47 protein-coding genes and 5 tRNA genes (2 of these 52 running past the window's edge) are annotated in these 57,671 nt (G+C 38.7%); 17 read left to right on the top strand and 35 right to left on the bottom strand.

Annotation, left to right across the window (positions count from 1 at the left end; all coding sequences use genetic code 11):
- The 16 genes from QUE35_RS13485 to QUE35_RS13410 all read right to left on the bottom strand — a co-directional run.
- Positions 1-1,107, bottom strand: the 5' portion of a protein-coding gene (locus QUE35_RS13485; protein ID WP_022599834.1) for a fimbrial protein. It extends 105 nt beyond the left edge of the window; 1,107 of the gene's 1,212 nt are visible here — the first part of the coding sequence; its start codon is at positions 1,105-1,107; the stop codon falls past the left edge of the window.
- 28 nt (positions 1,108-1,135) lie between these two features.
- A complete protein-coding gene (locus tag QUE35_RS13480) occupies positions 1,136-2,104 on the bottom strand; it encodes an OmpA family protein (RefSeq protein ID WP_022599832.1) in 969 nt (322 codons plus the stop codon).
- A 184-nt stretch (positions 2,105-2,288) separates the two neighbouring features.
- Positions 2,289-3,146 (bottom strand): DUF3575 domain-containing protein, encoded by an 858-nt coding sequence (locus QUE35_RS13475; RefSeq protein ID WP_022599828.1) that lies wholly within the window; start codon positions 3,144-3,146, stop codon positions 2,289-2,291.
- Between the two features lie 628 nt (positions 3,147-3,774).
- Positions 3,775-4,551, bottom strand: coding sequence for a Cof-type HAD-IIB family hydrolase (locus QUE35_RS13470; protein WP_022599826.1), 777 nt, complete (start codon positions 4,549-4,551; stop codon positions 3,775-3,777).
- A 275-nt stretch (positions 4,552-4,826) separates the two neighbouring features.
- A tRNA-Gln gene (locus QUE35_RS13465) sits at positions 4,827-4,897 on the bottom strand.
- A gap of 84 nt (positions 4,898-4,981) precedes the next feature.
- Positions 4,982-5,719 (bottom strand): lysophospholipid acyltransferase family protein, encoded by a 738-nt coding sequence (locus tag QUE35_RS13460; protein ID WP_022599824.1) that lies wholly within the window; start codon positions 5,717-5,719, stop codon positions 4,982-4,984.
- Positions 5,720-5,919: 200 nt separating this feature from the next.
- A tRNA-Leu gene (locus QUE35_RS13455) sits at positions 5,920-6,003 on the bottom strand.
- 18 nt (positions 6,004-6,021) lie between these two features.
- Positions 6,022-6,106 (bottom strand) — tRNA-Leu (locus QUE35_RS13450).
- A 24-nt stretch (positions 6,107-6,130) separates the two neighbouring features.
- Positions 6,131-6,206 (bottom strand) — tRNA-Gly (locus tag QUE35_RS13445).
- Between the two features lie 45 nt (positions 6,207-6,251).
- Positions 6,252-6,324, bottom strand: a tRNA-Gly gene (locus QUE35_RS13440).
- A gap of 143 nt (positions 6,325-6,467) precedes the next feature.
- On the bottom strand, positions 6,468-7,067 hold the full coding sequence (gene folE / locus QUE35_RS13435) for a GTP cyclohydrolase I FolE (RefSeq protein WP_022599822.1): 600 nt from the start codon (positions 7,065-7,067) through the stop codon (positions 6,468-6,470).
- A 22-nt stretch (positions 7,068-7,089) separates the two neighbouring features.
- Entirely contained in the window at positions 7,090-7,593 is a 504-nt protein-coding gene (locus QUE35_RS13430; RefSeq protein ID WP_022599820.1) for an SPOR domain-containing protein, read from the bottom strand.
- 76 nt (positions 7,594-7,669) lie between these two features.
- Entirely contained in the window at positions 7,670-8,425 is a 756-nt protein-coding gene (gene tpiA / locus QUE35_RS13425; RefSeq protein WP_009317345.1) for a triose-phosphate isomerase, read from the bottom strand.
- Between the two features lie 39 nt (positions 8,426-8,464).
- Entirely contained in the window at positions 8,465-9,823 is a 1,359-nt protein-coding gene (locus tag QUE35_RS13420) for a BT_3928 family protein (RefSeq protein WP_022599818.1), read from the bottom strand.
- The gene (locus QUE35_RS13415) at positions 9,813-10,355 is read right to left on the bottom strand and encodes a DUF1599 domain-containing protein (RefSeq protein ID WP_009317347.1); all 543 of its coding nucleotides are present in this window, start codon (positions 10,353-10,355) and stop codon (positions 9,813-9,815) included. Before QUE35_RS13415 ends, QUE35_RS13420 begins: the two co-directional genes overlap by 11 nt.
- A 116-nt stretch (positions 10,356-10,471) precedes the next feature.
- Entirely contained in the window at positions 10,472-10,930 is a 459-nt protein-coding gene (locus QUE35_RS13410) for a DUF695 domain-containing protein (protein WP_022599816.1), read from the bottom strand.
- A gap of 237 nt (positions 10,931-11,167) precedes the next feature.
- Between QUE35_RS13410 and QUE35_RS13405 the strand changes: the two genes are divergently transcribed.
- From QUE35_RS13405 to QUE35_RS13390, 4 genes are all read left to right on the top strand, one after another.
- Positions 11,168-13,054: an alpha-L-fucosidase gene (locus tag QUE35_RS13405; RefSeq protein ID WP_022599813.1), complete on the top strand. Its 1,887-nt coding sequence runs from the start codon at positions 11,168-11,170 to the stop codon at positions 13,052-13,054.
- A 127-nt stretch (positions 13,055-13,181) separates the two neighbouring features.
- Complete coding sequence (locus QUE35_RS13400) at positions 13,182-15,254, top strand: TonB-dependent receptor domain-containing protein (protein WP_022599812.1); 2,073 nt, start codon at positions 13,182-13,184, stop codon at positions 15,252-15,254.
- On the top strand, positions 15,251-17,410 hold the full coding sequence (locus QUE35_RS13395; RefSeq protein ID WP_044261360.1) for a S46 family peptidase: 2,160 nt from the start codon (positions 15,251-15,253) through the stop codon (positions 17,408-17,410). Before QUE35_RS13400 ends, QUE35_RS13395 begins: the two co-directional genes overlap by 4 nt.
- 141 nt (positions 17,411-17,551) lie before the next feature.
- On the top strand, positions 17,552-18,244 hold the full coding sequence (locus QUE35_RS13390) for a hypothetical protein (protein WP_022599808.1): 693 nt from the start codon (positions 17,552-17,554) through the stop codon (positions 18,242-18,244).
- Positions 18,245-18,297: 53 nt separating this feature from the next.
- On the opposite strand, the gene QUE35_RS13385 is transcribed toward QUE35_RS13390, so the two are convergent.
- The 3 genes from QUE35_RS13385 to QUE35_RS13375 are packed head-to-tail and all read right to left on the bottom strand — an operon-like array spanning position 18,298 to position 24,068.
- Positions 18,298-21,447: an efflux RND transporter permease subunit gene (locus tag QUE35_RS13385; RefSeq protein ID WP_122329740.1), complete on the bottom strand. Its 3,150-nt coding sequence runs from the start codon at positions 21,445-21,447 to the stop codon at positions 18,298-18,300.
- A gap of 30 nt (positions 21,448-21,477) precedes the next feature.
- On the bottom strand, positions 21,478-22,611 hold the full coding sequence (locus QUE35_RS13380) for an efflux RND transporter periplasmic adaptor subunit (RefSeq protein WP_022599802.1): 1,134 nt from the start codon (positions 22,609-22,611) through the stop codon (positions 21,478-21,480).
- Positions 22,612-22,622: 11 nt separating this feature from the next.
- Entirely contained in the window at positions 22,623-24,068 is a 1,446-nt protein-coding gene (locus QUE35_RS13375; protein WP_052330510.1) for an efflux transporter outer membrane subunit, read from the bottom strand.
- A gap of 295 nt (positions 24,069-24,363) precedes the next feature.
- Here QUE35_RS13375 and QUE35_RS13370 point away from each other — a divergent pair, with 295 nt between their 5' ends.
- Both QUE35_RS13370 and QUE35_RS13365 read left to right on the top strand, forming a co-directional pair.
- Positions 24,364-25,731: an aldehyde dehydrogenase gene (locus QUE35_RS13370; RefSeq protein ID WP_022599797.1), complete on the top strand. Its 1,368-nt coding sequence runs from the start codon at positions 24,364-24,366 to the stop codon at positions 25,729-25,731.
- Positions 25,732-25,750: 19 nt separating this feature from the next.
- Positions 25,751-26,905, top strand: a complete 1,155-nt coding sequence (locus tag QUE35_RS13365; protein WP_022599795.1) for an iron-containing alcohol dehydrogenase — start codon at positions 25,751-25,753, stop codon at positions 26,903-26,905.
- A gap of 159 nt (positions 26,906-27,064) precedes the next feature.
- Here QUE35_RS13365 and QUE35_RS13360 read toward each other — a convergent pair whose 3' ends face one another.
- The 4 genes from QUE35_RS13360 to QUE35_RS13345 form a co-directional block, all read right to left on the bottom strand.
- Complete coding sequence (locus QUE35_RS13360; RefSeq protein ID WP_022599794.1) at positions 27,065-27,715, bottom strand: NAD(P)-dependent oxidoreductase; 651 nt, start codon at positions 27,713-27,715, stop codon at positions 27,065-27,067.
- Between the two features lie 83 nt (positions 27,716-27,798).
- Positions 27,799-28,182: a fluoride efflux transporter CrcB gene (gene crcB, locus QUE35_RS13355; protein ID WP_022599792.1), complete on the bottom strand. Its 384-nt coding sequence runs from the start codon at positions 28,180-28,182 to the stop codon at positions 27,799-27,801.
- A 10-nt stretch (positions 28,183-28,192) separates the two neighbouring features.
- Positions 28,193-29,539: a dihydroorotase gene (locus tag QUE35_RS13350; RefSeq protein WP_022599790.1), complete on the bottom strand. Its 1,347-nt coding sequence runs from the start codon at positions 29,537-29,539 to the stop codon at positions 28,193-28,195.
- The gene (locus QUE35_RS13345) at positions 29,536-30,303 is read right to left on the bottom strand and encodes a polyprenol monophosphomannose synthase (RefSeq protein ID WP_009317361.1); all 768 of its coding nucleotides are present in this window, start codon (positions 30,301-30,303) and stop codon (positions 29,536-29,538) included. The genes QUE35_RS13350 and QUE35_RS13345 overlap by 4 nt, the downstream gene beginning before the upstream one ends.
- A gap of 175 nt (positions 30,304-30,478) precedes the next feature.
- On the opposite strand from QUE35_RS13345, the gene mfd reads away from it, so the two are divergent.
- Together mfd and QUE35_RS13335 are read left to right on the top strand one after the other, a co-directional pair.
- On the top strand, positions 30,479-33,829 hold the full coding sequence (mfd, locus tag QUE35_RS13340; RefSeq protein WP_022599787.1) for a transcription-repair coupling factor: 3,351 nt from the start codon (positions 30,479-30,481) through the stop codon (positions 33,827-33,829).
- 12 nt (positions 33,830-33,841) lie between these two features.
- A complete protein-coding gene (locus tag QUE35_RS13335; RefSeq protein WP_022599784.1) occupies positions 33,842-36,235 on the top strand; it encodes a YfhO family protein in 2,394 nt (797 codons plus the stop codon).
- Here the strand turns inward: QUE35_RS13335 and QUE35_RS13330 are convergent.
- From QUE35_RS13330 to QUE35_RS13295, 8 genes are all read right to left on the bottom strand, one after another.
- Positions 36,181-36,780: an IMPACT family protein gene (locus QUE35_RS13330; RefSeq protein WP_022391013.1), complete on the bottom strand. Its 600-nt coding sequence runs from the start codon at positions 36,778-36,780 to the stop codon at positions 36,181-36,183. The genes QUE35_RS13335 and QUE35_RS13330 overlap by 55 nt on opposite strands.
- A gap of 112 nt (positions 36,781-36,892) precedes the next feature.
- Positions 36,893-37,336: a PepSY-like domain-containing protein gene (locus tag QUE35_RS13325; protein ID WP_022599782.1), complete on the bottom strand. Its 444-nt coding sequence runs from the start codon at positions 37,334-37,336 to the stop codon at positions 36,893-36,895.
- Positions 37,337-37,489: 153 nt separating this feature from the next.
- Positions 37,490-38,239, bottom strand: a complete 750-nt coding sequence (locus QUE35_RS13320) for a nitroreductase family protein (protein ID WP_022599780.1) — start codon at positions 38,237-38,239, stop codon at positions 37,490-37,492.
- A 76-nt stretch (positions 38,240-38,315) separates the two neighbouring features.
- Positions 38,316-38,711, bottom strand: a complete 396-nt coding sequence (locus QUE35_RS13315) for a 2-amino-4-hydroxy-6-hydroxymethyldihydropteridine diphosphokinase (RefSeq protein WP_009317367.1) — start codon at positions 38,709-38,711, stop codon at positions 38,316-38,318.
- An 8-nt stretch (positions 38,712-38,719) separates the two neighbouring features.
- Positions 38,720-40,846 carry a Tex family protein gene (locus tag QUE35_RS13310; protein WP_022599778.1) on the bottom strand — a complete coding sequence of 709 codons (2,127 nt, stop codon included), beginning with the start codon at positions 40,844-40,846 and terminating at the stop codon, positions 38,720-38,722.
- A 15-nt stretch (positions 40,847-40,861) separates the two neighbouring features.
- On the bottom strand, positions 40,862-42,241 hold the full coding sequence (locus tag QUE35_RS13305; RefSeq protein WP_009317369.1) for an ATP-binding cassette domain-containing protein: 1,380 nt from the start codon (positions 42,239-42,241) through the stop codon (positions 40,862-40,864).
- A gap of 4 nt (positions 42,242-42,245) precedes the next feature.
- The gene (locus QUE35_RS13300; RefSeq protein WP_169721109.1) at positions 42,246-43,094 is read right to left on the bottom strand and encodes a hypothetical protein; all 849 of its coding nucleotides are present in this window, start codon (positions 43,092-43,094) and stop codon (positions 42,246-42,248) included.
- Positions 43,095-43,171: 77 nt separating this feature from the next.
- The gene (locus tag QUE35_RS13295; RefSeq protein WP_022599771.1) at positions 43,172-44,365 is read right to left on the bottom strand and encodes a metallophosphoesterase; all 1,194 of its coding nucleotides are present in this window, start codon (positions 44,363-44,365) and stop codon (positions 43,172-43,174) included.
- Between the two features lie 350 nt (positions 44,366-44,715).
- Between QUE35_RS13295 and QUE35_RS13290 the strand changes: the two genes are divergently transcribed.
- Positions 44,716-46,398, top strand: coding sequence for a putative transporter (locus QUE35_RS13290; RefSeq protein ID WP_022599769.1), 1,683 nt, complete (start codon positions 44,716-44,718; stop codon positions 46,396-46,398).
- A gap of 77 nt (positions 46,399-46,475) precedes the next feature.
- Here the strand turns inward: QUE35_RS13290 and QUE35_RS13285 are convergent, their stop codons facing one another.
- Genes QUE35_RS13285 through QUE35_RS13275 form a run of 3 tightly spaced genes read right to left on the bottom strand, consistent with a single transcriptional unit; the run spans position 46,476 to position 47,994 of the window.
- A complete protein-coding gene (locus tag QUE35_RS13285; RefSeq protein WP_147404899.1) occupies positions 46,476-46,934 on the bottom strand; it encodes a hypothetical protein in 459 nt (152 codons plus the stop codon).
- Positions 46,935-46,963: 29 nt separating this feature from the next.
- Positions 46,964-47,476, bottom strand: coding sequence for a hypothetical protein (locus QUE35_RS13280; protein WP_009317376.1), 513 nt, complete (start codon positions 47,474-47,476; stop codon positions 46,964-46,966).
- Entirely contained in the window at positions 47,473-47,994 is a 522-nt protein-coding gene (locus QUE35_RS13275; protein ID WP_087879937.1) for an RNA polymerase sigma factor, read from the bottom strand. The genes QUE35_RS13280 and QUE35_RS13275 overlap by 4 nt, the downstream gene beginning before the upstream one ends.
- 226 nt (positions 47,995-48,220) lie before the next feature.
- Between QUE35_RS13275 and QUE35_RS13270 the strand changes: the two genes are divergently transcribed.
- The 8 genes from QUE35_RS13270 to QUE35_RS13235 all read left to right on the top strand — a co-directional run bounded on the left by QUE35_RS13270 (position 48,221) and on the right by QUE35_RS13235 (position 56,046).
- Positions 48,221-49,579 (top strand): TolC family protein, encoded by a 1,359-nt coding sequence (locus QUE35_RS13270; protein WP_022599766.1) that lies wholly within the window; start codon positions 48,221-48,223, stop codon positions 49,577-49,579.
- A gap of 41 nt (positions 49,580-49,620) precedes the next feature.
- Positions 49,621-50,838, top strand: a complete 1,218-nt coding sequence (locus QUE35_RS13265; RefSeq protein WP_044261372.1) for an efflux RND transporter periplasmic adaptor subunit — start codon at positions 49,621-49,623, stop codon at positions 50,836-50,838.
- 37 nt (positions 50,839-50,875) lie between these two features.
- Entirely contained in the window at positions 50,876-51,622 is a 747-nt protein-coding gene (locus QUE35_RS13260) for an ABC transporter ATP-binding protein (protein WP_022391001.1), read from the top strand.
- 11 nt (positions 51,623-51,633) lie between these two features.
- Positions 51,634-52,854: an ABC transporter permease gene (locus tag QUE35_RS13255; RefSeq protein ID WP_022391000.1), complete on the top strand. Its 1,221-nt coding sequence runs from the start codon at positions 51,634-51,636 to the stop codon at positions 52,852-52,854.
- A 38-nt stretch (positions 52,855-52,892) separates the two neighbouring features.
- The gene (locus QUE35_RS13250; RefSeq protein WP_022599761.1) at positions 52,893-53,969 is read left to right on the top strand and encodes a sensor histidine kinase; all 1,077 of its coding nucleotides are present in this window, start codon (positions 52,893-52,895) and stop codon (positions 53,967-53,969) included.
- Positions 53,966-54,691, top strand: a complete 726-nt coding sequence (locus QUE35_RS13245; protein WP_022390998.1) for a LytR/AlgR family response regulator transcription factor — start codon at positions 53,966-53,968, stop codon at positions 54,689-54,691. Before QUE35_RS13250 ends, QUE35_RS13245 begins: the two co-directional genes overlap by 4 nt.
- Before the next feature lie 56 nt (positions 54,692-54,747).
- Positions 54,748-54,909, top strand: coding sequence for a rubredoxin (gene rd, locus QUE35_RS13240; RefSeq protein WP_022599759.1), 162 nt, complete (start codon positions 54,748-54,750; stop codon positions 54,907-54,909).
- Between the two features lie 189 nt (positions 54,910-55,098).
- Complete coding sequence (locus QUE35_RS13235) at positions 55,099-56,046, top strand: DMT family transporter (RefSeq protein WP_009317385.1); 948 nt, start codon at positions 55,099-55,101, stop codon at positions 56,044-56,046.
- Here QUE35_RS13235 and QUE35_RS13230 read toward each other — a convergent pair.
- Positions 56,038-57,671 carry the 3' portion of a cytochrome c biogenesis protein CcsA gene (locus QUE35_RS13230; protein ID WP_022599755.1) on the bottom strand. The gene runs 1,075 nt beyond the window's last position, so only the last 1,634 of its 2,709 coding nucleotides appear in the window; its start codon lies beyond the right edge, outside the window; it ends in the stop codon at positions 56,038-56,040. The genes QUE35_RS13235 and QUE35_RS13230 overlap by 9 nt on opposite strands.

Here is a 57,671-nt window from a genome sequence, read left to right as displayed (position 1 = left end):
TTTCGGAGTAGCCCAACCTACAGTTTTAATATCTTTCATCGTCACACGATAAATACTGTTACGATAAATCTTCCATGCATCATCTTTCAATAAATTAACTCTCCAATAACGGGTGACTCCACTCACTCCTGTACCAGAAAATGTTCCCTGAATAATAAAAGCTACGACCTCATCCTTATCAAATACCGTTGCAGCCGACCCATTACCACCTTGCAAGATCGTCGGTACATTTTCATATACATAAACCGGCTTTTCATAGGTAACCGGCAAAAAACCATTCTTCGTTTCGTCTGCATCATCATTTTTTGTAGAGTATACAGTTTCAACAGTTTCTCCATTTATAGAAAATGTCGTTTTGAAATTAGATGCAGTTTCAAAACGTACCCAATTTTCAAGGTCATTATATTCGAAAGCTCGCGATTGGTTTATCCCATTGATAACCATATAACCGTCAAAAGTCCATTTTAAATCTTCGGGAACCGTTCCACTTGTTCCGAGTCCCAATATTTCGAGCAAATCAGCTTTAGGTGCTGTAATCTGACTTGACGGATCTACTTTAGGTGCTTCAATCTTACTCAATAAACGACGAACGGTAAGGTTTAAAGTGTTTGTTTCTCCTTCCACAACATTAATCGTCCCTTCTGCTGCCATAGCAAATCCCGTTGATGTACTTATATCTGCACGGGAATTAGAACCATCCAGTACCAAATCTTTATAAAGACTACTTTTTTTAAAATCAGCCAACAGTGAAGGAGCAGGAGAAGGCTCACCCAAATTCTGATTAACAGCAGTAAGAATCGTCAAATTTCCTGCATCGACAAGAAATGTATACTGGTTATTCGAAGCCAAAGCCTCTGGTTTAAAATATTTTTGATAAGAACCGTCAGCATTAAAAACAAAAAACTCTAACGATTTAATAGCATTCTCATCAGTCGATCCGGCAACTTCTCCACTCAATGCACGAGTATCAGCGTTTCCTTTAATATTAACAGTAATCGCCGCTTTCTTACCTTGAACAGCAGGTTCGGACAAACCATTGTCTGAGTCATTACATGACAATAATACAAATGCAGCCATAGAAACTGCTAATAAATTTTTAATTTTCATAATCCTAAAATTTAGTTATTAAGTTGTTTTACAAACAATTATAAAAGCTTTTATCATTTTCCCCATCTACATTCTTGTAGAATATCCTAACGCAAGTACTTGAACGCAATTGAGGGAAAAAGTTCTTTAACATATATCGATAAGGAACTCCATCTCTTAAATGTATAAGCTTGTCATTCCGAACCTGCTCCTCTCCAATGACAGAAGGAGCAATGATCTTGAGAATTTCTTCTTTTTCTACCATATCAGATTCATTCACCAATTGATACAAGCCCTGCCAATCTATCCCTCCATTGATTACTTTAAACGATTCTACAGGCATATCCGTTTCCTGTACTAAATAATCCCTTAAAGCGATAGCTCGCTTTTCTGCAAAATCCAAATTCAAACGATATCTTCCTTCAGGAGAAGCATAACCGATAATCAAAATATCCGTAATCCGACTATCTGAAGATCTATTAATTTCATCAATAATACTGACCAACAAGTCTAAATTTTTACCATTATTTTGATAATCAGATGATAATATAGAAGATCCCGGACAAAATAAAACAGAAACAGCATCTTTTCTATTTGTTTTATCAAAATCAATTCTTTGAGAAACCGGAATAAGAAAGGTATAATCCAGAGCCAACTTCTCAGCAGTACTTAAAACAGGTTCAACGGCTTTAACAATTTCAACAATTTTTATATCAGGATCTTGCAAGACTTTTCCTTTTACATAAACAGTCTCTTGCACAAATCGTTTAGCACACAATTTAGTTACAGTATTAAAAGCCAGTGTGCTCCCTTTCATCCAATCTGCATATTTTATAGCGGCTTTATATGCAAATAATCCACTATCGTCTGTTATTTTCATGTTTGTCTGATAATCAACACTTCGAATAAATGCCGTTTTTTCTTTCTTTCCAACTATCGCAAATGAAGAAAAAGTAGTTTGACGAATGCTGTCAAATATGACAGGAGTTACTATAATTCTCTCCTTCTTTTTTAACATAGTCAAATCAGGAATACAATCAAAACAAAGTCTTATACTATCACCAATATTCTGTATCTGAATGTTAGAGATAGATAACCGACCTCTTCTGTTTCTTTCTCCCGCTATTATCTCACCACAAACAAATGTCAACAATGAAAAAAACAAGAACATAATTATATTTTTTGATACTCTCATTATTCTTTTATTTAATATTATAAATCAATGAAATACCAACTTTCGTTAACCCAAAGTATGTCTTAGTAAAATGCTCTGATTTAGTACAACACCAGATACGATTATTCGACTTATCAAAGCCAAGCCGTACTACCCCAATACCGAGAAATCCTTCAATCGCCCATTTTTTAGACAAGAACCAACTATATCCATAAGTAAATCCACCACCGACTCCCCAACCTTCATATCGATATCCTTTATCAAAAATGTGGAAAAATTTATGCCCACCAATATTATATTTAGTCACAATAGCATGAATACCAATAAAATGGCCACCTGTCGGTTCACAAAACCAATACCTCAGCTCCGGTTGTGCCATCCAGTGTACAATCTTATCATTATCCCCCTTTTTACCCTTACGATTCCAAGGATTATAACTTCCCGTTATATTTAAACTCAACTGTGTTCCCCAACTAATTTCCAACCCCAGATTTGGAGTTAATGTTGCAGCATACAAAAGGTTTGTTTTAAGATTCCAATATAAATTCCGGGGGCTTATTTTTTCCCAAGAAGTCTCCGCACAAATATTGATTACCGCACTATCAGACAAAAGAACCGTATTATCGATAACCGTATCGGTAACAGAAATAGTATCAGACAGTACAGATACAAAAGAATTTTTTCTCTTCTGGATCAAGGAATTGTTATATTCAGTGATTTTAACCCAATCAAGTTCAAGGAAGTTTATCGCGTCAGGTTCTACATTGATCGAAATCGGAAAATTCTCTTGTGCTTGTCCTGAAAAGAGAACAGACACTATACCGATAAGAACACATAAAATCCTATTCATCAACTGCTTTAATTCTTCTTTAATTGTACACTGCATTATTACAGTCAAACTTTAGTTGGTTAATTAATCACGATCAAGGTTATATTTAGAAAATAAAGTTCTCCAAATGTGAATCCTGATACTTTCGTCAAGAATAAATATCGTCATTAACTTTGAAGGAAATATTAACAAACCGATTAACAATCCTATTCCATTCTTATTCAACTCTAACGATATTTTTAATTGCATTATAACCCTTTATAGCTTATTATCAAGATGTGATTATCTAACACTTACAAACACCAATTTGTTCTTAAGAAAATAAATCTTATCGTAATAATTCTTGAGAAAAAATAAAAATAGGACTTCAATAGCCTGTCTAAGCATATATGATATAATTTATTAAGCGAAAATAAAATATATAGAGGACTGTCTAAGGTAATACTTAAACAGCCCTCCATATACTTATTATAAAAATTCTTACTTTTCTATAACTCTAACCGTTCATCTATAATAATTTCACCTTTATTTCCTAACCTTTTCTTTAAACATTAGAAAAATTACGGATAATCGATCATGCCCCCATATAATACATCTTATCAACATAAGATTTCTATCGAATCTTAAAAAACTCTTTTTTACCTTTTCAATATTTTTACAATGTCACAAAAAAGTCTCGATTTTTTCAAATAAAGCCAAAATGAATTAACGCATTTCGAATGCCATCATTATCAACCGTGTCTGTTACATAGTCGGACACCGCTCGTATAGACTCGGCAGCCCCACCCATAGCTACCCCTATACCGGCTTCCCGAAGCATTGAAATATCATTTCCCCCATCTCCAAAAGCTATTGTATGCGAAATATCAAAATCATAATAAAAAGCAAATTCTCTAATACCAGATGCTTTATCAACGCCTTTCACATTTATATCCGCAAAAATCGGATGCCACCTGGAAGCGGAAAGATTCGGAAGTTGAGCCATAACTTCTTTTTCCGTCTCTTCATCACAATAAAAACATAGCTGGCAACATTTACCTTCGATAAACTCCTTTTCTATATCAATGACCGGCGGAACAGGATGATCTACCAATCTCGCCAATTCTATAACGATAGAGTTCAACTCATTGACAAAAATTCCGTTATTCGTTTCAACGGCTATCGGAAACCCAAATTGTCGAGAAAGAGCATAAGCTTTCTGAAAATCTTTATCAGAAATTTGTTTTTTAGACACGGAAGTACCGTCTCTCAAGACGCAATCCGAACCATTAAGGGCTATTACGGCATCAAAAGGGACTTCTTCTATTTCATGCAAATCACTTGCAGCTCGTCCTGTTGCGATAATAATTTTACACCCCGAATTATGGACTTGCCGTAACGCATCTATTGCCGACTGAGGCACACGATGAGTATCAAAACTTACCAACGTACCGTCAACATCTAAAAATATCGCCCTTATCATATTTAAGAAATTATATTATAAGAAGTTTACAACTCTATTAGTTTATTATCGACAACTTGTAAAGGCACAATAACTACTCATATCAAATTTACTACAACATCATTATGGTTGACTTGCAAAATTATAATAATTCTTTTCAGATTTTGAAAGCAGGATGGCAATTTTTTTTGATTTTAGCAAACTGAAAAGTAGAGATAAAAAATCGTCAACAATTCCAATAAAAAACAAACCCACCTATTATTCAATTGATAATAAGCGGGTTATAAATATACATGTTGTCCTGGAAGGATTCGAACCCTCACAAGCGGAACCAGAATCCGATGTGCTACCGTTACACCACAGGACAATTTTTTATTGCGCTGCAAAGGTGCGAATTTATTTTTCTATTACAAAACCATACCGATATTTTTTACTTTCGATTAAGTTTTTTTTACAAGGCTGTTTCCTCTTTAGGCAAAGCTAACTCAACTGCTTCGTATGACTTTTTCATAAGCGTTTCAATATCATGTCCTGAAATAGGGTCAGGGAATAGAGGTTTATGAATCGTCAAAATCATTTTTCCAGGTTTTATCAAATATGACGAACGAGGCAACACAGAGAAAGATCCGTCAATCGTTAAAGGTACTACGGGCAAATTTAAATCAATAGCCAACTGATAAGCCCCTTTCTTAAAGCGTTGAAGTTTCCCGTTCCATGTACGCGATCCTTCAGGAAAGACAACTAAGGACATGCCGTGTCTCAACGTCTGTTCTGCCATATCCAATGTTTCCCGAATACTTTTAGGCCCGGAACGATCTACAAATATATGTCCGGCTGCAGCACAAGCTTTTCCGACAAATGGTATGCGTCTGAGGCTTTTTTTCATCATCCATTTAAAATTATGTCCTAAGAAGCCATAAATTAAAAAAATGTCATACGCTCCCTGATGATTTGCGACAAAAACATAAGAAGTTTTCTTATCGATATTTTCCCGACCTTTTACTTTAACTCGCACAAACGAGATCCAACAAAAAAGCTGAGACCAAATGCGTCCCGGATAATATCCCCAAACTTTACTGTCTCCGATAAAACAGCCGACAATTGTCACTAATGCTGTTATTATAGTCAATACTAATAAAATAGGAAATGCAATAAGCCACTGGTAAAAAAAGAACAGTATTCTTAACATAAAATACACTACGGTTAATTACAATCAATATATAAAGACAAAGGTAGCTGTTAAGTTTTAGAAATACAACAGCTTTTCAGGATTCTTGCTGTTCGAGAATCATTAAGAAAGTTTTCAAACCAACATTCCTTATCAGGAATAAAACCTCTCTCTAAAAAGGAAAAAAGGGTTCTGCAAATTAGTTTGCAGAACCCTTTTAGTGTCCGAGATGAGATTCGAACTCACACGATCCAATGATCACTACCCCCTCAAAGTAGCGTGTCTACCAATTTCACCACCCGGACATCGTTGTTTTTGAAGCGTGCCCAAAACAGGACTCGAACCTGCACGTTCGCAATAAACACTAGTCCCTGAAACTAGCGCGTCTACCAATTCCGCCATTTGGGCTTACTCGCTGTCACGGAAAAACCGTGGAGCGAAAGACGGGACTCGAACCCGCGACCCTAACCTTGGCAAGGTTATGCTCTACCAACTGAGCTACTTTCGCATAAAATTATCAATTTAAAATTTTTTACCCCCGTAAAAACATCAGAGCGAAAGACGGGACTCGAACCCGCGACCCTAACCTTGGCAAGGTTATGCTCTACCAACTGAGCTACTTTCGCAATTGCGACTGCAAATATAAGGTGTTATTTTGAGTTGTGCAAATGCAAAATATTATTTTTTCACCTTTTTTACGATCCTGTTTTTGTTACTTTTTGAATACTAACCGCTTAATATCTAAATCATATCAAACGATCCCTTCATATCAACGATTGCGTAACATCGAAAAAAATTCTTCTCTCAATTCTCTGTCCTTAAAATTGCCAGAATATAAACAAGTCGTAGTCGATGCATTCTGTTTTTCAACCCCTCTCATCTGCATACACAGATGACGCGCCTCTACCATAACGATAGTCCCATACGGTTCGATTACAGAATCAAAACAATCGAGTATCTCCCGAGTCATACGTTCTTGAACCTGAAACCTCCGTGCAAAAGCATCAACAAGCCGCGCAGGTTTACTCAAACCCACAATTTTATCTCCCGGCATATATCCGATATGCACTTTACCGAAGAAAGGAAGCAAGTGATGTTCACACAAAGAATAGAACTCTATATCTTTTACAAGAACTATTCGCTGAGAATCTCCATAATTTTCATGAAAGATAGCTGAACGGAGAATCTCTTCAGGCGACTGGTCATAACCGCTCGTTAAAAATTTCATAGCACGAGCAACCCGTATAGGTGTTTTTTCTAATCCCTCCCGGTTTACATCTTCACCCAATAACTCCAATATACTTTTATAATGTCCGGCTATCAAATCTTCCTTTTCTTGATCAGATAACCGGTCCTGTACCTTTTGCATATTACCAAAGTCTTTATAATCTTCATTCTACAATACGTGTTAAGCGGATCATATCCTTCACAACACGCATTTCCCGAAATTGAGGAAATGTATTCTTTAATTCGATCAACTTGAGATTCGCTTCTTCAAATGAACGAAAGTCTCCCACCCTAAGTCTCCAAAAAGGAGATGTAAACGTAACGTAAGTGGACAATTCCGGATCTGCATCTTTTATCATAGAAGCTTTCTGATAAGCTTCATCTTTGGATCTTCTCTGATTATTATCCGAAAACACTTGTATTCGATACCCGCGAACCGTTATATAATTCTGATCTCTCGACGATATTCCGGATAAAACGATATTACCTGTCCGCCTTGCCAGACGATCGGTAAGACGCGCATCCTGAAACAAACGGACACGTGCATTTCCGGTAACACGCTCTAACGACTGGACAATTGAAGTATCTGCTACCTGCACCTGAGCGTATGCACCACACCAATCTATAAGCGATAATAAAACGATCGATAAAACAGTTCTTCTTTTCATAGGCTTTATACAGATAAGAAAACTGCAAAAGTAAGTATTCTATCTTACTTTTGCAGTTTATAGCCTGTTTAATTATTTAAAATGCGTTGATAATACCCATAAAGGAATCGACTTCCAAAGCTGCTCCTCCGATAAGTCCTCCGTCCACATCTTTATTTGCAAACAATTCTTTCGCATTCGAAGGCTTACAACTTCCTCCATAAAGAATAGAACAGTTTTCAGCAACTTCATTGCCATATTTATCAGCAATAGTTTTACGAATAAACGCATGCATTTCTTGAGCCTGTTCTGCAGTAGCAGTTTTTCCTGTTCCGATAGCCCATACCGGTTCATAAGCCAATATGATTTTCCCAAAATCTTCTGCTGACAAATTAAACAAAGATTCTTCTATCTGAGCTTTCACTACATCAAAATGTTTCCCGGCTTCTCTTTCCTCAAGCACTTCGCCAATACAGAAAATAGGAGTCAAACCATTAGCCAAAGCAAGAATCGTCTTCTCTTTTAAAATTTCCGGAGTTTCATGATAATAAGCACGGCGTTCTGAATGACCGAGAATTACATACTTAGCTCCTGTAGAAGCAACCATCTGGGCAGAAACCTCTCCAGTATAAGCGCCAGAAGCTTTATCTGCACAGTTTTCTGCAGCAACGCCTATTTTATTCGTATCGATAGCATCTACAACAGAGGCTAAATGAATAAAAGGAGTACCGATAATCACATCGCAATTAGGAGTTTTTCCCGCCAAAGCAGCCTCAATACCTTTAGCCAATTCAAGACCTTCTTGGAGTGTCTTGTTCATTTTCCAGTTACCTGCAACAATGTTTTTTCTCATAACAAATATTAATTGTGTGGTTATATAATAAAATAACTATTACTCTTGTTTTTCCGGAGATACCAAAGAAGATTTTTTTTCTCTCCTCTTTCGCCGGGCTTCTCGTATTTTGCCGATAATAGCGGCAACTGTTTTTTCAGTCAACAACAAAATGAACATCGGCACGGTATAAATCAATACCAATATTCCTAAATTCTTCGATCCGTCATATATCCACGTACGTCCGATCGGAAGATTTTCTATTTTATCATTCAACTGAGCTTCGTCCGGCAAATGCGAAGGAAGCTGTTTCCATACAATCGTTCCTTTATGTAGTAACATTACACCCGGATTACCCCGTATAATCGTTTTTATCGTAGTCTCATCCATCTTATAAAAAGGATAATCAGCTCCTGTATTATCCTGCCAAACAGCAATTGCCGAATCAGATGATGCAGTCACGCAATAAAAATTATATCCATAAGCCAGTGCATAATCATACAAATCGTTTATTTTATCAATCTCACTTTCGTCCGCATTTTCTAAGGAAGGTGTAAGCAATAAAAAAGTATATTGCGGATCTTCCAATATATCCCGAGCTATGTCAACATCATCTTCTCCAGAACGAATAATAAAATCCTCGATTGAAGACTTCTTTTTATCCGATATATTTTTTTTCTCTATCCGATCTACAAATACCCATGTAGTATCATCCATAGGAATATCATTTAAAGAAAATTCTTTTCGGATACCTTCTTTCTCGTAAACAAAAAGATAATCATCTCCTGCATCAATATTTCCACCCGGCATAGCATCTAATATATTCATTCCTACTTTATAAGGACGAAAATCCAATATAGGCTGAAAATAAACTCCAAACCATGCCAAAGCAAGAGCAAATATAAGAGAATATAATACCGTAAGCCACTGAACAGATTTATTATATACTCCTTTTACCAAACTATTATAACGGATAAGGAATAATACAGGAATCAGTAAAAAAACATTTTTAAAAAAAGTCTCCCAATTGGTCAAGACAAGGGCATCCCCAAAACACCCGCAATCGCTTACAGGATCGGCTATCGCCAGATAAAGTGTCAACGGAGTCATAAAACACATGACCAACAAAACTAGCCATGAGGTCAATTTGCGGTAAGAACCGAGCAAAGTGTTTATTCCCAGCAAAAACTCAAATGCAGCTAATACTACACCGAAAAAAAGAGATAAAGGAGATAAAAATCCGATACCTAAAACAGAAAAATATTCTTCGAATTTAATAGCAGATCCTGTAGGATCAATTGCTTTTACAAAACCGGAAAAGATAAAAGTCGCCCCGACAATCAACCGAGAGGCTATTACCAGCAGCCATAAAATCCGATTTCGTACCGATGAATCTTTTATTTCCGTTTTATTCTCCATACTCCAATTTTATCAATCCGAAAAGAGAATAATTGATCATATCCATATAATTAGCATCCACTCCTTCAGAAACGAGTGTTTTCCCCTCATTATTTTCGATCTGCTTAGTACGGTATATTTTCATCAAAATAAGATCAGTATAAGAACTCGTCCGCATACTACGCCAAGCCTCGTCATAATCATGATTTTTAGCATACATTAAACGTTTGGTCTCATCCATATACTTGTCATACAGCTCAAGAGCCTTCTCTACAGAAATGTCTTCTCCATCTGAATATCCTAACTCCAATTGGATAAGACCGATAATACCATAATTAACTATCGCTATCAACTCAGAGCGAATCCCCTCGTCGACTTTACATTCTCCCTTAATCTCAATGCTCCGAATCCGGTTAGCTTTAATAAATATTTGGTCGGTTATGGATTGAGGACGCATGATACGCCATGAAGGGCCGTAATCTTTCAGCTTTTTGGCATACAGATCACGACAAATGCTTATAACATGTTCAAATTGTGCAACCGTATCTGTCATAAAAAATATTTTTCGGGTACAAAGGTACAAAAAACAATGAAATCAGGTTTTATAAAAACCTTGATTTCTCCAAGACCCAAATCAAATTAAATCCGGACAATATATCAATCCCTGCCTTATTCATCAGCAAGCACATCGTCACTACCTTCTTCCTGCCGCAACTCATACATTTCATGATATTCATTCCAATCGGGATCTTTTTCTGTATAAATCACTATCGGAAGTTTTTCGAAAGAAGACAAAGCCTTATTCAACATCTCCCCGAAAGCCGGAACATTTCGTGTATAAAAAACCCATGTCCGTTCATTATCACCGGTATATACACCTGTTAATATCGCCAGTTTGTCTTTTTCCATAGCCTTTTGCAGAGCATCCTGTACCGGTTCCATCACACGAGCGTCAGACTCACAAGGCATTCCTCTACTATCACCATTATACTTCCAATAAATTTCAACCCGTTCCTTAAATTTTCCTGAACGTACATACAACTCCAAATCATCACGACCGCAAACAATCACCATAGCTCCGTTCTCAGTTTCTGAAACAGTCGTAAACCAATTATTAGACAACTTCATTTCCTATTTGTTTTTAATTACCGGTTCTACAAAGATAGAGATAATTTAGTCCCTGTTTAAAATTACACAGAAATATTTTACAACAATCCACGTCGTTCGCAAACATCAAATGAGTTCTCCCCAAAGCGAAAAATATCTGAAACTTATTCGTTTATATCAAAATGAAATGTATTTTTTCGGATTCTTTTTATAAAAAGACTATCTTTGTCCATAATATTTAACCTATTTAATGACACGATGAAAAAACATATCGATCTTTTTTGCGCAATAACCGCATTATTTTTATCCGGTGCATGTGCCCCGACCGTTAAAGCTCCCGAGGCAATTCTTCCGATACCAGAACCAAAACAGGTAGAATGGCAGAAAATGGAAACCTATGCATTTGTTCATTTCGGGTTAAACACATTCAATGACCGTGAATGGGGATACGGAGACTCAGATCCCAAAACCTTTAATCCCGCAAGGCTCGATTGTGAACAGTGGGTAAAAACATTCGTCGCATCCGGAATGAAAGGAGTTATCCTTACAGCAAAACATCATGACGGCTTTTGTTTATGGCCGACAAAACTAACAGAATACTGTATTCGGAATACACCATATAAAGGAGGGAAAGGCGATATTGTCGGTGAACTGGCAGCAGCTTGCAAAAAATATGGTATCAAATTTGCCGTATATCTTTCACCGTGGGACAGACATCAAGCCAACTACGGAACACCAGAATATGTAGATTATTTTCATAAACAACTGCGAGAATTAATGACCGATTACGGAGAAGTATTCGAAGTATGGTTCGATGGAGCTAACGGAGGAGACGGATGGTATGGAGGAGCGAAAGAAAATCGTACCATCGATCGCAAAAACTATTACAATTATCCTGAAATATACAAGATGCTGAGTGAATTGCAACCGCAGGCCATCATTTTTTCGGATGGAGGACCCGGTTGCCGTTGGGTAGGAAATGAAAAAGGTTTTGCAGGAGCAACAAACTGGTCTTTTTTACGTACAGGAGAAGTCTTTCCCGGCTATGAAAAATACCGTACACTGCAATACGGTCATGCCGACGGCGATCAATGGGTAGCGGCCGAATGCGATGTTTCTATTCGTCCGGGATGGTTTTATCATCCCGAAGAAGACAATCAGGTGAAAAATGTAGATCAATTGACCGATCTTTATTACCGCAGCGTAGGGCACAACGCAACGCTATTGCTTAACTTCCCTGTTGACCGAAACGGGTTGATTCACCCCATAGACTCTGCCAATGCCGTAACCTTCTACAAAAACATCCAAAAGCAATTAGCAAATAATCTATTAGCCGGTATTACACCTTCAGTATCTAACGAAAGAGGCGGAAAATTTACTGCAAAAGCAATAACTGACCGAGAATACGATACCTATTGGGCAACCGAAGATAGTATCAAATCCGCCACAATAGAATTTTCTTTACCGGAAAAGAAAAAAATCAACCGAATGATGTTGCAGGAATATATCCCGTTAGGACAACGTGTAAAAACATTTTCTGTAGAACATCGTAAAAACGGCAAGTGGTTTCCCGTAAAATTGAATGAAGAAACGACTACTATCGGATATAAACGGTTACTCCGGTTCGAAACAATAAATACGGATACAATCCGCATAAACATAACCGATTCCCGGGCATGCCCATGCATCAACAATATCGAGGCTTATTATGCAGGAGAGACCGATGAAATTTCGTTCAAAACCGATACAAAAAAATTAAATAGTTTTCCTTTTAAAATCCAAGGTATTTCTGATAACGAAATTCTGAAAGCGACAGACGGAAACGACTCCACATCTTGTTTTATAAAGAGTAACACGGTAATAATCGATTTCGGAGAAGAGCGTGTTATCTCATCATTCCATTATCTACCCGACCAGAGTGAATACAATAAAGGTCTCATTGCTTTATACGAACTCATGACAAGCAATGACGGTCAAAATATCGATAAGACAATAGCAAAAGGTGAATTTTCCAATATAAAACATAACCCTATACTCCAATCCGTCTACTTTACTCCTGTAAATACCCGTTATCTTTTCTTGAAAGCAGTTAAAATGATCAATGAAGGCGAACCCATAGGATTTTCAGAAATCGGTATTCAATAATAAGCTTTTACACTTAACCATAAAGGATCTGTTTTTTGAAAACATATCCTTTATGGTTAAGTGAATTTTCATCACCGGATAAAAATAACTATCTTTGGCGACTATAAACAGAATTCACCTCATAAGAATGAAAATTTATTATCAGATTATACTTTTAATTTTCTGCAATACATTATTCATACAAGCAAACAGCACAGACTCTATCGTCGCACAAAAACATCTGAAAACAATAACAGTATCTCAAATAAGAAACAAAAATAACACGATCTCCATATCGCCCGACAGCCTTGTTCAATATGGAAATTCACTGAACGACATTCTGTCTTTTTTCCCTTCATTGGAAAACGATATGGAAGGAAATATCCGATTACGGGGATCTGATAAAATCACATTTCTCATTAACGGAAAGCCTACTTCTTTCTTAGGAAATTACCGAAGCGAAATAATGATACAACTCCCAGCATCGGCCATCGGAGAAATCAAAGTCAACCATATTCCGGATGTAAGCCAACAAGCAGAAGGTTCGACGGGAACAATCGATCTTATATTAAAAAAATCTCAACAGAACATACCCTCAGGACAAGTCTATTTAGGAACAGCCAATAGCGACCGATATATGGCCGGTGCTCATTTCGGAACTCCGCTATCTCCACACTGGAAATTCAATGCCGGCATCGATTACAAACGCGAGTATAGGAAACGTACATTTCTGAATACGATCACTTCTCGCGAAAATAATATTGTCACAAACGAGCAAATTCAAGATAATTCGGCAATAGCCCATCCTCAAACAATCGTAGGCTCTTTAGGAAGCGAGTTGAACCGAAATAAACACACTTTCAAAGCTGACTTCTCTTTTATACAGATGTGGTTCGACCGCATCGGAAATATTCACAATACCGAAACAAAAAAAGAGATGAAAGTAATCCGTGACAACGAACAGGCCAATCGCCAATATAGTGCCGCAACGTTCTACCAATATACGCACAACGATCAAATTTCTTTTTTCACAGACTTCAATTACCGACATACGACATACGATGAAAACAACGACTATCAACGCAATGTTTTACGCCCCAAACCAAACTTGATACAAGACAAATTCTTTATCGACCAAAAAAATGACGAATATGAATTGAGTCTAGCAGGAAAAATCGGGACATTCAAGACCGGATATAACACATGGATTACAACTTCTACGAATGCAAACCAAAAAGAAATATATGATAACGGCTTTTATGCCGAAGCTCAGGAAGCATCTTTTAATATGGATCTGAATCGCCAGATACATTCTCTCTTTTTGCAATATGAAAAACAGTGGCAAAAATGGTTTATATATGCAGGAATAAGAGGAGAATATACTCACCAATCGGTTTATTTGGCAAAGGATAACAACCGGATAAAACAAGATTATTGGAATTTATTTCCGGCATTCCAACTTTCTTATAATAATCAACGCTCCGGACACTCGTGGCAACTCTCTTACCGGCAACGTATTAACCGGCCTGTTTTTTCTGAATTAAACCCGTTTCTCGATCAAAGCGACCCTCAAGAAACCATACAGGGAAATCCCTACCTAAAACCGGAAATCAGCCACAATACAGCATTAAGCTACCATTATACGAACCGAACCTTTACATTCACACCTACATTATTTTACAGAAATAAAAAACAGACCATAGCACAAATTACACAAGAAGATATGGTCGTTACTTATAAAAATCTATATCACAGCCAATCGGCAGGAGCAGAGCTCGGTATATATATTTCACCGGTAAAATGGATGGATATACGCATAAACGGAACTGTATATTATGATGAAATACAGGCCGACAAAAAAGGGAATAAACGAAACGACTGGGCATGGAATACCAATGGGATCGTATCATTCAGGCTTACTCCTACCACAACTTTACAATGTAACGGTAACTACATATCCGATTTACAAACAGTACAAGGGAAAATAGAGTCTCGTTACCGAATAGATACAGGAATAAGGCAAAGCATATTGTCCGGAAAAGGAGAAGTAACTCTACAAATAAACGACTGGTTCGGATCGGTAAAAGAAATTACCGTAATCGATACGCCGACATTATATAAGCGTACTGAAAAAAGTCGTGATAACCGTACCGTATGGTTAGGATTTGCATGGAATTTCAATATAAATAAACAAAATAATAAGCTAAACTTAACATTATGAAACTAAGAAGAATGTTGTTACCCTTAGCTTTCGCGGCAATTTTGTCGCCGGTAAAAGCAGACGAGGGGATGTGGTTACTTCCGTTTTTAAAACAACAAAATTCGGAACAACTGAAAAAATTAGGGTTAAAACTCGATGTAGATGACATCTATAATCCCGAACGAACTTCTCTGAAAGATGCTATCGTTATCTTCGGAGGAGGATGTACCGGAGAAATTATCTCACCAGAAGGATTAATCCTTACCAACCACCATTGCGGATACAGCGCTATTCAACAACATAGCTCGGTAGAGCACGATTATTTGAGTAACGGATTCTGGGCAATGGATAAAAAGGACGAGCTCCCTACTCCGGGTCTCGAAGTCCGTTTTATCGATAAAATCGAAGAAGTAACCGATTTTATCCAAGAAGAAGTCAGCAAAACCGGAGATCCGTTGAAAGCTTTCGATCCGGCATTTCTCGATAAAATAGCCAAAGAAAAAGTCGGAGAGAAATTTTTGGCGGAAAACCCTTTTACAGAAATAAGCATAAAACCGTTTTTCGGAGGAAATCGATTCTTTATGTTCACAATGAAAGTATATAAAGATATTCGTTTCGTTGGTGCTCCCCCCTCTTCTATCGGGAAATTCGGAGCTGATACGGACAACTGGATGTGGCCGCGTCACACCGGAGACTTCTCTCTTTTCCGGGTTTATACCGATGCTCAGGGAAATCCGGCAGAATACTCAGAAAATAACATCCCCATGCACCCGAAAAAATATTTCAATATTTCGCTGAAAGGGATCAAAGAAAACGATTTTGCCATGATCATGGGATTTCCCGGGTCGACCAACCGATATTATACGTCATGGGAAGTAAAACAACGTCGTGATGTAGATAATACGGTCCGCATCAATATGCGAGGTATCCGTCAAAAAGAGATGTTAGACGAAATGCTTGCCGACCCGAAAGTAAGAATCCAATATGCCAGCAAATATGCCCGTTCGAGCAACTATTGGAAAAACTCTATCGGGATGAACAGAGGGATCAATAAACTGAAAGTTATAGAAAACAAAGAGTTGGACGAAGCTCGGTTCAAAGTATGGGCAAATGACAACAACCATCCGGAATATATCCAAGCATTAAACGATATGCGAGACGCAACCTTACAAATGAATGATATCAAGTACCAATATTATATGTTATTGGAAGCGTTGTATCAAGGAGTGGAATTTTCCGGAGTTCCTGCTCGTAATAAAAAACTGATCGAAGCTTTAGAGCATAAAAACGACTCTATCATCAAATCTGAATTGGCCGATCTTGAAAAAGCTTACAAAGCATTTGCAAATAAAGATTATAACCGCAAAGTCGACCAAAGAGTATCGAAAGTCATGCTGAAAGCATATATGAAAGAGGTCGGGAAAGAAAACCGTCCCGAAATTTTCACCCTTATCGATAAAAAATTCGACGGTAACATCGACCGCTTTGTTGATGAAGCTTTTAAAACTTCAATTTTCGGAGGCGATGAAAATTTCAATAAATTCATGAAAAAACCGACGGCCAAAGCCCTAAAATCGGATTTAATGATACAATACGCTCAATCTGTCATTCAAAAAATGATAGACCTACGTAAAGAACTAAAACCGATAAATGAGAAGTTCGCTTTAGCCAAACAAACATATATCAAAGGCCTACTCGAAATGAATCCCGGTAAACCGGCATATCCGGATGCAAACTTTACAATTCGAGCAACCTACGGACAGGTACTGCCGTATTCTCCGTCAGACGGTATAGATTATCATTACTATACTACGTTGAAAGGAGTTATGGAAAAAGAAGATCCGAACAACTGGGAATTTGTAGTTCCGGAAAAACTAAAAGAACTCTACAAAAACAAAGATTTCGGTCAGTATGCCATGCCGAATGGAGAAATGCCCGTAAACTTCCTCTCGAATAACGATATTACCGGCGGAAATTCGGGTAGTCCGGTATTTAATGCTAACGGAGAACTTATCGGAACGGCATTTGACGGAAACTGGGAAGCCATGAGCGGCGATATTGTATTCGAAGAAGCTCTTCAACGAACAATAAGCGTCGACATCCGTTACATACTATTCATCATAGACAAGTTTGCGGGAGCAAAAAATATCATCGATGAAATGAGTATTGTCAAATAAAATTGCAACCATATATAATAAAGAAGGCTCGGATTCACATTCTGGGCCTTCTTTATTATATAATATTTCATACAAATACAATAAAATATCTCACTATTTTCACTATATTTGCCCATAAGTCTAATATCATTCAATAATTTTATGACACATTTCAAATTTTGTCGGCTTCATTTATTTGTAACTATCGCGAGTATAACGACATTAATCTCCTCATGCGATCCGAAGAATGACAATAATACCTACATAGAAGAAGAGGCATTATCTGCACCTTCTAACTTCACAACCGATTATACTAATAAATGTATTCGATGGGATGCAGTTCCTAATGCTGAAAAATATTATTGTACCATCAATGATCGTGAAAACTATACCATTTCAAAGAACTACATCAATTTAACAAATACATCCATAACCGAAGATCAATGGCATACAATTACTGTTCAAGCTATAGCACCGACCAATTCAAAATGGTACAATTCTTCAACAGTTAATTATCCTTTTATCTTCACAAAAAAAACATTACTTGCCACACCAACTAACTTCAAACACGAAATTTTTGAAATTATAGACCCAATTTCAAAACAACCTGAAAATAAAATAAAAATAATGTGGGATGCTGTTCCCAATGCCGAAAAATACTATGTTACATTTAAAAAACAACAAGAAACACACCCAAAGTGGGAAAGTAGACCTATTACCGAGTCATCTTTTATACCAATGCGCACCATAGAAATAGGGCATAACTACGTTCTTGAGATCTGTGCCATTCCTAAAGAAAACAGTCCTCTTTACGTAACTTCAGAAACCAAGGAAATAATAATCACTGCCCAATAGACCCATAACACACACTTCATTACAAACGATTTATAAGCCCCCATTATTAAATTTTATTCTTTTACATCATCTTCCGGTACATTATCCTGTACAACGCGTTTCTTCTGAAACTTTTCATGAATAGACTGCATCAGATGATAAAAATTCGGAATAAATAACGTACCCAACAAAGTATTCACCGCCATACCGAAAACAACTGCCGTACCCAATGATATACGGCTCGAAGCTCCTGCTCCGGTCGCAAAAATAAGGGGCATTACTCCCAATATAAAAGCAAATGAAGTCATCAAAATCGGGCGTAATCGCACTCGTCCGGCTTCTATAGACGCTTCGGTAATCGACTCGCCCTTTTTACGATAATCGATAGCGAACTCAACAATTAAAATAGCATTTTTCGCTGAAAGTGCAATTAAAAGAATAATCCCGATCTGACTATAAATACTGATAGACAATCCCAATAACATGCAACCGAGTACCGCCCCCAATATGGCAAACGGCAATCCGAGTATCACAGCAATAGGGCTCGTCCAACTCTCGTATTGGGCTGCAAGAACCAAAATAACGACCAAGATGGCCAGTCCGAAAATTAGACTAACCGAAGAACTTGCTTGAGTTTCCTGATACGCCTCTCCTGTCCAATCATAACCGAACGTAGTCCCTAATACCCGATTACTTAAATTTTCCATCCCCTGAATTCCTTGCTGCGAACTGAATCCGGGTGTAGTTATAGCCGTAATAGCCGCAGAAGAATACATATTATATCTATTCACCAGATTAAGTCCCAATTGCTCTTCCAATGTAGTAAATGCTGAAAAAGGTACCATATCACCGTTCTGATTACGAACGCTCAGTTTCAAGACATCACCTATCACCGTACGGCTATCGGCGGCAGCTCCTAACTTAACCTGATAAATGCGCCCGAATTGAACAAAATCATTGACATAAGCCGAACCCATATAATATGAAAGCGTCGAAAAAACATCACTCAGTACCAAACCTTGCATTTTAACTTTATCTCTGTCTATATTCAAAAAATACTGAGGCGTATTCCCCTGAAACATAGAATTGAGAGTCATTATCGCCGGTTCTGTTCCGGCTTGTTCCAACAGTGCCGAAACAGCATCCTGTAATGCTGTAGTACCCAAACTATTTCTATCTTCCAGCTCAAACTGTAAACCTCCGCTTACTCCCATGCCCGATATTGCAGGAGGATTGACTGCAAAAATAACAGCCTCCTGAATAGATGCAGCTTGAGCATTTAGTCGATTCACAACAGAAAATACACTCTCATCTTTAGCTTTACGTTCGTCCCAATTTTTCAACATGACAAAAAAAGTCGCACCGTTCGACGCATTTGCTCCCTGCATCATCGAGAAACCATTTATACACAAATAGGTGCGAACTTCAGGATAAGAATCGAGCATTTTCATGATTTTTCGGGACACCTCTTCTGTACGTTGCAAGTTTGCAGCATTCGGGAGCTGCACGGATACGACAAAATACCCTTGATCTTCCTGAGGAATAAATGATGTAGGCCAACGTAAAAACAACCAAAGCGCCCCGACAGACAAAATGAGAAAAAGAGACATCGTAATTACCGGCTTGCGAAGAAAATAGGTAATAGCCTTTACATAAGCTCCGAGAGTTTTATCATATACCTTATTGAATCCTTTATACAAGAAAAATTTAGGGTCTTTAGTCGGTTTTAAAAATAATGCGCACAAAGCCGGCGTCAAAGACAAAGAATTAATTCCGCTAAAAACCGTAGCTGTTGCAATCGTTAACGCAAACTGTTTATAAAGTTCACCTGTGATACCACTAATAAAGGCCGTAGGTATAAACACCGCCAGCAACACCAAAACCACACCGATCACAGGGCCTGTAATCTCTTCCATAGCTTGAGTAACCGCCTCTTTATTGGTGTATTTTCCGGTATCGAGAAGACGAGACGAATTTTCAACTACGACTATGGCATCGTCCACAACTATGGCTATTGCCAATACCAAGCCGAAAAGAGTCAACGTATTTATCGAAAAACCGAACAGATGCATCACAGCAAATGTACAAATAAGAGAAACCGGAATAGTCAGAGAAGGGATTATCACGGCTCTGAAACTTTGCAAGAAAAGCAATATGACAAGCATGACCAACAAGGTGGTTTCGACAAAAGTAACCAACACCTCGTCAATAGAAGCCGTCACAAATTCGGTAGTATCCAATACTACCTCATAATGCACCCCTTCCGGTAAATATTTTTCCAAATCCTGCATTTTCGCCTTAACATTTTTCGCAACATTAAGAGAATTAGATCCGGGTAATTGATAAATAGCAATTGCAGCAGCTTGCTTCCCATTTTGAGTCGAAGTCACACTATAAGATGCACTTCCCCTATCGATACGGGCAATATCCTTCAATCGCAAATATTTACCGTCCGGCAAAGTTTTAATTACGATATTTCCGAATTCGTCAGGAGTAGTCAAACGCCCCTTTGCCGTCAAAGTAAACTGGAATGCTTCTTTCCTATCCAAAGGTGGTTCTCCAACAGTTCCGGCAGAGACCTCCATATTTTGAGACTGTATAGCACTATATACATCTGCCGGAGTCAATTTCCGGATACGCATAATTTCCGGATCAAGCCATACACGCATACTATAATTTCCTGTTCCGAATACAGTTACAGCCCCAACTCCCGGCAAGCGGGAAAGTTGGTCGGTCAAATTAAGGCTCGCATAATTTGAAAGATATAACCCGTCATACATCGGGTTATCAGATTGCAGAGACAAGAACATTACGATATTCGTAGATTGTTTTTTTGTAACGATTCCCTGTTGTATCACAGCTTCAGGAAGATTTCCTTGCGCTATATTTACCCGATTCTGAACCAAAACAGTAGCCATATCGACATCCGTGCCGACCTCAAATGTTACCGTCAATGTATATTGTCCCGAACTGGAAGATGAAGAACTCATATAAATCATGCCGTCCACTCCGTTGACTTGTTCCTCTATCGGAGCACCTACCGTACGGGCAACGGTTTCGGCACTTGCCCCGGGATATACTGCCGACACTTGTACTGTCGGAGGTGTTATATCGGGAAACTGAGCAACCGGTAACGACTCAAGCGCCACGACACCGGCCAATACCATAAGTAAGGCGAGTACAGTAGCAAAAATCGGTCTGTTTATAAAGAATTTAGATATCATGTCTTTGTATTTTTATTCAATATAGTCCGGTTAATTTTTCTCTAATACAGGTTTTATCTCCATTCCTTCCCGTACTTTCAACAGAGCTTTCGTCACATAACGGTCTTTCGGCTGCAATCCGGATTTTACAAGTCTGAGAGTATCAGAAAACAATTCTCCCGTTTCAATATGCCGATAAGACACCCGGTTAGAATCATTAACCACATAAAGATATTTACCCAATTGGTCGGTACCGATAGAAGCATCTTTTACTAAAACGGCACTATCTTGTTTGCCGTACGGTAAACGGATATTCACATATAAACCATCCTTCAATTCATTATCAGGATTCTCAATTTCGGCACGAATACTCAATGTTCCCGTCGAGAGATCGATATTCGGAGACAGATAATTCAATTTTCCCATATAGGGACGGGATAAAGGCGATTGAAAAAGAATTTCCACTTCTCCGGGTAAACGTTCTTCAACACCTTTCTTATCAGTAGAAGCAAGCATTTGTAAATACTGATTATCTTCGATATTAAAATAGGCATTCATTTTATCGTCCTGATAAATAGTCGCCAATTTAGCCGCCTGACCTTCTCCGCTGATATAACTGCCGACACTATATATCGACTTCGATATATGACCGGAGAAAGGCGCGCGTACATAACAATATCCTAAATTTGTTTTTGCAGTTTCAAGTTGCGCCTCAGCGTCTTTCACGTTCGATTTTGCACTAATTAATTGAGTTGCAGATTTAATCAAATCTATTTCGCTGATAGCATCGCTCCGAGAAGCTTCTTTCATACGGACATAATTATTCTCTGCATAATCGAGACTTGCCTGTGCATTTTTCAGCCCGGCTTCAGCCCTTTTTACAGCATCCTCATATAACGTAGGTTCAATTACAAATAACAATTGACCTTTTTTGACTAACGAACCGGCCGTAAACGGAGTGCTTTGCAAATAACCGTTCACCCGTGCCATCAGATCCACAGTATTCACCGAAGATAAATAACCGGGATATGTTTTATGTAATATAACCGGCCTCACAACCGGGTATGCAACAGAGATTTCCGGAACAGACATTCTTTGTTCCGTTTTTTTAGATGTACAAGAAAAGAGAACAAATCCTACTCCTGCAAAAAGAAAAAGTCTGTTTTTTAAAATATTTTTCGTCATGGGATTTATTATTATTCGTTTTTATTCTGATCTATTTGCCAACCTCCCCCGACAGCACGATACAGTTCTATAAGAGAAGAGAGAGTCCCCCCTTGTGCCGAAACCAAAGAATTTTGATAACTCAACAAAGAGCGCTGAGCATCCAACACATTTTGAAAAGTCGCTAATCCCCGTTTATACAAATCCAAAGAAAGTTTAAGGGTGACCTCTCCTTGTACCACCAACTCACGCAGTGCGACAACTTGTTTAACAGCATTGGTATATGACGACATGGCATTATCTACTTCTTGAACCGCTCCCAAAACCGTCTGGTTATATTGCCGGATATTTTCATCCAAAACAGCTTTTGCTTCTTTAGTTGCTTGAGTCAGTTGACGACCTTGAAAAAGAGTCCATGATAAAGTCGGAGCAATTTGATAAGTCAAACTGTTATGATCAAAAAATTTGTCCATATCTCTCGCTGCAAAACCGATACTTCCTTTCAAATAAAATTTTGGGAAATAATCAGACTTGGCTGCACCTACCGAAGCTGCCGCTGCCGCAACAGACCGTTCGGCACTACGAATATCAGGTCGTTGCCGCAATAAATTGACAGGAATACCTATACTGACAATTTTCATATAATCCGGAATCGGACGAGGATCTTTTAACGCCGTATACAAATCGGAAGGATATAATCCGGACAAAACAGCTAATGCATTTATTTGTTGCCGAATACCGGCTTCGATCGACGGAATAGATGCCTTTGTACTGTAATAAACCGATTTAGCTTGAGATACATCCAACTGAGAGGCAAGCCCGGTATTATAACGCACTTCGGTAATATGCAAGATTGCCTGCTGCGAAGCCATATTTTTCTGAGCGACCAGCAACTCCTGCTGTAAAGTTCTCAATTCGGCATAAGCTGTTGCAACTTCTGCTGTCAAAGAGACCAAAACGGCATTATATTCTTCTTGTGTAGCCCGAAACTGTTCTTTGCTGGATTTCACTCTGCTCCGAATAGAACCGAACACATCCAATTCCCAACTTGTAGATAATTCACCGGAAGCATATCGCTGATTCATAGTAGGAGAATCGATAAACTCCTTATTCATCTGCCTGCTGTTCTGCAACTTTGTCCAACCGGCCGAAAAATTCAAATTCGGATAATAATATCCTTGCTGTATTCTCAATGTCGCATGGGCCGTCCGTATGCGATCGGCAGCAGCAAGCAGATCTTGGTTATTCTGCAACGCTAACCCGATAATCGAATCCAATTGAGAATCTTGTAACTCCGACCACCATTTTCCCTCTATCGGCTGTTGCTGTAAAAACAATGTATCGGCCTCCCAAGCCTGCGGTAAGGGACGAGTCAAATATTTTTGCCCTGCATCCCGCTTATTTTGGCCATAGGCATACGTCAACATACCCGATAAAACCACACATACCAACGATAAAATAAGATTTCTCTTTGCCATTTTTCTCTTTTCAGGTTTTTATGGATTGTCTGAATTTCCCTATAAAAAATATTATCTGGTCATTTTTGTGTTTTCTTCCAGCCTTTTTTCCCTCCTTCATTCGTCAGAGAACCAGCCATCATCTTCGAAAAAAACGTCCAAATCTGACCCGGACAAAATTTAGACAAGCTTTTAGGGATATAACAAACTATTTTATTATTTGTTTGCTGAAAAGGGCTGTAGAATCGTGAACAATTGTACAAAAAATGATTACCTTTGACACCCGCAACAATATAATTACTGCTTAGAAAACAGAATGAATATTTCAGATCATATAAATGCTCAACGGGCATACTTCAATAGTCAGATAACCAAACCGATATCTTTTAGAAAAGCAGCCCTTATACAGTTAAAAAAAGCTATAGAAAAGTATGAACCGGATATAGAAAAGGCTCTTTGGGATGACCTGAAAAAATCGAAATTCGAAAGTTATATTACTGAGACAGGTTTTGTTTTGACAGAACTTAACCGGACACTAAAAAAACTAAAAAACTGGTCTTCTCCGAAAAGAGTAAAAACACCATTATTTCTTTTCGGATCAAAAAGTCATATCCAATATGAGCCTTACGGCATTTCATTGATACTATCTCCATGGAATTATCCATTCCAACTGTTATTCGCACCATTAATCGGAGCTGTGGCAGCAGGAAATTGCGTCATATTAAAACCATCTCCCGCCTCTCCGCACACTACTGCTGTCAGTAAAAAAATCATTAAAGAAGCTTTCGATCCGTGCCATGTAATATTGATAGAAGCCGACAATAGAGAAACCGATCTTTTACTACAACAACGATATGACTATATATTTTACACCGGAGGTGTAGAATACGGAAAACGGGTTATGGAGGCCGCATCCAAACATCTGACACCTGTCACACTCGAATTAGGGGGGAAAAGTCCGTGTATCATCGATAAAGACGCTAATATCGACATTGCTGCCAGACGGATCGTCTGGGGAAAGTTTCTAAATTGCGGACAGACTTGTGTCGCCCCCGATTATATTTTCGTACATCAGGATATTAAAAATGATTTGATTCTCAAATTAAAAGATGAAATTATCCGCCAATACGGAAAAGATCCCCAAAAAAGTCCGGATTATCCCCGTATTATACACTCGGGACGATTTTACAACCTGATGTTGCTGCTAAAGCAAGGCAAAATAGAAGCCGGAGGGAAATACGATGAAAAAGATTTGTATATCGCTCCGACCGTCATTTCGGGAATTACTCCCGAAAACAGAATCATGAATGAAGAGATTTTCGGACCGATTCTTCCCGTTATGACATTCAATGAACGGGAAACGGTTATTGATTATATCAATAGTCAGGAAAAACCTTTGGCTTTGTATTATTTCGGAAAAAACAAGAAAAACATACGAGAAATATTAGAAAAAACCTCATCAGGAGGAGTCTGTATAAATGACGTAGTAACTCACCTCGCCAATCCCGACTTGCCATTCGGAGGCGTAGGCCATAGCGGAATAGGGCGTTATCACGGTATTGACAGTTTTTATACATTCAGCCATACAAAATCAGTTCTTTCTACTACAACGCACATCAATCCGGGAATAAAATTCGCTCCATACGCAGGGAAATTATCAATATTGAAACGTTTTATGAAATAAACTTTTAATTTATCTTACAATGAATAATTTTGATTTCCAAAATCCGACCCGACTTATTTTCGGGAAAGGAACCATCGCCAAGCTTGGGACGGAAATACCCTCCGACAAACGTATCATGGTATGTTTCGGAGGAGGTAGCGCTAAGAAAAACGGAGTTTATGAACAAGTAAAGAATGCTCTGTCAAATCATTTTAACATCGAATTCTGGGGTATAGAACCGAATCCCGATTATGACACAGTAATGAAAGCGGTTACATTAGCCCGCGACAATAAGATAAATTATCTGGTTGCTGTCGGAGGCGGTTCTGTAATAGATGGTACAAAATTTATCGCACATGCAATCCCCTACACAGGTGAAGATGCTTGGGAATTAGCTATACATCCCGAAAAAATTACAAAAACGACACCTCTGGCGACAGTTCTCACTCTTCCGGCAACCGGATCAGAAATGAACTATCGAGGAGTACTTTCACGCCGACGTACACAAGAAAAAGTTTCATTTATCACTCCTAAATCATCACCTCAATTCTCGATCCTTGATCCGGAAGTAACATATACTCTTCCTAAAAAACAGCTTTCCAATGGAATTGTAGATGCTTTTATGCATATCATGGAACAGTACATGACTACTACGGGAAACGGTATTTTGATGGACCGATGGGCTGAAGGTGTACTGCTTTCTCTCATTGAAATAGGTCCGAAAGTATTGGAAAATCAAAAAGATTATGACACAATGGCAAACTTCATGCTGTGTGCATCTATGGCTCTAAATGACTTTGTGAGTATGGGTGTTCCGCAAGATTGGGCAACACACCGCATAGGTTATGAACTCACAGTGCTTTATGGCCTCGATCATGCCGAAACGCTTGCTGTCGTATATCCGTCTTTACTCCGTGTTTTGAAAAAACAAAAAACGGAAAAATTGGCTCAATACGCTGAAAGAGTATGGAACATAACAACAGGAAGCAAAGAAGAAAAGGCAGACAAAGCAATCGAAAAAACTGAAGAGTTTTTTCGGCAAATGGGATTGCGCACGCGAATGAGTGAATACGGAATTCCGGCAGAGGCTGTAGATATTATCTACAACAGGCTCAAAGCTCATAATATAGCATACGGAGAAAACAAAAACGTAACAGCCGAAGTAGCACGGGAAATTTATACCGGATGCCTATAAAAATAAAAACTCTTAAGAGCCTGTCTAAATAAAATAGAAAAGCACCGTTTTATCTTGTGTACGAATAAAACGGTACTTTTCATTTATTCTTGCCTGTCTCTACTATCCATATTTCGGGTTCATTAAAATTTTCAGATATTTTTATAATTGATTTTCAAATCAATAACCGATTGTAAAGCGTTCGTAGTGATGTGTAGGATATTCAACTTCATCGATCATCGCAGCAGCATAATCTTCGACAGAAACAGAACTTTCTCCCTGATCGTCAACAATCATATTATCTTTGCCTAATCTAAATTTTCCTGTCCGTTTTCCCGGAAATAAATTTGCAGCCGGAGAAAAAAACACCCAATCTACCTCTTTTTCTTTCGATAAAGTATTTAAATAAAACTCTCCCAATGATTTCACTCCCGGTAAAATAGTTTCGGGAATCATCCCTGAATCGATCAAACGGAGTCCCGGTTCGACAAACAAAGTTCCTGCCCCCCCAACCATTAAAAAACGAGGAACTCCCGATTTTTTTACAGCTTCTAAAATTTTCGGATATACAGACAATGTCTCCTCATAAATATCCGGATTATTCCAACCGGGATTATAAGCGCTGACAATAACATCCGCACCTTTACTTAAACGTGCAATCTTGTCAATGTCAGTAACATCGCCTTTTTTCACAGTCAGATTAGCATCCTTTATCGTGATTTTCTCAGGATGTCGTACAATCGCCGTAACTTGCATCCCTCGATTTAAAGCTTCTTTCATAATGGCAGAACCTACATAACCGCTAGCTCCGATCAAAATAATCTTTTTCATATCTTGTCATTTAAAAATTCATTATATAACAAGATATAAACTACTTCATGAAGGTGAATGTTCAACAAAAAGACAAAAGAAATTTATCCGTTCCGTACAGATAACGCAATAAAAGAACCCAAAGCCGTTAATGCTATGCCGCATGTAACACTAATTACGGTATACAAAGAAAAATTCAGCCATTCCCCGGCCTTGAGCAGTAACAGAGATTCACTGGCAAATGTCGAAAAGGTTGTAAAACCTCCGCAAAAACCGACCGTCAAAAACATGCGTACTTCTGCAGACAAATTTTCACAACGGGCAAACCATCCTATCAACAGCCCGATAATAAAACATCCTGATAAATTAACTGCCAAAGTCGCCCATGGAAATGCACTACCCGCCTGACTAAATATATATTTAGATAACAGATAACGGACTATGCTACCCGTAAAACCACCTATCCCGACCCAAAGTGCCAATCTCATATTTACAGAGTTAGTTATCAAAAACAAGTTCTCTGCCCCGATAATTCACATCAACTATACCCTTATCATAAACAAGAGTTCCATTCACATAAGTTCGATCTATCGACATAGGGAAAGTATATCCCATAAACGGAGACCATCCGCATTTTGACAGAATATTTTCTGCCGTGACCGTATAACTCCGATTCGGGTCGACAAGTACCAAGTCTGCAAAATATCCGGGGCGGACATAGCCTCGTTTTTCTATATGAAACAGATCGGCAGGAGCATGACACATGCGCCTCACTACTTGTTCGGGCGTAAAATCACCTTTCTTTACTTTATCCAACATCACCAATAAAGAATGCTGAACTAACGGACCTCCCGAAGCCGCTTTTAAACAAGAACCTTGTTTCTCACTCCAAAGATGAGGTGCATGATCAGTAGCCACCACATCGATTCGTCCGGTCCTTACAGCCTCTGTCAGAGCCAAACGGTCGGCACAAGTCTTAATAGCCGGATTCCATTTTATTCTATTCCCATATTCAGCATAATCGTTATCATCAAAGAAAAGGTGATGTACACATACCTCTCCTGTAATTTTTTTCTCGGACAAGGGAGAATCATCCAACAAAGAGAGTTCTCGTGCCGTAGAAAGATGTAACAAATGCAATCTGGCATTATTCCGTACCGCCAGATCGACGGCTTGTGAAGATGATGCATAACAAGCTTCTGCACTCCGTATTAACGGATGAAAAAGCACCGGCAATTCTTCACCAAAACGAGATACATAATATTCCCGATTAGCCCGGATAATTTCTTCCTTTTCACAATGTACGGCTATCAATGCAGGTATTTCGGAAAAAATCCTTTCCAACGCAACAGGTTGATCCACCAACATATTTCCCGTAGAAGACCCCATAAACAGCTTTACTCCGCACACACGTCGGTGATCGATCTTGTAAAGCTCTTCTATATTATCATTCGTAGCCCCCATATAAAAAGAATAATTGGCAACTGAGGTTTCGGCTGCCCGATTAAATTTCCAGTCGAGAGCCTCTTTCGTTGTCGTTTGAGGGTTCGTATTCGGCATTTCCATATAAGAAGTCACCCCGCCTGCCACCGCAGCCATCGATTCGGAATGCATATCAGCCTTATAAGTCAAGCCGGGTTCTCTAAAATGTACCTGATCATCGATAACACCGGGTAGAAGCCATTTGCCAAAGGCATCTACAACCTCATCCGCATTACGCTCCATTTCGATGGTACACTCTTCGGGGTAAACCGCAGCAATTTTATCTCCTTCGATAAGAACCGAAGCTATTCCTGCATATCCTTCATTTATTAACGTTGCATTTTTTATCAGTATTTTTCTCATGATGCCGCATTGCTTTTTTTATGGGGATATTTCTTGAACCAACTGTCATATTTCAATTTAATTACTCCGAAAACAGCCTCTCCGAAAATGCTGCTATTCATTTTACTAGTGCCCAATACCCGATTTATAAAAATAATAGGAACTTCTACCAACTTGAAGCCACACTTATATGCTGTAAACTTCATTTCTATTTGAAATGCATACCCTTTGAACCGGATATTATCCAAATCGATCGTTTCTAAAACTTCCCGACGATAACATTTAAATCCTGCAGTCGTATCGGCAATATTCATTCCTGTGACAAACCGTACATATTTTGATGCAAAATATGACATCATCACCCGACCCATCGGCCAATTTACGACATTTACCCCCGTTATATAACGAGACCCGATAGCAACATCCGCACCTTTGTTGGCGCAAGCATCCCATAACTTTAAAAGGTCGTCAGGGTTATGAGAAAAATCGGCATCCATTTCGAAAATATATTCATAACCATGAGCAAGCGCCCACTTAAATCCGGTTATATATGCCGTACCCAGTCCCTGTTTCCCTGAACGTTCAATAATAAATAAGCGACCTGTAAATTCTGTCATCAACCGCTTCACTATATCCGCCGTTCCATCCGGCGAACCATCATCAATTACCAAAATATCGAACGCATGTTCCAAAGAAAGAACTTTGCAAATGATATTTTCTATATTCTCTTTTTCATTATAAGTCGGGATAATCACCACCCCGTCAGATTTCACATTCGAGCTCATGAGCCTATCGATAAATCGTTTATTTATCAAAAAATCAATGTGACAAAGATACTACAAATTGAAAAACTACGTAAAATGAATAGTAAATAATGATTAACATGCAATAATTTCTATCTCGCAGTTTGATCAAAAAGATGTATTTTTGTCAAACTTTACGGATGATTATTTCTACAAAATGAAAATCGACTCATTATATACGCTTTTCAATACGCCTGCCCGGCAAAAAGCATTACAAAATCTTGTTGCGGATAACCGGACAAAGACAATCCACATAACCGGACTACAAGGTTCTGCAGCCTCGTTATTGCTCTCGTCACTATCCACTTGCGGAAGGCCTGTCGTTCTGGTTGCGAACGATATGGAAGAAGCAGGATATCTTTATCATGATTTGGTGCAAATACAAGGAGAAGGAAATATCGTATTTTTTCCTTCCGGCTATAAACGTGCCATTAAATACGGACAAGTGGATGCGGCAAACGAAATACTACGGACAGAAACTCTTAACCGTCTGAGGCAGACCGACCGATCTTTGATCGTTGTTACTTGTCCGGAAGCTTTGGCTGAAAAAGTCGTCAGAGAAACCACACTATCTGAGAAAACGATCCACTTGGTAAAGAACGGGAAAGCAGACATCACGAACATTTCGGATATTCTTTTCAAATATGGCTTCGAGCGAGTCGATTACGTATATGAACCGGGACAATATGCTGTAAGAGGCAGTATTCTCGATGTTTATTCTTTTTCTTTCGACCAGCCCTACCGTATCGATTTTTTCGGAGATGACATCGAAAGTATCCGATCTTTCGATATAGAGTCGCAATTGTCCAATGATCAATTCGAAGAGATATTCATTATTCCCAACATGATGAATAACGAAGCTAACGGCATCTCTTTTCTGGAGTTTATCGATCCGAAAACAATTTTCGGATTCAGAGATCTGGCATGGTGCATAGAACGAATCAACGGAATTGCCGGAGAAACTCTGTCCGATCAATTATTGATAACCGAAGAAGGCGATCTTAATGCAGGAAAAAAAATCATAGACCCGGACACATTCCGCAAAAAAATATTCGAATTTAAACGAATCGATTATGGGAATAAAAGTCTTTCCCCAGACGCAGCCATTCTGAGAATAGAATGCTCGCCTCAACCGATCTATCACAAGAATTTCGAACTGGTTATCGATTCGTTCACCTCTTTCTTGAAAGAGGGATATACTCTTTATATTTTAAGCGACAGCGAAAAACAGATACAACGTATTCAAAGCATTTTTGAAGATAAAGGTGAAAATATCTCGTTCACCCCTGTACAGAAAACACTACACGAAGGTTTTATAGACCGGGAATTGAAAGCCTGCTTTTTTACAGACCATCAATTGTTCGACCGATTCCACAAATACAGTCTGAAAAGCGACAAAGCCCGTTCGGGAAAACTCGCTCTCTCACTTAAAGAACTGCAACAAATCGAAATAGGAGATTATATCGTTCACATAGATCACGGTGTCGGAAAATTCGGAGGACTGATACGAACAGAGATCAATGGAAAAATGCAAGAAGTCATTAAACTCATTTATCAAAATGACGACATTCTTTTCGTCAGCATACACGCTCTGCACAAATTAGCCAAATACCGGGCAAAAGAAGGAGAACCTCCCCGAATCAACAAATTAGGGACAGGAGCATGGGAACGGATGAAAGAAAAGACCAAGAGCAAGATGAAAGATATTGCCCGCGATCTTATCAAACTGTATGCCAAAAGAAAAGAAGAAAAAGGATTCGCATTTTCCCACGACACATTCATGCAGCAAGAACTCGAAGCGTCATTTATTTATGAGGACACACCCGATCAATTGAAATCGACAGCCGAAGTAAAAGCCGATATGGAGAAAGAACGCCCTATGGACAGGCTGATATGCGGAGATGTCGGATTCGGAAAAACTGAAATTGCAGTCCGGGCTGCTTTTAAAGCTGCATGCGATAATAAGCAAGTAGCTGTTCTTGTCCCAACTACCGTACTGGCATTTCAACACTATAAAACATTTAGCGAACGACTTAAAGATTTTCCCGTTAAAGTAGACTACCTAAGCCGGGCAAGAACTTCTGCAGAAACACGACAGATACTCAAAAACTTATCAGAAGGTAAAATCGACATACTGATAGGTACACACCGCATCATAGGAAAAGATGTAAAATTTAAAGATTTAGGATTACTTATCATCGATGAAGAACAGAAATTCGGAGTTGCCGTTAAAGAAAAACTGAAACAAATAAAGACAAATGTAGATACTTTGACCATGTCAGCAACACCGATTCCTCGTACTTTACAATTTTCGTTAATGGGTGCTCGGGATCTTTCGGCCATAACGACTCCCCCCCCTAACAGATACCCGATACAGACCGAGGTTCACGGATTTAATGAAGATATTATCAAAGAAGCCATCAATTTCGAAATGAGTCGAAACGGCCAGGTATTTATCGTCAATAACAGAGTAAAACAGCTTTATGAACTGGAAAATCTCGTACATCGCCTTATTCCGGACGCCAGAACAATCGTAGGTCACGGACAAATGGAACCCGAAAAACTCGAACAAGCAATTATCGATTTTACAAATTACGACTATGATGTATTGATAGCGACCACCATCATCGAATCGGGAATCGACATGCCCAACACCAACACGATTATTATCAATAATGCTCAAAATTTCGGGTTAAGCGAACTTCATCAATTACGGGGACGTGTAGGCAGAAGCAATAAAAAGGCTTTTTGTTATCTCCTTACTCCACCATTGCGAGAACTGAGTGTGGATGCCCGCCGCCGATTACAAGCGATAGAGAGTTTTTCAGAACTTGGAAGCGGAATACATATCGCCATGCAAGATCTGGATATTCGAGGAGCAGGGAATTTATTGGGGGCAGAACAAAGCGGATTCATTGCAGACTTAGGATATGAAACCTACCAAAAAATATTGAAAGAAGCTGTAGAAGAATTGAAAAATGAGGAATTTACGGATGTTTATAACGAAAATAGCGTGGTTCTTCCCGGCGAACGAGAAACATTTGTCAGCGACTGCACCATAGAATCAGACATGGAACTATTATTTCCCAACAGCTACATCCCGAATGACTCGGAACGGATTTCCCTCTATCAGGAGTTGGATAATATGGAACGAGCCTCGGACATACAAGCATTCTCAGCAAAACTGGAAGATAGGTTCGGACGCATACCTCATGAAGGGAAAGAGCTTATCCGTATCGTTACCCTCCGACAACTGGCCAAACAGTTAGGTATGGAAAAAGTAGTATTGAAACAGGAAAAGATGAATCTGTTTTTTGTTTCGGATAATAACATCCGCTATTTTCAGTCTCCTGTTTTCGGTAAAGTATTAAGTTATCTGCAAAAGAATCCCCGACAGTGCCAACTGAGGGAAATCAAGGGAAAACGATCTATATCTATCACCCATATAAAAACGGTAGAAGAGGCGGTTCTTACGTTACAAAATATTCTGGAACAAGAAGAATTATAAATTTGCCTTCCCATGGAAAAACACGGGCGTATAAATATATTCGTAAATATACTATTATCAGGTATATTAAGCCTAATAACCGCATTTGCAGGTATGTTGCCCTCCATTATACAACATGGGGGATATTTTGTCTCAAAAGCAGATTATATTACTCAGCAAATACCGTTTATACTTGAGACTAAACGAATGTTCTCAACGGGGATGCCCTACTGGAGTTGGAATTCATTTTTAGGAGACAACTTTTTAGGAGGATATGCCTTTTATACTGTGGGAAGTCCATTTGTCTGGATAGCCACCTTATTTCCTGAAAACCATATCCTACAAGGAATTACCGTTTCAATTTTATTAAAATTTTTCGTCTGCGGGATTACCTCTTTTCTCTATTTCAGAATTTTTATAAAGAAACCTATATATGCAATTATAGGGTCGTTGCTATATACATTCTCCTCGTTTACGATTCTAAATACGCAATTTAATCATTTTACCGATGTTATAGCACTTTTTCCCTTAATTCCGACAGCTTTGGAATTACGACTCTACAAAAAGAAACGGATTCCGGGATTACTGACCTTTGCCGTTTTCATCAACCTGCTTACCAATTATTATTTTTTCGTATCTTCAGGAATATTTATCGTAATTTATGCTCTCTTCAGATTCAAATCGGGAGATTGGGCTGGCAATAAACGAAACGATTATTCGGCAATACTCATCGAAGGAATTTTAGGAATATTATTAACTGCATTTCTGATACTTCCGGCATGGTATAAAATCTCAGAAGCTCCGAGAGTCGATAGGATTTGGAAATTCAAAACAGGCATATTCAACATATTAGAACGTCTCAGGGCCTTATTCATGCCGGCAGGAAGTCTTGAAATCCCTGCCTTTTATCCCCAAATTCTCAACTGGAGTTCAATAGGTGCTTTTCTACCGATCACAGGCGCAATACTGGCAGTTTCATTCATTCGGCAGCATCCCCGTAACTGGTTGTCTCAACTTCTGATATGTCTGGTCATTATTTCTCTGATCGCACCGTTAAATGCCTCTTTCAACCTGTGGAGCAACTATTCATATACCCGTTGGTGGTACGCTTTGTCTCTTATTTTAGCACTTTCTACAATAAACATATTGTCGCACCCCGATAAACTGTATAATCCCATTTCTCATAAATATTTCTTATATATTCTCACATTCCTCATTCTGATTACCGTTCCTTTTATTTCAGGACAATTTATCTGCGAAAAAGGGTGGTTCGGAGAGATGTTCTCATCACGATGGACAAATTGGTTCGGAAGATATACCGACACGAATAAACTGATATCAGGATATTCAACCATTTTGACCATAATAAATTATCTTTTACTGTTCGTCATAATCAATTATCGTATATCCTCCAAAAATCTGCTGTTTATCACATGTCTTGCTTCTGCAATAAATATGGGAAGCTTTATCGAAATAAATAACCGGATAGACGGAGTCAACAACAGCGACCAAAGTTTAACCGTTTTTCTGACCGACTCTATTCATAATATATCTCCTCAATATGAATATCGGATAGACTTCGATCCGGCAAACCACATGAATATGGGGTTATATCAAAATGAACCTGCAATATCGGTATTCCACAGTTTGCAAAGTCGTTCTCATGCAGATTTCATAAGCATTTCGGGATATATAGAAAATATAAAAAGCCCCACCAACGAACCGTCATTAGAAAACCGGGAATATACCGATGCATTATTATCGGTACGTTACTTTTACAGATATGTACCTTTTAACACAAAATATATTCCCGAAGGATTCCGATTAAAAAAGAAGAACAACAAATCTGAAATATACGAAAATCAAAATTTTATTCCTTTCGGATTTACTTACGACAGAGCTATAAACCGGACAGAATTCGACTCGATACATCAGACCGATCCTCAAAAAAATCGATGTAACATTCTCTTGTCCTCTATCGTTCTCGAAAAACAGGATTGGGAAAAATACCGCTCATTATTTCAATATACAAAAATAGACACCAGTATGGATGTTGCGCAGCTTTCCCGAAAAAGAAATGAAATCGTATGTTCTTCATTTCACGGAAACTCAACCGGATTCACTGCCGAAATTAATTTACCTAAAGAAAATCTTATTTTTTTCAGTGTTCCGTACGATTCGGGATTTTCGGCAACCGTTAACGGAGAAAAAAGAGAAATTATAAAAACAAATATTTCGTTCATGGCAGTAAAAGGAGATAAAGGTAAAAATACCATAAATTTCACATACGTTCCTCCCGGAATAAAAGATGGTATTCTAATTTCTACTCTCGCCTTGATTTTTTTCATTATTTATATAGGAAAACAAATACTCTATTCTTCTAAAAAACGAAGACTCTCCACTTTAGCAAGCCGTGAACGGAGATAATCGACAGCCGATCGACGCACACGAAGGGTCATATCACAATCTAAATTAAAATATTGAGAAATTATAGTAACATTATCCTCTTTTACAATACGCATCACATCATTCAGAAAAGGATATTCAAACGCCACACGTATATCATCCTCAACAAGGCATTCAATTATTTCATTCGCCCGGATCGCTTCGGCAGCAGCTTCACGATAAGCGACGATCAGCCCGCTCGTTCCCAATTTTATTCCTCCGAAATAACGAATTACGACAATCAATATATTCGTCAGTCCGAACGAATTGATTTGTCCGAGTATAGGTTTTCCTGCTGTTCCCGAAGGTTCTCCGTTATCATTCGAACGAAAGTCCACACGTTGATGTCCCAGCATATACGCCCAACAAATGTGTCGGGCATCATAATACTTCTTCTGATATATTTCAAGGTTTTCCTTAACTTCATCTAACGTAGAAACCGGAACTGCAAAAGAGATGAACTTACTCATTTTTTCTTTATACAACCCCTCAGAAGTTCGGGCTATCGTTTTATACGTATCTTCCATATCGCAAAGATACGATTTTCAACATCAATAAAAAAACAGCTACCCTCATGGATAGCTGCATTATTCTATAAATGATTAACAAATTCGTATCGAGTAAAATTCAGACAGGCTCTTAATCCCGGTCATTATCCATATCGATCACATTGAAATTCATATCGAATTTGATTTCCCAGAAATTGGACAACTTTACTTCATAATCGTAACGGTCTCTCTCGATACTAAGTACCTTCGCTTCGGGATAGTTCGTTTCTACATATTTTTTTATAGGGGCTGGAATAACCTTAGCCGGTACAACAGTTGACTTACAGTTTACTTCCGTCCATTCGCCTTTCTTATCGAATTCAAGTTGGTCTCCATTATTAAAAACCACATCATAAGATTTATCGAACAACTCGGTCTCCATTTTCACAAAAGCGATTTTAGCTTTCGGGAAATGTTGTTTTACAAATTTTTGTGCCGCTTGAGGCAACTGAGTAAAATTAATCGGCTTATCATTATCTGCCAATGCTACTTGAATAGAAAATACACATACGAATAAAAAGATCAACTTTTTCATAATCTGAAATTTTAAAGGTTACTACTGATTATTTTTATTTCTTGATACAAAGATTAGACACAATTCTGAAAAGATTCTGGAATTTTCATCCTGTCTCGAAAAAAAATAAAAATAATTTTTATGCAACTCGACTTATTATACAGATTCAAAAAACTATTTATATTCTAAGTTAAAACCTTGCGCTTTTAAATAACCTTCCATATCATATTTCAATGCTTCCCGATAGTAGTTAAGCATGTGAGCGCACCAATCATTATCAGTCTTCACTCCCGCTCTGCAACCGTTATATTCACAAATTAAACGATCGTAGGTTAATAATTCCTCCGTCATATCATCGGTTCGATAATGGTTTTTATGTATCAAGACCGATAAAGGCTGTTTCGGTTTCAGATCGGGAATCTCCCGAGGATAACCGATAGAGAGTCCGCAAGCAACAAATACCCCCTTCGGAAGCTGCAAAACTTCTGCGACACGAGCCGGATCGGCTGTTCGGGCATACCCGATACAGCAGCTTCCCAGGCCCAAAGATTGTGCTGCAACCACGGCATTCTGCATTGCCAGAGCCGCATCGATCAATCCGATCATTACTCCGTCCATTTTATCCTGAATACGGGGAAAATCGAGCTCCTTGGCTTTTGCCAATAGAGACACTTTATTAAAATCGACACAAAAAACCAGAAATACGGCAGACGTCTTTATTTGCTTCTGACCGATAATTTCATATAGCAGTTCTTTTTTTTCCTGATCTTCTACCGCAATAACCGAATATTGCTGACCGTTGTAACTGGTCGGTGTACTCGCTATCGCCCGATAAATCAAATCAAGCTTTTCCGGTTCTATTTTTTCCCGTTCATAACGTCGAACCGAAGTCCGTTTCAACAAGACATCTTCTATAACTTTCATTCTACCTCCTCACATTAACAAATTAAAATCTGAACATCAAACACATTGACGAAAGATATTGTTTATAAACAGGCCCTTACTTTACAAGACGGCAAGACGGGTCATTCAATTCCATCAGACCGATCTGCATATAATCCTGCATCATATCTCTCGGTTTTTTAATTTCATCGTTCCACATAGCTATATCTATATCTAAAGGAACAATTCCTACTTTTTTACCGCCCGGAGTACGTCCGGCAGCCTTTTCCATTTCCTTAAAAATACGAAATAAATCTTCAAATTCCAATTCCGTTTCCAAAACGCCTACACAATTGTGGTAATTCGGCTGAGGAATACTGCTCACCGGAACGGTTTCATAACAAGAAGAGAATTTCGCAGACGAGACTAATCCCCGAATCTCCACACAACTTTTTTTCACTAATAATTTTCCTCCGGGAACATTCGATCCCAAACAAACAATTGCCCTGTTCATCGTACTAATTATATATCTTTCATTGATAACTGCACTCTTTTCCGCTCTTTATCCACACTCATCACTTTTACCATAATCTGCTGATGTATAGATACTATCTCTGTTGGATCAGATACATATCTGTCTGCCAATTGCGAAATATGCACCAACCCGTTTTCTTTAATACCGATATCTACAAAACATCCGAAATTAGTAATATTCGTCACAATTCCCGGAAGTAGCATTCCTTCCTTGAGATCATCTATCGTTTTCACCGAAGCATCGAACTCGAACACTTTAATAGTTTGTCGAGGGTCTCTACCCGGTTTATCAAGTTCTTCTAAAATATCTTTCAAAGTCGGCATCCCGACTTCTTCAGAAAGATAATTCTCCAGCACCAACCGTTTACGAAGTTCTTTATCAGCTATCAATTCTTTGACGGTACAGCCTAAATCAAATGCCATTTTTTCTACCAAAGCATAACGTTCGGGATGCACTGCCGAATTGTCCAAAGGATTTTCCGACGAAGCAATTCTCAAAAAGCCGGCAGCTTGTTCAAAAGCCTTTTCTCCCATACGAGGAACTTTCAGCAATTCTTTTCGGGAGTGAAACGGTCCGTTTTCCTTACGGTAATCTATGATATTTTGCGCCAACTGAGGTCCTAATCCTGAAATATATACCAACAGATGCTTACTTGCCGTATTAATATCCACACCGACAGAATTAACACAATTCTCGACAGTCTGATCCAAAGATTTCTTAAGCTTACCCTGATCAACATCATGCTGATATTGTCCTACTCCGATAGATTTCGGATCTATTTTCACCAATTCCGCAAGCGGATCCATCAAACGCCGGCCGATAGATACAGCACCTCTTACAGTTACATCATACTCCGGAAATTCTTCTCTGGCAACTTTCGAAGCAGAATAAACAGATGCACCATTTTCACTGACGACAAATACCTGGACTTTTCTATCATAACGCAAATTGGTAATAAAATTTTCTGTTTCCCGACTTGCCGTACCATTACCGATCGCTATTGCCTGAATGTCATATACCTCTACTAAATGCGTTATTTTTCGAGCCGAACCGGAAACATCCTGACGAGGAGGATGCGGAAATATCGTCTCATTATGTAATAGATTTCCCTGAGCATCCAGACAGACGACCTTACATCCGGTACGAAATCCCGGATCGATTCCCAACACTCGTTTCTGCCCTAAAGGAGGAGCTAGCAACAGTTGTTTCAAGTTTTCAGAAAAAACCCGAATAGCCTCGTCATCGGCTTTTTCTTTAGACGATGCAGCAAACTCAGTCTCTATCGAAGGTTTCAATAAACGTTTATATCCGTCACGCACCGCATCGGATACAAACGCAGCCGCAGCCGTAGCATTCTTTATAAATTGACCTTCAAGACGGTCTATACAAAGTTCATCTTCCGGTGATATAGAAACTTTTAAAAAACCTTCGGCTTCTCCTCTACGCATTGCTAACAAACGATGAGAAGAACAACGATACAACGGCTCAGACCACTCGAAATAATCTCTATATTTCGCAGCTTCTTCAACTTTCGTTTTTACTACACGAGACGATATTACAGCTTCTCTCCGGAATAATCCCCGTACGGTATTTCTTGCTCTTTCATTTTCAGAAATCCATTCGGCAATAATATCACAAGCACCTTTCAACGCATCTTCGCTATCTTTAACTTCCCCTTTTATAAAAGCTGAAGCTTTATATCCCGGATCACCGGGTTGCTGAATCATCAGCCATTTAGCCAAAGGTTCTAACCCCTTCTCTCGGGCTATTTCCGCACGAGTACGACGTCTCGGTTTGTACGGCAAATAGATGTCTTCCAACTCCGTCATATCCCAAGAAGACTCTATACGATTTTTCAATTCCGAAGACAGTTTTCCTTGTTCCTCGATCGTTGAGAGGATTGTCTGTTTCCGTTTCTCTATTTCACATAATTTGTCATATCGGTTTTTTATATCGGCAATCTGCACCTCATCTAACGCTCCGGTCATCTCTTTCCGATAGCGGCTTATAAACGGAATCGTAGCTCCGTCCTCAAGTAAGGCTATCGTATTCGAAATCTGATCGGCCTTGACGTTCAAAGCCTTTGAAATCAACTGTGGAAATATTTTATTCATTCTCAAATAATAAATTTACTGAATTCTTACAATCTTATCAGCTATTCTCGTCTCATCATCTTGATGTGTAACATACAAGATAGTCTTTCCGTACCGGACCTGCCATTTCCGCAAATAGTCCATAACTTTTTGCTTCAGATCAAAATCGAGCCCTTTAAACGGTTCATCAAGCAAATATAAAGATGCAGGGAAAAACATCATTCGCGCCAATACGACACGTTGACATTCTCCCCCACTCAACGTTTCAGGAAAACGATCTATGCAATTTCGCATATCCAGTTGTTCCAAAATCTCGGTTATTTCTTTACGAACCGTCTCCTTCCGCATACAAGAGGCACGGGAAAGTGCAATATTTTCACATACTGTCAGATGGGGCAAAAGTCTATATTCTTGAAAAAGGAAAGCCACTTTGCAATCTTTTTTTAAAGGAACATCTCCCGCTTCGGCATGATCCAGTCCCGACAACAGACGCAACAAAGTCGTTTTCCCATATCCGGAAGAAGCCATCAAACAAGTAATTTTCCCCCTCGAAACAGACAACCGTAATTCCGATAATAAGATTTTATGTCCGTATCTCTTTCGAATCCCCTCTATATTAAGAATATCGGGAAAATTCTCCATTATTTTTTCCGCATAATCCTTTGAGGCGAAAGAAACCGGGAAATTATATTTTTCAGCCCTTTTCAATAACAATTCAAAACCGTATGATATGACTACGGCAATTAACGTCCATGCCAGCAAACGGGGAACTTCTATAAAGCCGTGAGCTTCACGAATCATAACACCGATACCCGTAACGGGTTGGGCCAAAGCTTCTCCCATAATAATAGCTTTCCATCCTAATCCTGCCGTAGAGATCAATCCGCTGAAAAGATAAGGCGATACTGCCGGATAAATAATATGTTTTATCTTTTGCTTTACCGAAAAAGTATACATATAGGACATTTCCAGCAAGGAGTGATCGATATTCCGAAAACCGGCTATTAAATTCTCGGTCAATACCGGAACTATAGTTATCAACGCCATTACCAGAGGAATATATTCCGGAGAAAACCAAATCAAAAATAAAAACAAAAATGAAATAATCGGAACGGAACGAAGTAAGGTCAAAAAAGGATGGATATAGGTGCGAAACGCATCCGATCGGGAAGCGCGCCATGCCAATATCGCAGCCAGACAAAGGGAAAGCAACATCCCGCATATTCCTCGCAACAAAGTTGATGATACGGCAGACAAAAAAGAGGCTTCCGAAAACAAATAAAATACTGCTGTAATAAGCTGAAAAGCCGAGGGAAAAATATCTTTATTCCCGATATATAGCGAAAAAAACTGCCAACATAGCAATACGGTAAACCATGAAGCGGCAATAAGAATATATTTTTTTCGCTTTTTCATAAAATCATATCGAATTATCAGATATATAGAATCTATCATCCGGGAACTTGCCTCCTATGGATTTCGGATAATACTTGAAAATAACCTGCAACAAACTATCTACTGAATTTCTGACCGAAGATCGTGACCTGTATTCGATGCGACAACGGTCATATACTGTTGCCAAATCAATTTTACCGGGTAGTATTTTGTAGTGTATCAGCCGACTTTCCGTTTCCGGATTTTCAGGTGTACTCTTCCTCACTGAAACCGACAATAAAGAATCGACAGAATTCAATAAATGTATGTCTTGCTTTATTTCCGAGCTAACGACTACTGCCGTTTGAGCAAAACCAACCGGACTGAATTTTTTTGCCAAATCACAACAAACAAATAATGATGAATCTTTTTGTAATGCCAAAGATACAAATGGTTCCGGCAATATAGCATCCGATATCTGACGACTCATCAAGGCTCTAAACATATCTTGAGGTGTAGAATAGGTATAATCGGGATAGACATCCTGTAAAGCAGAAACACTTTGTAAATATTTCAGCAATACGTCAGAAGTTGTACCCTGTCCAAATAAAAATATGGGAAACGGCGATTTATCGGTTCTACTTCCGGACGAGATCCAAAACAAATTTCCCCAAACCGGACAAGCCAAAAGAGAATAACCCGTATTTTTATTATACAAATTTACAGCAGAAGAAAGCGGCAAGACCGCCACATCTACTTTTTTTTGTATCATTAACGCCTGTACTTTCATCGGATTATCATACAAAACAATTTCGAACCGCTTTCCCTGAATACAATAAACAGAGTCTAACAAATTTGAAAATGCTATTGCCGAAGGCCCTTTCAACAGTGCCATACGAATTACAGGCGAATCGGACGGTGCTTTTCCACAAGAAAAACCTGTTATTAAAAAGAAAACGCAAATTATAACTTTTACGATATACATTTAAGTCGAATTACTGTTATCTCAGGCGTTGCTCCTACCCGCATCGGCATAAACACACAACCTATACCTTCGTTTACATATAAATACTGATTCCCCTCCCTATAAAGTCCGCTCCAACGAGGATAACGTATCTCCGCCGGAGAGTAACGCCAATCTCCCAACTGTAACTTAATTTGCATAGCATGAGTATGTCCCGAAAAAGACAAATCTATATTTGTACCCGATATAACTTCTTCATCCCAATGCATCGGGTTATGGGTTAATAAAATCTTAAAACAGTCATCATTCAAATCCGGATAAGCAGCCCTCAAATTTCCGTATTTCGGGAAAGGAGGTTCTCCCCAATTTTCAACTCCGATCAGGGCTACAGAATCATTACCGCTATACAAATACACCGACTCATTATTCAGCATTCGCCACCCCATCTCTTTTTCTTTTATTCTGAGGAGTTTCCGATCTTCTAATTTTTCCGATACATTTTTCCATGGTACATAATCCCCGTAATCATGGTTACCAAGAATCGAATATACTCCGTTCTTTGCTTTCAAACCGGAAAGCACATGCAAAAACGGTTCTAATTCGGCACTGCGCAACGTGACCAAATCGCCGGTAAAAACAATCAAATCGGGCTCTAATTTATTAACTTGCCGTACCATCTCGGATATGAATATTGTATCTGATCCAAAACTTTCTAAATGAATATCGGAAATTTGTACGATTTTATAATCATTAAATCCTTCCGGTAATCGGGATGACTCTACAGAAAGCTCTCGAATAACCAAACGCTCCCGATTGATAAACGCCCCATAAGCCATAGATCCGAAAACAAACAAAGCTCCTACAATTCCTGCATAATGGAATATACGGAGCATCTTTTTCCTAAACAGGCAAGACACATAATCCCATACAGAAAGTAAAAAATAAGTAATCTTAGGAGCATAAACCAAAAAGTAGATAAACATAAACCATATGAATACCATACGGTTATCGACATCTTGATGGTTCTTCATAAGAGCATAAGCAAACAAAAACGCAGCCAACAACAAACAATTAATTCCCCAATAAGATATACGCAGCCACACATACCGGCAGGTTTTCCGTATAATCCGGAAATAGATATAAAAGTCTATTGCAAAATTAATGCAAACTAATGCAAAGAAAGCTATCAGTTGTAATCTCATATTTTGAATAACACGTTAGCATATCGCTTTACAAAAATACAAATAATTCCGAATCTAAAAGATGTTATTCCGAAACTCCGACAATACATTAATTTTCTTTAGAATATCCTCTTGACACTGTTCCAAACCGAAAACAAATTTAATGATAATAAATCGTTTATTTTTTGTCGCATTGATTAAATATCCTTACCTTTGCAGCCTCTTAAGTAACGGATTATTTTATTTTTAGAGAAAAAGCTATTTTTCCGTTTCATAAAGATGAAAAACAGACAAACAATTAAGATACGAAGCAATATTAAAAAACAATTTTTGAACTTTTACATATTTAATTTATACACTTTATATTAATCATGACTTGGATTGAAAATCTGCTATTTACTCCTTCATCGGTTGCACATACGGTATTATTATATGCCTTTGTGATCGCTGCAGGAGTATATTTAGGGAAAATGAAAATCTTCGGCATATCCTTAGGAGTGACATTTGTGCTTTTTGTGGGGTTATTGGCCGGACATTTCGGATTTGTAGGAGAAGCCAATATCATGCACTTTATGCAAGAATTCGGGCTTATCCTTTTTGTTTATTCTATCGGGTTACAGGTAGGCCCGGGATTCTTTTCTTCCTTTAAAAAAGGAGGAATGACCCTGAACTTACTTGCAACGGGAATCGTATTGCTCAACGTCGCCGTAGCTTGTACCATCTATTTTTTAGCCAACGGTAGAGTCGAAATGCCTATAATGGTCGGTATTTTATCCGGAGCTGTAACAAATACTCCGGGATTAGGTGCAGCACAGCAAACTTTAGCCCAATTGCATTTCGACGGGAAACTCGACGTAGTGCCCGAAATTGCTTCCGGTTATGCAGCAGCTTATCCTTTAGGAGTTTTAGGTATTATCCTCTCAATGCTTATTATACGAGCTATATTTAAAGTAAAATTGGATAAAGAAAGCCGTCAAATAGAAGAAGAAACTGCAGCCAGTGTACTCAAGCCGCATCTTGTTACCTATAAAGTAGAAAACCAACTGATTTTCGGGAAACCTTTGGATGAACTAATGAAACTCATCGACCGCAACTTTGTCATTTCTCGAATAAAAAAGAGTAATAATGAAGTTATCATTCCCCAGTCTTCTACCATTATAGAGCAAGGCGACTTACTGCTGATTGTTCTGTCGATTCAAGACGAAGATGCGTTAAAAGCTTTTATCGGCAGCACGGTAGAGATGGATTGGGAAGCCATCCATGCTCCTGTGGTATCGCGCCGCATTCTTGTAACAAAATCGGAGTTTAACGGAAGAACGATAGGATCTCTTCGGCTACCGATGGGATACCGATTAAATGCCACCCGCGTCAATCGTGCAGGTGTCGATCTGCTTGCCAACCCGAACCTGACTTTGCAAATGGGAGACCGTCTGACTGTTGTAGGAAAACTGGAGGATATAAACCGTCTGGCAGAAAGACTCGGAAACTCGATGAAACGTCTTAACGAACCAAATATGATTACCCTTTTTGTCGGGATATTCTTAGGTATTATTTTAGGAAGTATTCCATTGGCGATTCCGGGAATGTCGTCATCCATGAAATTGGGATTGGCAGGAGGACCTTTAGTAGTTGCCATATTAATAGGACGTTTCGGATACAAAATGAAATTGGTAACTTATACTTCCACCAGTGCCAGTTTAATGCTTCGGGAAATAGGAATTTGCTTATTCTTGGCAAGTGTCGGAATTACGGCAGGAGGCACATTTGCAGAAACCGTATTCAGCGGAGACGGATTACTTTGGGTATTATGGGGATTCCTGATAACGATTATACCGCTTTTGATTATAGGTTCTATCGCTCGAGGTTATTATAAAATCAACTATTTTACACTTATCGGGTTAATCGCAGGGAGCAATACCGATCCGCCAGCATTGGCTTATGCCAATAAAACCACTTCGACAGATGCTCCCGCAGTCGCTTATTCAACAGTATATCCTCTAACGATGTTCTTGCGGGTACTTACCGCCCAACTATTGATTTTATTGTTTTGCTAAATAAAAAATGAAGCCCGGAAAATTCCGGGCTTCATTTTTAGTCACACCACTTTTCATTTCTAAAACTTAGCAATAATTCATCTTTTCGGTTTGCCTGTCCGACGTAAATATTCCATTCTTATTTTTCTTTTAATATCCGAATCGGATTGATACAATTTTATAACTTGTTGAGGAGACAAAATTTCCAATAAATTGTCCATATACTGCTTGTTTAAGGCATACAATTTACGCTCCCTGTCAAGATATTCCCGAAGTATCGTCTTAGCTTGTTCGTCAGACAACGTATCGGCATTCATTCGATTAAACAATTTATGATTCTGCATATTCAAACGGGCAACCTTTTTTTGATACTGCTTATATACAGGACGAAGTTGCGATATCTGCATTTCTGTAAGACTCAAACGTTCCTGTATTTCCGATAAAGAAACTTCAACCATTCTCTCTTGCAACTCTTTTTGTTTTTCATGAACAGGAAGTCTCTGTGCCCATAACATGACCGGCATACACATAAACAATAACATTAATATTCTATTCATAACTATCATATTTAATCTCAACTAATAAATTAATTATACCATTGATCGACAATCGTCCCACCTGTAATCTCCGTAAGGAACATCAAATCTTCATCGCTTAATTCATCGATCAACTCATCCATCGGCATATCCTTTCCTGTTTGCGAATATTTAAAATCTTCCGCTAAGGTTTCTTCCCACAACGCAATCTCCAAGCTCGAGTCTCTTTGAAAAGCATCATTAAAAATACTCCCGGCATTCTGGTCTGAAACAGAATAAAATTCTCTCAACGAATCACCAGCAGAAACTTCTGCCATCTTTAATCGATCCTGAACTTCTTTCTTATGTCCGACTCCTATGTAAACCAACAATAATAAAATTGCAGCAACACTCCCCAACATGTAGAAGAAATAGTTCCTGCGAACACCTGACTTTCGAGAAATTTTTTCTTGTCTGCAAGTCTCGTCGAGGACATTACGAGTAACTCTCTGTAAAGCCTCTTCATCTACCCGATAAGGTAAACGCTTACCAACCCGATCAAAATCAAAATCTTTATCTTTCATATCTGACTATTTACCATATATTTTTTTACTTTTTCCACAGCGTAATGGTAGCCGGTTTTCAATGTTGCCACCGATTGTCCTGTAATACGACTTATCTCTTCATAGCTCAGTTCATCATAATATCTCAAATTAAAAACAACCCGTTGTTTTTCAGGCAAACGCAAAATCGCCTCTTGAAATCTCAATAATAATTCATCTGCATCTGTATTATTTTCGGCATAAAGCGTTCGTATCAGCATATCACTGACCTCTTCATACGGTGTAAAAGATAACTTCTTACGGCGTAAAAATTGCAAACTTTCATTTGTCGCAATCCGATAGAGCCAAGTAAATAAACGACTTTCACCTCTAAATTCATCTAAAGACCGGTATGCCTTTATCAATGATTCCTGCAAAATATCCTCCGCATCCTCATTCGATACAACCAAACGCCGTATGTGCCAATACAGAGATTCACGATACATCAAGACCAGTTGTTCAAACCCTGCATTACACATTTTCGGGTCACGCAACTTCATTATTATATCCTGCTCTGTATCTCCAACCATAAAACAAAATCTAAATTTTTAATTAATTCTATCTATTGGATGCCTATTTATCAATAAAGTTAAACCTATTTACTTCAATTTTTTGCTTTATCTGTAAAAAAAGAAGATTTGTCGGTGAAAAGCTACCCTTTCTATATTTCGATTGGCTGAGAAAAGAGCCATATTTAACTTTGTATAAACACAAAAAGAAAGACTTATGAATTATTATCGTATCGGAATTTTCGTGTTTTGTTTCTGTACAGGAGGATTACGGTTATTATCTGCTCAAGAAAAACCTCAAGAGTGGACTTTAAAAAACTGCATAGACTATGCACTGACACAAAACATTCAACTCAAAAAAAGTAAAATCGCATTAGAAAGCAGCCAGGTAGACAGCAAATCTGCCCGAGCCAAATTGTTCCCGTCTCTTTCATTCGGGTCAACTCAACAGTATATAAATACACCTTTTCCCGAAGGTAACAGTTTAGATAATTACGTAGTTACCGGGAGTAAAGGCAGTAGCAAAAACTCATACACCGGAAACTATTCTCTTCGATCATCGATGACCTTGTATAATGGAGGAAAATTGCGAAATAACATCAAGTCTTCCAAACTACAAGAACAAGTACAACAATATTCGGTAGAAGAAGAAATCGATAATATCGAAACTTCTATTACCGAAAGTTTTTTACAAATACTATATGCACAAGAGTCTGTAAAAATCAATGAAGAAACCGTAGCTCTTTCAAAACTACAATGCGAACGTGGAAAGGCTCTATTGGAAGCCGGTTCTATTTCTCAAAGCGACTATGCCCAATTAGAATCACAATACAGCTCGGATAAATACCAACTCGTACTTTCACAAACGACTCTGGAAAGCAACATACAGACGTTAAAACAACTTCTGGAAATGGATATGACAGAAACTCTGAGTATTTCTACTCCGATTCTCGAAGCACATGACGTCCTGACACCATTACCCGGAAAAGAGGAAGTTTACCAATCGGCTTTAAATTTTATTCCCAGCATACAAAGCGGAAAACTCGGAATAGATATTGCCAAACTGGAACACAAAAATGCCAAAGCCGGATACTATCCCACTTTAGATTTGTCAGCAAGTGTCGGTACGGGCCATATTTCTGGCAGTGATTCTAATTTCGGACAACAAATGAAAAATAAATTGAACGAAAGTATCGGACTCACTCTAAGCATACCGATCTTCAGTAACAGAGAAAATAAATCGGCGGTAGAAAAAGCTAAATTACAAATTTCTGAAGCTGAATTGGAATACCTTAACGCTCAAAAAGAACTTCAAAAAACAATAGAAGATATTTACCTGGACGCAACTTCATCTCAAGCTCAATATGCAGCCGCCATAGAACAAGTAAAAGCATCAAAAACCAGTTACAATCTGGCACAAGAACAATTCAATTTAGGAATGAAGAATACGGTAGAATTGCTCACTGAAAAAAATAATTTTCTTTCAGCACAGCAAGAAATGTTACAAGCCAAATATATGGCTATTCTAAATGCTCAGTTATTAAGATTCTACCAAGGCAAAGAAATAACTCTTTAAATAAAAACGAATAAAAAATTAAATAGACATATACAATGAAAATAACAAAAAAGAAAACCGTCCTTATTGTCATAATCATAGCGATCATAGGAATAGTTATATGGATGTTAAGTAACCCATCCAAAAAGAACGAAATAACATTCGATACGGCAATTGTAACAAAACGAGACATATCGAACTCGGTAACAGCAACGGGAAGTATAGAGCCCGTTACCAAGGTAGAAGTCGGTACTCAAGTATCCGGAATCATCGATAAGTTATATGCAGATTATAACTCAACAGTAACCAAAGGGCAACTAATCGCCGAAATGGACAAAGTTACTTTGCAAAGCGAACTCGACTCTAAACAAGCGGCTTATGACGGAAGTAAAGCTGAATATGAATATCAACAGAAGAAATATGCCCGTAGCAAAACTTTATATGACAAGAATCTGATCAGTGATACCGAATATGAAGAGGCTGTCTATAACTATGAAAAAGCAAAAAGTACTTATCAAAGTCAAAAAGCAGAGCTGGCAAAAGCAAAACGAAATCTTGCCTATGCAACCATCACATCACCTATCGACGGTGTCGTAATAAGCCGTGATGTTGAAGAAGGTCAAACCGTAGCCGCCGGATTCGAAACTCCTACCCTCTTCACGATCGCTGCAGACCTGACCCAAATGCAAGTAGTTGCAGATGTCGATGAGGCAGATATAGGCGGTGTTGAAGAAGGTCAACGAGTAAGTTTTACCGTAGATGCATATCCCAATGATACATTCGAAGGAAAAGTTATGCAAATACGCTTGGGAGATGAGAGCAGTTCAAACAGTAGCAGCACCTCTTCTACATCGACCGTCGTTACTTATGAAGTAGTTATTTCAGCCCAAAATCCGGAATACAAACTAAAACCTAGATTAACAGCAAACGTAACAATCTATATCCTCGATAAAAAAGATGTACTTAGTGTTCCGGCAAAAGCTCTTCGATTTACTCCGGAAGCTCCGTTGATCAATCCAGACAATAAAATCATCGATTGTAAGGCAGAACATAAAATATGGACACTCGAAGGAAACACCTTTACCGCCCACCCTGTAAAGATCGGTATTACGAATGACATATACACAGAGATTCTCGACGGCGTTACGGAAGGAATGGAAATCGTTACAGAAGCAACGATAGGACAACAAACTAATCCTGAAATTTTTATAGGGGAATCTAAAGAACAAAATCCATTCATGCCTGGCCCTCCGGGAAGAAATAAAAAAGATAAAAAATAATTCACCGACAATAAAAAGGAACGGATAACTATTTATTATGAAAAAAGTAATCGAATTACAAAATATAAGAAGAAATTTCCAAGTCGGAGATGAAATCGTCCACGCTCTTCGGGGTATATCGTTTACGATTTATGAAGGTGAATTCGTAACGATTATGGGAACATCCGGATCTGGTAAATCAACACTGCTCAATACATTAGGGTGTCTCGATACTCCAACAAGCGGTGAATATTTTCTGGATGGCATATCCGTGCGCACGATGAGCAAATCGGCACGTGCAATATTAAGAAACAGAAAAATCGGCTTCGTATTCCAGAATTACAATCTTTTACCCAAAACAACAGCCGTAGAGAATGTAGAGCTCCCGCTGATGTATAATCCTGACATCAATAGTGCAGAAAGAAAAAAAAGAGCGATAAAAGCTTTACAAGATGTTGGATTGGGAAACCGCCTGGAACACAAATCGAACCAAATGTCCGGAGGCCAAATGCAACGTGTGGCTATCGCACGTGCATTGGTAAATAATCCGGCCGTAATTCTTGCCGATGAAGCAACCGGAAACCTTGATTCGAGAACATCTTTCGAGATTCTCGTACTCTTCCAGCAATTGCATGCCGAAGGGCGTACGATTATTTTCGTTACTCACAATCCGGATTTAATACAATACAGTAGCCGGAATATCCGATTACGGGACGGTAAAGTCATAGAAGACTCTATAAATAAAAATATCATGTCGGCAGCAGAAGCGTTAGCGGCTATGCCTAAACCCGAAGATGACGAATAAAACGTAAAACAATGAACGTAACCAATCTATTAAAAATAGCCTTGCGTGCGCTTGCAAACAACAAACTGCGGGCTTTCCTTACCATGTTGGGAATCATTATCGGTGTTGCATCGGTTATCACGATGCTCGCCATAGGACAAGGATCAAAAAAAAGTATTCAAACTCAGATCGCAGAAATGGGGTCTAACATGATCATGATACATCCCGGTGCAGAAATGCGGGGCGGTGTACGTCAAGATCCTTCAGCCATGCAGACTCTGAAACTGGATGATTTCAAATCTTTACAAGATGAAACAAATTTTTTGTCGGCTGTCAGTCCGAACGTATCATCTTCCGGTCAATTGATAAACGGAGCAAACAATTATCCATCATCCGTAACCGGAGTCAGCCCCGAATATCTCGAAATACGGCAACTCTCCATAGAAAACGGAACGATGTTCACAAACGCTGACATACAAAGCTCCGCCAAAGTCTGCGTGATCGGAAAAACAATAGTCGATAACCTCTTCCCCGACGGAAGCGATCCTATCGGGAAAGTAATCCGTTTTAACAAAATCCCGTTCAAAGTAGTCGGTGTTCTAAAATCTAAAGGGTATAACAGTATGGGGATGGACCAAGACGATGTCGTACTTGCCCCTTATACGACTGTCATGAAAAGATTACTCGCAGTTACTTATCTGCAAGGAATCTTCGCTTCGGCCCTCACAGAAGACATGACTGATAATGCAACAGAAGAAATTACTGCGATTTTAAGAAAAAATCATAAACTGAAAGAGTCCGATGACGACGACTTTACTATCCGGTCTCAACAGGAATTGAGTACAATGCTGAATACTACGACCGATTTGATGACGACACTTCTTGCATGTATCGCCGGAATATCTTTAGTTGTAGGCGGTATAGGAATTATGAACATCATGTATGTATCGGTCACCGAACGTACACGTGAAATAGGTTTGCGTATGAGTGTCGGAGCAAGAGGCATCGATATCCTAAGCCAGTTTTTGATCGAAGCTATCTTAATCAGTATTACAGGAGGTATTATCGGAATATTGATCGGTATCGGAGCATCTTTTGCCGTAAAAAATATTGCACACTGGCCTATATACATACAAAGCTGGAGTGTACTGCTCTCTTTTGCCGTATGTACTATAACCGGAGTATTTTTCGGATGGTATCCGGCGCAAAAAGCATCTAACCTCGATCCGATAGATGCTATACGATACGAATAAAATCAAATAATTTCTTATATTTGTAATATAATCATAAAATGATGCCGGACACACCTAAAAAAAAATCTTTGCAATTAATCATACACCTTCTCGGATGGGGTATCGTATTCGGGATTCCTTTATTTTTTTTCGAAAGGAACTCGACCGCCGATTACATAGATCGTTATCTGCGATTTATCTCCGCACCGGTATCATTGATGATCATTTTTTATTTCAACTATTGCTATCTGATCGATAAATTTTTATTCAGAAAACAAACACGGGAATATCTGCTTTCAAATATCGTACTCATTGCATTCGTAACCTTATGCCTGCACTTCTGGCACGAACTGCATATTCCGGGAGCAATGCCTCCAAATCCTCCTAAACACTTTCAGGTAAGAAAATTTGACGGTATATTATTTTTCCTTACTCGGGACATAATTCCGTTAATTTTAGCAACCGGAATGAGTGTCGCCATAAAAATGACCAACCGCTGGATACAATCCGAAAATGAAATCAGAGAACTCGAAAAAAGCCGTACTGAAGCAGAATTAAAAAATTTAAGGAATCAGCTCAATCCTCATTTCTTATTTAATACCCTGAATAATATTTATTCTCTGATCGCTTTATCTCCGGAAAAGGCGCAACAGGCGATTATGGATTTAAGTAAATTACTCCGTTACGTATTATATGACAACAGCCCCGAATTCGTACCGCTCCAAAAAGAAATGGAATTTGTGCGTAATTACGTAGAATTGATGCGTTTGAGACTGACCGACAATACTGAAATAAAAATTTCTTTGCCCCAATCGGCAAGTTCGGGAACGTTGATCGCACCTCTTTTGTTTATCTCCCTGATCGAGAATGCTTTCAAACACGGAGTCAGCAACTCCCAACCATCTTTCATACATATCAACATAAGCGAATACAGCGACCAACGCATCGTCTGTACGATCGAGAACAGTTACTTTCCCAAAAACGAAACCGATAAAAGCGGCTCGGGAATAGGACTCGACAATTTGCGTAAAAGATTGGAACTACTCTATCCGGGACGTTATCTTCTGAATATTGAACAGACAGATGACAAATATATTTCTGCATTGATATTATTCACCCATACTGAAGAAGAATGATACTGAACTGTTACATAATCGATGACGAACCTCTGGCTATACGACTATTAGAATCGTATGTCGATAAGACTCCATTTTTACGCCTGCAAGGTTCTTGTACTAATGCTGTTACCGCATTGGCCGATCTATCGGAAAGACCGGTTGACTTACTTTTTCTGGATATACAAATGCCTGAATTGAACGGTCTCGAATTTTCAAAAATCATCGGGGACAGATGCCGGATTATTTTCACCACAGCTTTCGAACAATATGCCGTAGACAGTTACCGGGTAAATGCTCTGGATTACCTTTTAAAACCTATTGCTTACCCTGATTTTCTGAATGCTTGTGAGAAAGCTTGCCAATGGTATGAACTTACGGATAACACCGCTCGGAAAAAAGAAGAATTAAAATCAATATTCATTAAAACAGACTATAAGCTGGTACAAATAGAATTAGATAAAATTTTATACGTGGAAGGCCTCAAGGACTATGTAAAAATCTATGTCGAGAACGAACCTCACCCTATTCTCTCTTTAATGAGTTTAAAATCGCTGGAAGATGTTCTCCCTTCAGATCGTTTCATCCGTGTACATCGATCTTTTATCGTACAAACAGACAAAATCAAGATTATCGAACGAAATCGGATCGTTTTCGGGAAACAATACATTCCGATTTCCGATTCATACAAAAGTAATTTTCAGGCAATGATCAACCAACGGTCAATAACCGGAAAATCCTAACAACTTTTCAAGGCTTTACTTGTTTATTATACTAACCATAACAAAAATCAAAAAGTATGAAGTACAGATGTGTCGTATGCGATTGGATCTATGATCCGGAATTAGGTGACCCGGATGGCAGAATAGAACCCGGAACTTCCTTCGAAGAATTACCCGATGATTGGGTATGCCCGGTCTGCGGTGTCGGAAAAGAAGATTTTGAACCCGTAGAAGAATAGAATCAACAAATATAATGGCCTCCGGAACAATCCTGAGGTCATTATATTTTTAGAACTTACCTAAATTTTCTGATAAAAAATGCAGGCTCGACTCGGTATTTTAATTCATTCTCAAATGTTAAGAAATAACAAAAACCGACTATTTATCAAAGACAAAATCTACTTTTGCACGATCAAAAAAATATGGATATGTCAGCAAGTAAATATAAAGGGCATATAGCAATACTCACGGCTAATATCATCTGGGGACTCAATTCTCCTATTTCCAAAACAGTTTTGAATAGTGGAGATATCTCACCTTTTGCTCTCACAACATTTCGTATGGTAGGAGCTGCTGCGGCATTCTGGTTGGTCTCCCTCTTCACGAAAAGAGAAAATGTTCCTCCTAAAGATCTGGCCATGTTATTTTTTGCCGCCTTATGCGGAATCGTATTTAATCAGGGAGTATTCATTTTCGGACTTTCTATGACCTCTCCCATCGATGCCTCCATCGTATCGACAACAGCTCCGATTATTACTATGATCATTGCTGCTTTCTATTTGAAAGAACCTATTACCAACAAAAAAGTATCCGGTATATTTTTGGGTGCCGTTGGAGCACTTATGCTAATAATCAGCGGACAAAGTACAAACGTATCTTCAGGAGAAAACAAAATAGCAGGTGATCTGCTCTGTCTGTTTGCACAAGCCTCTGTCGCCACCTATTTCGTTATTTTCAAAGACCTTATCAGTCGTTACTCACCGATAACCTTGATGAAATGGATGTTTATGTACGCCAGTATGTGTTATATACCGTTCTCTTACCATGATATTGCAACAATACAGTATGAGGAACTACCCGTTTCTCTTTATTCTGAAATCGCATTTGTCGTCTTGGCAGCAACATTTTTATCGTACATGTTTATTCCCATTGCTCAAAAGACTCTACGACCTACCGTCATCAGCATGTATAATTACGTTCAACCTATCGTAGCTTCACTAATTGCCATAATAGTAGGCCTGGATACATTTACTCTCGTTAAAGCCATCGCCATCACATTAGTATTTGTCGGCGTATATGTCGTAACCCAGAGTAAATCGAAAGCTCAGATGGATGCAGAGAAAATACAGAAAGAAAAAGAAAGAGAATCAATTTGATAAAGAGTCCGCTATTCTCTTTCTCGCAGCAATAACGGCTAAAACCGTTATTACCAGATAAACCAGTCCGATAATATCCACGGCCGGCGGAACATCGCCGCTTCCGTATGCATGCAATCCGGTAAGATAATAATTGACTCCGAAATAGGTCATCAATACCGCCAATAACCCATAAACAGACATCACGCTGAATGCATAATCGCTACGCAATTTCGGCACAAAACGAGCATGAATAATCATTGCATACACGACAAGTGTTATTAAAGCCCATGTCTCCTTGGGATCCCAGCCCCAATAACGCCCCCACGATTCGTTTGCCCAAACCGCTCCCAAAAACGTACCTGCAACAAGCAAACAAACACCGATATGCAATGACATTTCGTTAATAATACGCAGTTTTCTTATTTCTGCCGACTTATTATTCCGCACAATAAAAAACATCGTCAGCACCCCGATCAGAAAACTCATGCCAAAAAAACCGTAACTTGCCGTAATCACAGCCACATGAATCATGAGCCAATAGGATTTTAAGACAGGAACTAACGGAGTAATTTCCGGGTCCATCCAATTCAGATCGGCAACAAAAAGGATAACCCCCGCAAAAAAAGCGGCAAGCGCCAAAACCAAACTCGAACGACGAGCAAACAGCAAACCGGCCAAAAGTGTAGCCCAACCGATATAAATCATAGACTCATAAGCATTAGACCAAGGAGCTTGTCCCGAGATATACCAACGCAATCCGATTCCGCATGTCTGCAAAAAGAAAAATGAAATAATCGTACCGATGCAAAAACGAACAGTCCATTTACACCAACGAGAAGGCTTAGACTGAAAATATAATATAGCCGTCAACAACAAAATTCCGGATAACACATAACCTACAGCCGAAACGAAAAACAGATTCGCTTTATTATAGAACAATTCGGCTTTCAGTCGTTTTTGTGTCATTATCTGTACTTGACTCCGGGCTTGCTGATAGACATCTATCATTCCGACAATATCGGACGGGGTTTCCCAATTACCGGTTGCATAAGAGCGAATCGATTCGTCACTATACCACAACATAATTTTAGACACAAACAAAGAATCTTTCCCAGAAAAAGCGGAAAGATCATCTCCTGCAGAAACCCATTTACCGTTTTTATCACCCGGGCACGGAAACAAGGCAAACATTTTCCCCTGTTGCAAGCCATACAATATATTTACTTTTTCATCCAACTTCAAAATATCTTTTTCAAGCCGAGAGCGAGACGATACCGGCTTCATATATATATTCTCTACAAATTTTGCAAGCTTATATGTACCATCATTTTCAAACAAATCATTAAAAGCGATCTCCCTTCCTGTCGTCCCAAGCAACTTGTGCAATTCCGAATTCGTCTGACGAATAACAGGTACACTATTCCAATAAACAGCATCGAAAATAAAACCTAACACGACCTGCTCGGAAGTCAATCCGTGAAATGAATTTTTACGATATATTTTTCTCAATAATGAGGCAGTATAAGTATCGACAGGCTCTATACGTCCCGACGGATTCTGTATTTGCAACTGCCCCCACCGATCGGCAAGAGACATGGGAAGTGCACTCTTCTGCAAATCTCTTATCGTAATCTCCTGTGCAG

The organism is Coprobacter fastidiosus (assembly GCF_030296935.1).
In the GTDB taxonomy this organism is placed as follows: domain Bacteria; phylum Bacteroidota; class Bacteroidia; order Bacteroidales; family Coprobacteraceae; genus Coprobacter; species Coprobacter fastidiosus.
The sequence above is the reverse complement of the archived record's forward strand: the minus strand, read 5'-3'. Positions and strand labels throughout refer to the sequence as shown.

What these genes read in the sequence shown, in the direction of transcription:
- QUE35_RS13480 (WP_022599832.1), bottom strand. Translation starts at nt 2,104, where the DNA reads ATGTTAAAAAAGAAGGAGAGAATTATAGTAACTCCTGTCATATTTGAC.
- QUE35_RS13475 (WP_022599828.1), bottom strand. Translation starts at nt 3,146, where the DNA reads ATGCAGTGTACAATTAAAGAAGAATTAAAGCAGTTGATGAATAGGATT.
- QUE35_RS13470 (WP_022599826.1), bottom strand. Translation starts at nt 4,551, where the DNA reads ATGATAAGGGCGATATTTTTAGATGTTGACGGTACGTTGGTAAGTTTT.
- QUE35_RS13460 (WP_022599824.1), bottom strand. Translation starts at nt 5,719, where the DNA reads ATGTTAAGAATACTGTTCTTTTTTTACCAGTGGCTTATTGCATTTCCT.
- folE (WP_022599822.1), bottom strand. Translation starts at nt 7,067, where the DNA reads ATGCAAAAGGTACAGGACCGGTTATCTGATCAAGAAAAGGAAGATTTG.
- QUE35_RS13430 (WP_022599820.1), bottom strand. Translation starts at nt 7,593, where the DNA reads ATGAAAAGAAGAACTGTTTTATCGATCGTTTTATTATCGCTTATAGAT.
- tpiA (WP_009317345.1), bottom strand. Translation starts at nt 8,425, where the DNA reads ATGAGAAAAAACATTGTTGCAGGTAACTGGAAAATGAACAAGACACTC.
- QUE35_RS13420 (WP_022599818.1), bottom strand. Translation starts at nt 9,823, where the DNA reads ATGGAGAATAAAACGGAAATAAAAGATTCATCGGTACGAAATCGGATT.
- QUE35_RS13415 (WP_009317347.1), bottom strand. Translation starts at nt 10,355, where the DNA reads ATGACAGATACGGTTGCACAATTTGAACATGTTATAAGCATTTGTCGT.
- QUE35_RS13410 (WP_022599816.1), bottom strand. Translation starts at nt 10,930, where the DNA reads ATGAAGTTGTCTAATAATTGGTTTACGACTGTTTCAGAAACTGAGAAC.
- QUE35_RS13405 (WP_022599813.1), top strand. Translation starts at nt 11,168, where the DNA reads ATGAAAAAACATATCGATCTTTTTTGCGCAATAACCGCATTATTTTTA.
- QUE35_RS13400 (WP_022599812.1), top strand. Translation starts at nt 13,182, where the DNA reads ATGAAAATTTATTATCAGATTATACTTTTAATTTTCTGCAATACATTA.
- QUE35_RS13395 (WP_044261360.1), top strand. Translation starts at nt 15,251, where the DNA reads ATGAAACTAAGAAGAATGTTGTTACCCTTAGCTTTCGCGGCAATTTTG.
- QUE35_RS13390 (WP_022599808.1), top strand. Translation starts at nt 17,552, where the DNA reads ATGACACATTTCAAATTTTGTCGGCTTCATTTATTTGTAACTATCGCG.
- QUE35_RS13385 (WP_122329740.1), bottom strand. Translation starts at nt 21,447, where the DNA reads ATGATATCTAAATTCTTTATAAACAGACCGATTTTTGCTACTGTACTC.
- QUE35_RS13380 (WP_022599802.1), bottom strand. Translation starts at nt 22,611, where the DNA reads ATGACGAAAAATATTTTAAAAAACAGACTTTTTCTTTTTGCAGGAGTA.
- QUE35_RS13375 (WP_052330510.1), bottom strand. Translation starts at nt 24,068, where the DNA reads ATGGCAAAGAGAAATCTTATTTTATCGTTGGTATGTGTGGTTTTATCG.
- QUE35_RS13370 (WP_022599797.1), top strand. Translation starts at nt 24,364, where the DNA reads ATGAATATTTCAGATCATATAAATGCTCAACGGGCATACTTCAATAGT.
- QUE35_RS13365 (WP_022599795.1), top strand. Translation starts at nt 25,751, where the DNA reads ATGAATAATTTTGATTTCCAAAATCCGACCCGACTTATTTTCGGGAAA.
- QUE35_RS13360 (WP_022599794.1), bottom strand. Translation starts at nt 27,715, where the DNA reads ATGAAAAAGATTATTTTGATCGGAGCTAGCGGTTATGTAGGTTCTGCC.
- crcB (WP_022599792.1), bottom strand. Translation starts at nt 28,182, where the DNA reads ATGAGATTGGCACTTTGGGTCGGGATAGGTGGTTTTACGGGTAGCATA.
- QUE35_RS13350 (WP_022599790.1), bottom strand. Translation starts at nt 29,539, where the DNA reads ATGAGAAAAATACTGATAAAAAATGCAACGTTAATAAATGAAGGATAT.
- QUE35_RS13345 (WP_009317361.1), bottom strand. Translation starts at nt 30,303, where the DNA reads ATGAGCTCGAATGTGAAATCTGACGGGGTGGTGATTATCCCGACTTAT.
- mfd (WP_022599787.1), top strand. Translation starts at nt 30,479, where the DNA reads ATGAAAATCGACTCATTATATACGCTTTTCAATACGCCTGCCCGGCAA.
- QUE35_RS13335 (WP_022599784.1), top strand. Translation starts at nt 33,842, where the DNA reads ATGGAAAAACACGGGCGTATAAATATATTCGTAAATATACTATTATCA.
- QUE35_RS13330 (WP_022391013.1), bottom strand. Translation starts at nt 36,780, where the DNA reads ATGGAAGATACGTATAAAACGATAGCCCGAACTTCTGAGGGGTTGTAT.
- QUE35_RS13325 (WP_022599782.1), bottom strand. Translation starts at nt 37,336, where the DNA reads ATGAAAAAGTTGATCTTTTTATTCGTATGTGTATTTTCTATTCAAGTA.
- QUE35_RS13320 (WP_022599780.1), bottom strand. Translation starts at nt 38,239, where the DNA reads ATGAAAGTTATAGAAGATGTCTTGTTGAAACGGACTTCGGTTCGACGT.
- QUE35_RS13315 (WP_009317367.1), bottom strand. Translation starts at nt 38,711, where the DNA reads ATGAACAGGGCAATTGTTTGTTTGGGATCGAATGTTCCCGGAGGAAAA.
- QUE35_RS13310 (WP_022599778.1), bottom strand. Translation starts at nt 40,846, where the DNA reads ATGAATAAAATATTTCCACAGTTGATTTCAAAGGCTTTGAACGTCAAG.
- QUE35_RS13305 (WP_009317369.1), bottom strand. Translation starts at nt 42,241, where the DNA reads ATGAAAAAGCGAAAAAAATATATTCTTATTGCCGCTTCATGGTTTACC.
- QUE35_RS13300 (WP_169721109.1), bottom strand. Translation starts at nt 43,094, where the DNA reads ATGGCACTGTTGAAAGGGCCTTCGGCAATAGCATTTTCAAATTTGTTA.
- QUE35_RS13295 (WP_022599771.1), bottom strand. Translation starts at nt 44,365, where the DNA reads ATGAGATTACAACTGATAGCTTTCTTTGCATTAGTTTGCATTAATTTT.
- QUE35_RS13290 (WP_022599769.1), top strand. Translation starts at nt 44,716, where the DNA reads ATGACTTGGATTGAAAATCTGCTATTTACTCCTTCATCGGTTGCACAT.
- QUE35_RS13285 (WP_147404899.1), bottom strand. Translation starts at nt 46,934, where the DNA reads ATGAATAGAATATTAATGTTATTGTTTATGTGTATGCCGGTCATGTTA.
- QUE35_RS13280 (WP_009317376.1), bottom strand. Translation starts at nt 47,476, where the DNA reads ATGAAAGATAAAGATTTTGATTTTGATCGGGTTGGTAAGCGTTTACCT.
- QUE35_RS13275 (WP_087879937.1), bottom strand. Translation starts at nt 47,994, where the DNA reads ATGAAGTTGCGTGACCCGAAAATGTGTAATGCAGGGTTTGAACAACTG.
- QUE35_RS13270 (WP_022599766.1), top strand. Translation starts at nt 48,221, where the DNA reads ATGAATTATTATCGTATCGGAATTTTCGTGTTTTGTTTCTGTACAGGA.
- QUE35_RS13260 (WP_022391001.1), top strand. Translation starts at nt 50,876, where the DNA reads ATGAAAAAAGTAATCGAATTACAAAATATAAGAAGAAATTTCCAAGTC.
- QUE35_RS13255 (WP_022391000.1), top strand. Translation starts at nt 51,634, where the DNA reads ATGAACGTAACCAATCTATTAAAAATAGCCTTGCGTGCGCTTGCAAAC.
- QUE35_RS13250 (WP_022599761.1), top strand. Translation starts at nt 52,893, where the DNA reads ATGATGCCGGACACACCTAAAAAAAAATCTTTGCAATTAATCATACAC.
- QUE35_RS13245 (WP_022390998.1), top strand. Translation starts at nt 53,966, where the DNA reads ATGATACTGAACTGTTACATAATCGATGACGAACCTCTGGCTATACGA.
- rd (WP_022599759.1), top strand. Translation starts at nt 54,748, where the DNA reads ATGAAGTACAGATGTGTCGTATGCGATTGGATCTATGATCCGGAATTA.
- QUE35_RS13235 (WP_009317385.1), top strand. Translation starts at nt 55,099, where the DNA reads ATGTCAGCAAGTAAATATAAAGGGCATATAGCAATACTCACGGCTAAT.